This window comes from Pseudomonas faucium (assembly GCF_021602585.1).
Classification (GTDB): Bacteria; Pseudomonadota; Gammaproteobacteria; order Pseudomonadales; family Pseudomonadaceae; genus Aquipseudomonas; species Aquipseudomonas faucium.
This window is the reverse complement of sequence record NZ_BQIP01000004.1, coordinates 171,284-227,416: the sequence shown is the minus strand read 5'-3', so window position 1 is coordinate 227,416 and position 56,133 is coordinate 171,284. Positions and strand designations below refer to the sequence as shown.

General features: G+C 65.4%; 54 protein-coding genes (2 of these 54 only partly in view). 36 read left to right on the top strand and 18 right to left on the bottom strand.

All coding sequences use genetic code 11. The features are described 5' to 3' along the window. The 8 genes from L6D75_RS07350 to L6D75_RS07315 all read left to right on the top strand — a co-directional run. A protein-coding gene (locus L6D75_RS07350; RefSeq protein ID WP_176513164.1) for a chemotaxis protein CheA crosses the window boundary here: on the top strand, positions 1–398 show its final stretch. 1,804 nt of this gene lie to the left of the window's left edge; only the last 398 of its 2,202 coding nucleotides appear in the window; the start codon falls outside the window, past its left edge; its stop codon occupies positions 396–398. Positions 399–445: 47 nt separating this feature from the next. Continuing rightward, the gene (locus L6D75_RS07345) at positions 446–1,579 is read left to right on the top strand and encodes a protein-glutamate methylesterase/protein-glutamine glutaminase (RefSeq protein ID WP_176513166.1); all 1,134 of its coding nucleotides are present in this window, start codon (positions 446–448) and stop codon (positions 1,577–1,579) included. Further along, on the top strand, positions 1,579–2,319 hold the full coding sequence (locus tag L6D75_RS07340; protein ID WP_176513168.1) for a flagellar motor protein: 741 nt from the start codon (positions 1,579–1,581) through the stop codon (positions 2,317–2,319). Before L6D75_RS07345 ends, L6D75_RS07340 begins: the two co-directional genes overlap by 1 nt. A 3-nt stretch (positions 2,320–2,322) precedes the next feature. Next, complete coding sequence (gene motD, locus L6D75_RS07335) at positions 2,323–3,180, top strand: flagellar motor protein MotD (RefSeq protein WP_176513170.1); 858 nt, start codon at positions 2,323–2,325, stop codon at positions 3,178–3,180. Between the two features lie 149 nt (positions 3,181–3,329). Next, positions 3,330–4,121 (top strand): ParA family protein, encoded by a 792-nt coding sequence (locus tag L6D75_RS07330; protein WP_176513172.1) that lies wholly within the window; start codon positions 3,330–3,332, stop codon positions 4,119–4,121. Continuing rightward, complete coding sequence (locus L6D75_RS07325; RefSeq protein WP_176513174.1) at positions 4,118–4,987, top strand: CheW domain-containing protein; 870 nt, start codon at positions 4,118–4,120, stop codon at positions 4,985–4,987. Before L6D75_RS07330 ends, L6D75_RS07325 begins: the two co-directional genes overlap by 4 nt. 42 nt (positions 4,988–5,029) lie before the next feature. Next, a complete protein-coding gene (locus tag L6D75_RS07320) occupies positions 5,030–5,509 on the top strand; it encodes a chemotaxis protein CheW (RefSeq protein WP_016393802.1) in 480 nt (159 codons plus the stop codon). A 1-nt stretch (position 5,510) separates the two neighbouring features. Beyond that, the gene (locus L6D75_RS07315; protein WP_176513176.1) at positions 5,511–5,906 is read left to right on the top strand and encodes a DUF2802 domain-containing protein; all 396 of its coding nucleotides are present in this window, start codon (positions 5,511–5,513) and stop codon (positions 5,904–5,906) included. 31 nt (positions 5,907–5,937) lie between these two features. On the opposite strand, the gene L6D75_RS07310 is transcribed toward L6D75_RS07315, so the two are convergent. The 3 genes from L6D75_RS07310 to fliK form a co-directional block, all read right to left on the bottom strand. Then, positions 5,938–8,637: a dermonecrotic toxin domain-containing protein gene (locus tag L6D75_RS07310; protein WP_236193462.1), complete on the bottom strand. Its 2,700-nt coding sequence runs from the start codon at positions 8,635–8,637 to the stop codon at positions 5,938–5,940. A gap of 77 nt (positions 8,638–8,714) precedes the next feature. Then, a complete protein-coding gene (locus L6D75_RS07305) occupies positions 8,715–9,059 on the bottom strand; it encodes an EscU/YscU/HrcU family type III secretion system export apparatus switch protein (protein ID WP_236193461.1) in 345 nt (114 codons plus the stop codon). After that, the gene (gene fliK / locus L6D75_RS07300; RefSeq protein WP_176517206.1) at positions 9,056–10,594 is read right to left on the bottom strand and encodes a flagellar hook-length control protein FliK; all 1,539 of its coding nucleotides are present in this window, start codon (positions 10,592–10,594) and stop codon (positions 9,056–9,058) included. Before fliK ends, L6D75_RS07305 begins: the two co-directional genes overlap by 4 nt. A gap of 129 nt (positions 10,595–10,723) precedes the next feature. Here fliK and ccmA point away from each other — a divergent pair, with 129 nt between their 5' ends. The 18 genes from ccmA (at position 10,724) to L6D75_RS07210 (ending at position 23,881) form a co-directional block, all read left to right on the top strand. Continuing rightward, on the top strand, positions 10,724–11,356 hold the full coding sequence (gene ccmA / locus L6D75_RS07295; protein WP_176517204.1) for a cytochrome c biogenesis heme-transporting ATPase CcmA: 633 nt from the start codon (positions 10,724–10,726) through the stop codon (positions 11,354–11,356). Continuing rightward, complete coding sequence (gene ccmB, locus L6D75_RS07290) at positions 11,353–12,021, top strand: heme exporter protein CcmB (RefSeq protein WP_060493049.1); 669 nt, start codon at positions 11,353–11,355, stop codon at positions 12,019–12,021. Before ccmA ends, ccmB begins: the two co-directional genes overlap by 4 nt. 46 nt (positions 12,022–12,067) lie before the next feature. Further along, the gene (locus tag L6D75_RS07285) at positions 12,068–12,832 is read left to right on the top strand and encodes a heme ABC transporter permease (RefSeq protein WP_176517202.1); all 765 of its coding nucleotides are present in this window, start codon (positions 12,068–12,070) and stop codon (positions 12,830–12,832) included. Further along, positions 12,832–13,008: a heme exporter protein CcmD gene (gene ccmD / locus L6D75_RS07280; protein WP_176517200.1), complete on the top strand. Its 177-nt coding sequence runs from the start codon at positions 12,832–12,834 to the stop codon at positions 13,006–13,008. Before L6D75_RS07285 ends, ccmD begins: the two co-directional genes overlap by 1 nt. Then, on the top strand, positions 13,005–13,448 hold the full coding sequence (ccmE, locus tag L6D75_RS07275; RefSeq protein WP_176517198.1) for a cytochrome c maturation protein CcmE: 444 nt from the start codon (positions 13,005–13,007) through the stop codon (positions 13,446–13,448). The genes ccmD and ccmE overlap by 4 nt, the downstream gene beginning before the upstream one ends. An 11-nt stretch (positions 13,449–13,459) precedes the next feature. Continuing rightward, positions 13,460–15,433, top strand: coding sequence for a heme lyase CcmF/NrfE family subunit (locus L6D75_RS07270; RefSeq protein ID WP_176517208.1), 1,974 nt, complete (start codon positions 13,460–13,462; stop codon positions 15,431–15,433). Next, complete coding sequence (locus L6D75_RS07265; RefSeq protein WP_176517196.1) at positions 15,430–15,966, top strand: DsbE family thiol:disulfide interchange protein; 537 nt, start codon at positions 15,430–15,432, stop codon at positions 15,964–15,966. The genes L6D75_RS07270 and L6D75_RS07265 overlap by 4 nt, the downstream gene beginning before the upstream one ends. Next, complete coding sequence (locus L6D75_RS07260) at positions 15,963–16,439, top strand: cytochrome c-type biogenesis protein (RefSeq protein ID WP_176517195.1); 477 nt, start codon at positions 15,963–15,965, stop codon at positions 16,437–16,439. Before L6D75_RS07265 ends, L6D75_RS07260 begins: the two co-directional genes overlap by 4 nt. After that, positions 16,432–17,616 (top strand): c-type cytochrome biogenesis protein CcmI, encoded by a 1,185-nt coding sequence (gene ccmI / locus L6D75_RS07255; RefSeq protein WP_176517194.1) that lies wholly within the window; start codon positions 16,432–16,434, stop codon positions 17,614–17,616. Before L6D75_RS07260 ends, ccmI begins: the two co-directional genes overlap by 8 nt. A gap of 12 nt (positions 17,617–17,628) precedes the next feature. Then, positions 17,629–18,048, top strand: coding sequence for a hypothetical protein (locus L6D75_RS07250; RefSeq protein ID WP_176517193.1), 420 nt, complete (start codon positions 17,629–17,631; stop codon positions 18,046–18,048). A gap of 205 nt (positions 18,049–18,253) precedes the next feature. After that, positions 18,254–19,192 (top strand): 2-hydroxyacid dehydrogenase, encoded by a 939-nt coding sequence (locus L6D75_RS07245; protein ID WP_176517192.1) that lies wholly within the window; start codon positions 18,254–18,256, stop codon positions 19,190–19,192. A gap of 51 nt (positions 19,193–19,243) precedes the next feature. Next, positions 19,244–20,032 carry a PhzF family phenazine biosynthesis protein gene (locus tag L6D75_RS07240; protein WP_176517191.1) on the top strand — a complete coding sequence of 263 codons (789 nt, stop codon included), beginning with the start codon at positions 19,244–19,246 and terminating at the stop codon, positions 20,030–20,032. Positions 20,033–20,108: 76 nt separating this feature from the next. Then, entirely contained in the window at positions 20,109–20,516 is a 408-nt protein-coding gene (locus L6D75_RS07235) for a GFA family protein (protein ID WP_176517190.1), read from the top strand. A 72-nt stretch (positions 20,517–20,588) separates the two neighbouring features. Then, positions 20,589–20,927, top strand: coding sequence for an FKBP-type peptidyl-prolyl cis-trans isomerase (locus L6D75_RS07230; RefSeq protein ID WP_012315472.1), 339 nt, complete (start codon positions 20,589–20,591; stop codon positions 20,925–20,927). 117 nt (positions 20,928–21,044) lie between these two features. Beyond that, positions 21,045–21,233: a hypothetical protein gene (locus L6D75_RS07225; RefSeq protein ID WP_176517189.1), complete on the top strand. Its 189-nt coding sequence runs from the start codon at positions 21,045–21,047 to the stop codon at positions 21,231–21,233. 7 nt (positions 21,234–21,240) lie between these two features. Beyond that, a complete protein-coding gene (locus L6D75_RS07220) occupies positions 21,241–21,756 on the top strand; it encodes a hypothetical protein (protein WP_176517188.1) in 516 nt (171 codons plus the stop codon). Between the two features lie 223 nt (positions 21,757–21,979). Continuing rightward, positions 21,980–22,642, top strand: a complete 663-nt coding sequence (locus L6D75_RS07215; protein ID WP_176517186.1) for a histidine phosphatase family protein — start codon at positions 21,980–21,982, stop codon at positions 22,640–22,642. A gap of 45 nt (positions 22,643–22,687) precedes the next feature. Then, positions 22,688–23,881: a D-amino acid dehydrogenase gene (locus tag L6D75_RS07210; protein ID WP_176517184.1), complete on the top strand. Its 1,194-nt coding sequence runs from the start codon at positions 22,688–22,690 to the stop codon at positions 23,879–23,881. A 100-nt stretch (positions 23,882–23,981) separates the two neighbouring features. Here the strand turns inward: L6D75_RS07210 and L6D75_RS07205 are convergent, their stop codons facing one another. The 3 genes from L6D75_RS07205 to L6D75_RS07195 form a co-directional block, all read right to left on the bottom strand. After that, the gene (locus L6D75_RS07205; protein ID WP_176517182.1) at positions 23,982–24,710 is read right to left on the bottom strand and encodes an aspartate/glutamate racemase family protein; all 729 of its coding nucleotides are present in this window, start codon (positions 24,708–24,710) and stop codon (positions 23,982–23,984) included. Positions 24,711–24,726: 16 nt separating this feature from the next. Next, the gene (locus L6D75_RS07200) at positions 24,727–26,259 is read right to left on the bottom strand and encodes an NCS1 family nucleobase:cation symporter-1 (protein WP_176517180.1); all 1,533 of its coding nucleotides are present in this window, start codon (positions 26,257–26,259) and stop codon (positions 24,727–24,729) included. A 473-nt stretch (positions 26,260–26,732) separates the two neighbouring features. Next, entirely contained in the window at positions 26,733–27,170 is a 438-nt protein-coding gene (locus tag L6D75_RS07195) for an Lrp/AsnC family transcriptional regulator (RefSeq protein ID WP_176517178.1), read from the bottom strand. A gap of 133 nt (positions 27,171–27,303) precedes the next feature. Between L6D75_RS07195 and L6D75_RS07190 the strand changes: the two genes are divergently transcribed. Together L6D75_RS07190 and L6D75_RS07185 are read left to right on the top strand one after the other, a co-directional pair. Next, entirely contained in the window at positions 27,304–28,200 is an 897-nt protein-coding gene (locus L6D75_RS07190) for a DMT family transporter (protein ID WP_176517176.1), read from the top strand. 1 nt (position 28,201) lies between these two features. Further along, positions 28,202–29,158, top strand: coding sequence for a class I SAM-dependent methyltransferase (locus L6D75_RS07185; protein WP_176517174.1), 957 nt, complete (start codon positions 28,202–28,204; stop codon positions 29,156–29,158). A gap of 103 nt (positions 29,159–29,261) precedes the next feature. Here L6D75_RS07185 and L6D75_RS07180 read toward each other — a convergent pair whose 3' ends face one another. Next, a complete protein-coding gene (locus tag L6D75_RS07180) occupies positions 29,262–31,286 on the bottom strand; it encodes a mechanosensitive ion channel family protein (protein WP_176517172.1) in 2,025 nt (674 codons plus the stop codon). A 315-nt stretch (positions 31,287–31,601) separates the two neighbouring features. Between L6D75_RS07180 and L6D75_RS07175 the strand changes: the two genes are divergently transcribed. Further along, on the top strand, positions 31,602–32,564 hold the full coding sequence (locus L6D75_RS07175) for an RHS repeat-associated core domain-containing protein (RefSeq protein ID WP_176517170.1): 963 nt from the start codon (positions 31,602–31,604) through the stop codon (positions 32,562–32,564). Positions 32,565–32,728: 164 nt separating this feature from the next. Here the strand turns inward: L6D75_RS07175 and L6D75_RS07170 are convergent, their stop codons facing one another. From L6D75_RS07170 to gcl, 8 genes are all read right to left on the bottom strand, one after another. Then, a complete protein-coding gene (locus L6D75_RS07170) occupies positions 32,729–33,727 on the bottom strand; it encodes a sulfate ABC transporter substrate-binding protein (RefSeq protein WP_176517168.1) in 999 nt (332 codons plus the stop codon). Positions 33,728–33,820: 93 nt separating this feature from the next. Then, positions 33,821–34,645 carry an ion transporter gene (locus L6D75_RS07165; protein WP_176517167.1) on the bottom strand — a complete coding sequence of 275 codons (825 nt, stop codon included), beginning with the start codon at positions 34,643–34,645 and terminating at the stop codon, positions 33,821–33,823. A gap of 44 nt (positions 34,646–34,689) precedes the next feature. Continuing rightward, positions 34,690–35,565, bottom strand: a complete 876-nt coding sequence (locus L6D75_RS07160; RefSeq protein ID WP_176517166.1) for an urea transporter — start codon at positions 35,563–35,565, stop codon at positions 34,690–34,692. Between the two features lie 180 nt (positions 35,566–35,745). Continuing rightward, entirely contained in the window at positions 35,746–37,161 is a 1,416-nt protein-coding gene (gene pyk, locus L6D75_RS07155; protein ID WP_176517165.1) for a pyruvate kinase, read from the bottom strand. After that, entirely contained in the window at positions 37,158–38,432 is a 1,275-nt protein-coding gene (locus L6D75_RS07150; RefSeq protein ID WP_176517164.1) for a glycerate kinase type-2 family protein, read from the bottom strand. The genes pyk and L6D75_RS07150 overlap by 4 nt, the downstream gene beginning before the upstream one ends. Positions 38,433–38,643: 211 nt before the next feature. After that, positions 38,644–39,537, bottom strand: a complete 894-nt coding sequence (locus L6D75_RS07145) for a 2-hydroxy-3-oxopropionate reductase (protein ID WP_176517163.1) — start codon at positions 39,535–39,537, stop codon at positions 38,644–38,646. A 50-nt stretch (positions 39,538–39,587) separates the two neighbouring features. Then, a complete protein-coding gene (hyi, locus tag L6D75_RS07140; RefSeq protein ID WP_176517162.1) occupies positions 39,588–40,370 on the bottom strand; it encodes a hydroxypyruvate isomerase in 783 nt (260 codons plus the stop codon). 53 nt (positions 40,371–40,423) lie between these two features. Continuing rightward, on the bottom strand, positions 40,424–42,199 hold the full coding sequence (gcl, locus tag L6D75_RS07135) for a glyoxylate carboligase (RefSeq protein ID WP_176517160.1): 1,776 nt from the start codon (positions 42,197–42,199) through the stop codon (positions 40,424–40,426). 257 nt (positions 42,200–42,456) lie between these two features. On the opposite strand from gcl, the gene L6D75_RS07130 reads away from it, so the two are divergent. Next, a complete protein-coding gene (locus tag L6D75_RS07130) occupies positions 42,457–42,897 on the top strand; it encodes a GlcG/HbpS family heme-binding protein (RefSeq protein ID WP_176517158.1) in 441 nt (146 codons plus the stop codon). 97 nt (positions 42,898–42,994) lie between these two features. On the opposite strand, the gene L6D75_RS07125 is transcribed toward L6D75_RS07130, so the two are convergent. After that, positions 42,995–43,606 carry a TetR/AcrR family transcriptional regulator gene (locus L6D75_RS07125; RefSeq protein ID WP_176517156.1) on the bottom strand — a complete coding sequence of 204 codons (612 nt, stop codon included), beginning with the start codon at positions 43,604–43,606 and terminating at the stop codon, positions 42,995–42,997. Positions 43,607–43,872: 266 nt separating this feature from the next. Here L6D75_RS07125 and L6D75_RS07120 point away from each other — a divergent pair, with 266 nt between their 5' ends. From L6D75_RS07120 to L6D75_RS07100, 5 genes are read left to right on the top strand one after another with little or no spacing between them, the layout of a single operon-like run. Further along, positions 43,873–44,943 (top strand): efflux RND transporter periplasmic adaptor subunit, encoded by a 1,071-nt coding sequence (locus L6D75_RS07120; protein WP_371871984.1) that lies wholly within the window; start codon positions 43,873–43,875, stop codon positions 44,941–44,943. Between the two features lie 10 nt (positions 44,944–44,953). Then, positions 44,954–48,022 (top strand): efflux RND transporter permease subunit, encoded by a 3,069-nt coding sequence (locus tag L6D75_RS07115; protein WP_176517153.1) that lies wholly within the window; start codon positions 44,954–44,956, stop codon positions 48,020–48,022. After that, positions 48,019–51,105: an efflux RND transporter permease subunit gene (locus L6D75_RS07110; protein ID WP_176517152.1), complete on the top strand. Its 3,087-nt coding sequence runs from the start codon at positions 48,019–48,021 to the stop codon at positions 51,103–51,105. The genes L6D75_RS07115 and L6D75_RS07110 overlap by 4 nt, the downstream gene beginning before the upstream one ends. Continuing rightward, positions 51,102–52,508, top strand: a complete 1,407-nt coding sequence (locus tag L6D75_RS07105) for an efflux transporter outer membrane subunit (RefSeq protein ID WP_176517151.1) — start codon at positions 51,102–51,104, stop codon at positions 52,506–52,508. Before L6D75_RS07110 ends, L6D75_RS07105 begins: the two co-directional genes overlap by 4 nt. A gap of 48 nt (positions 52,509–52,556) precedes the next feature. After that, a complete protein-coding gene (locus L6D75_RS07100) occupies positions 52,557–53,465 on the top strand; it encodes a DUF808 domain-containing protein (RefSeq protein ID WP_176517150.1) in 909 nt (302 codons plus the stop codon). On the opposite strand, the gene L6D75_RS07095 is transcribed toward L6D75_RS07100, so the two are convergent. After that, positions 53,455–55,398 carry an LTA synthase family protein gene (locus tag L6D75_RS07095; RefSeq protein WP_176517149.1) on the bottom strand — a complete coding sequence of 648 codons (1,944 nt, stop codon included), beginning with the start codon at positions 55,396–55,398 and terminating at the stop codon, positions 53,455–53,457. The genes L6D75_RS07100 and L6D75_RS07095 overlap by 11 nt on opposite strands. Positions 55,399–55,549: 151 nt before the next feature. On the opposite strand from L6D75_RS07095, the gene L6D75_RS07090 reads away from it, so the two are divergent. Beyond that, complete coding sequence (locus tag L6D75_RS07090; protein WP_176517148.1) at positions 55,550–55,858, top strand: hypothetical protein; 309 nt, start codon at positions 55,550–55,552, stop codon at positions 55,856–55,858. A 71-nt stretch (positions 55,859–55,929) separates the two neighbouring features. Here L6D75_RS07090 and L6D75_RS07085 read toward each other — a convergent pair whose 3' ends face one another. Beyond that, on the bottom strand, positions 55,930–56,133 hold the final stretch of the coding sequence (locus L6D75_RS07085) for an outer membrane protein OmpK (protein ID WP_176517146.1). The gene runs 579 nt beyond the window's last position; the window shows 204 of its 783 coding nt (coding positions 580–783); the start codon falls outside the window, past its right edge; its stop codon occupies positions 55,930–55,932.

The following is a 56,133-nucleotide window of genomic DNA, read 5'->3' as shown; positions in this document are numbered from 1 at the left end:
TGATGCTGGGCAACCAGGCGTTCGCCTTCCCGCTGGTCAACGTCAACGAGATCTTCCACCTCGACCTGTCGCGCACTAACGTGGTCGACGGCCAGGAAGTGGTGATCGTGCGCGACAAGGCGCTGCCGCTGTTCTACCTCAAGCGCTGGCTGGTCCAGGGCCAGGTGCACGAAGAGCAGCACGAGGGCCACGTGGTGATCCTCTCGGTCGGCACCCAGCGCATCGGCTTTGTCGTCGATCAACTGGTCGGCCAGGAAGAAGTGGTAATCAAGCCACTGGGCAAGATGCTGCAGGGCACCCCGGGCATGTCGGGAGCCACCATCACAGGTGATGGCCGCATCGCGCTGATCCTCGACGTGCCGAGCATGCTCAAGCGTTACGCGGCACGGCGTATCTGATTTTCGGCGGCGCACCCTGGCGGGTTGCGCCGCCTAATGGAGTGTTTATGGCAGTCAAGGTCCTGGTGGTGGATGATTCGGGTTTCTTCCGCCGCCGCGTCTCGGAAATCCTCTCGGCGGACCCGACGATCCAGGTCGTAGGTACCGCGACCAACGGCAAGGAAGCGATCGACCAGGCGCTGTCGCTCAAGCCCGATGTCATCACCATGGACTATGAAATGCCCATGATGGATGGCATCACCGCCGTGCGGCACATCATGCAGCGCTGCCCGACGCCGGTATTGATGTTCTCCTCGCTGACCCACGAAGGCGCCCGGGTCACCCTCGATGCGCTGGATGCCGGTGCGGTCGACTACCTGCCGAAGAACTTCGAAGACATCTCGCGCAACCCGGACAAGGTCAAGCAGATGCTGTGCGAGAAGGTGCATACCCTCTCGCGCAGCAACCGCCGTTTCGGCGGTTATGCCAGCCAGCCAGCGGCCAGCGCCCCGGCGCCGGCAGCGCCGGCCGCTGCCCATGCCCCGGCCAGCAGCCTGGCCAGCCCGGCCCCGGCCCGTGCCGCCGCACCTGCGCGCCCTGCAGCGGCCCCGGCGGCGCATTCGCCGGCGCCCAAGCGCAAGCCCTACAAGCTGGTGGCCATCGGCACCTCCACCGGCGGCCCGGTAGCCCTGCAGCGGGTGCTGACTCAGCTGCCGGCGAACTTCCCGGCGCCGATCGTGCTGATCCAGCACATGCCGGCGGCCTTCACCAAGGCCTTTGCCGAGCGCCTCGACAAGCTGTGCAGGATCAACGTCAAGGAAGCCGAGGACGGCGATGTGCTGCGCCCGGGCTTGGCGCTGCTGGCCCCCGGCGGCAAGCAGATGATGATCGACGGCCGTGGCACGGTGAAGATCCTGCCCGGTGACGAGCGCCTCAACTACAAGCCCTGCGTGGACATCACCTTCGGCTCGGCGGCCAAGTCGTATGGCGACAAGGTGCTCTCGGTGGTGCTCACCGGCATGGGCGCCGATGGCCGCGAAGGCGCGCGCCTGCTCAAGCAGGGCGGCAGCACGGTGTGGGCCCAGGATGAGGCAAGCTGCGTGATCTATGGCATGCCCATGGCCATCGTCAAGGCCAACCTGGCCGACGCGGTGTACAGCCTGGACGAGATCGGCAAGCACCTGGTAGAGGCCTGCGTCTGATGGATGTGCTAAGCCTGATTGGCCTGATCCTGGCGTTCGTCGCCATCGTCGGCGGCAACTTCCTCGAAGGCGGCCATGTCGGTGCGCTGCTCAATGGCCCGGCCGCGCTGATCGTGCTCGGCGGCACCCTGGCGGCGGCGTTGCTGCAGTCGCCGCTGTCGTCGTTCAAGCGTGCGCTGCAGATTCTGCGCTGGATCATCTTCCCGCCGCGGGTGGACCTGGCCGGTGGCATCGACCGGGTGGTCAACTGGAGCCTGACGGCGCGCAAGGAAGGCCTGCTGGGCCTGGAAGGCGTGGCCGATGCCGAGCCCGACCCGTATGCGCGCAAGGGCCTGCAGCTGCTGGTCGACGGCGCCGAGCCGGAGTCGATCCGCAGCATCCTCGAGGTCGATTTCCTGACCCAGGAAGGCCGCGACATCCAGGCTGCCAAGGTGTTCGAGAGCATGGGCGGCTATGCGCCGACCATCGGCATCATCGGTGCGGTGATGGGCCTGATCCACGTGATGGGCAACCTGGCCGACCCCTCGCAACTGGGCAACGGCATTGCCGTGGCCTTCGTCGCGACCATCTACGGCGTGGCCAGTGCCAACCTGATCCTGCTGCCGATCGCCAACAAGCTCAAGGCCATCGTGCTGCGCCAGTCGCGCTACCGCGAAATGCTCCTCGAAGGCTTGCTGTCGATCGCCGAAGGCGAGAACCCGCGCTCGATCGAGCTGAAGCTGCAAGGCTTCATGGAGTAGCCCATGCGTCGCCGTCGTCACACCGAGGAACACGAAAACCACGAGCGTTGGCTGGTGTCCTATGCCGACTTCATCACCTTGCTGTTCGCGTTTTTCGTGGTCATGTACTCGATTTCTTCGATCAACGAGGGCAAGTACAAGGTCATCTCGCAGGCGTTGCTGGGGGTGTTCAACGACCCCGAGCGGAGCATGAAGCCGATCCCCATCGGCGATGAGCAGCCGCTGAGCGTCAAGCCGGCCGAGCCGCTGATCAAGGACAGCGAGCAGACCGACGCGGGCCTTGCGCAAACCAACGTCGACCCGCTCAAGACCATCAGCGACGACGTGCGCGATGCCTTCGGCGACCTGATCAAGTCCGACCAGATGACCGTGCGTGGCAACGAGCTGTGGGTGGAGATCGAGCTCAACTCCTCGCTGCTGTTCGGCAGCGGCGATGCCATGCCCAGCGACAAGGCGTTCGCCATCATCGAAAAGGTCGCCAATATCCTCAAGCCGTTCGCCAACCCGGTGCATGTCGAAGGCTTCACCGACAACCTGCCGATCCGCACCGCGCAGTACCCGACCAACTGGGAGCTGTCGTCGGCGCGGGCGGCGAGCATCGTGCGCCTGCTGGCGATGAACGGGGTGAACCCTGGGCGCATGGCTTCGGTGGGCTATGGCGAGTATCAGCCGGTGGCCAGCAACGACAGCGCCGAAGGCCGTGCGCGCAACCGCCGGGTGGTGCTGGTGATTTCCCGTAACCTTGAGGTGCGCCGCAGCCTGACCGGTACCGGCAGCGCCAACGCCACCCCGGACGCCGCGCTGCGCCGGGCTGGCACACAAAGTGCACCGGCAACGCCAGCAAGCAAGGCGGGGCAGTAACTCGTCAATTCTCTGTCACCGCGTTTTCTGTACGAGCCGGCTTGCCGGCGATGAAGGCAACGCGGTGTGTGGCACCGGCGCCGCCGGTGTTCGCCGGCAAGCCGGCTCCCACAGGGTTTCAGCGGCATCCATGAGTCAAGAGTTGTCCTATGAGAGTCTGGGCAGTAGCCAATCAAAAAGGTGGAGTCGGCAAGACCACCACCACCATCGCCCTGGCCGGCTTGCTGGCCGAGGCGGGCAAGCGCGTGGTCGTCGTCGACCTCGACCCGCATGGCTCGATGACCAGTTACTTCGGGCACAACCCCGATGCCCTGGAGCACAGCTGCTACGACCTGTTCCTGCACAAGGGCCAGGTGCCCGATGGCCTGCCGGGGCAACTGCTGCTGCCCACCAGCGACGCGCGCATTTCGCTGCTGCCGTCGAGCACCGCGCTGGCGGTGCTGGAGCGCCAGTCGCCGGGGCAGAGTGGCCTGGGCCTGGTGATCGCCAAGAGTCTGGCGCAGCTGTGGCAGGACTTCGACTTCGCCCTGATCGACAGCCCGCCCTTGCTCGGCGTGCTGATGGTCAATGCCCTGGCCGCCAGCCAGCAGCTGGTGATCCCGGTGCAAACCGAATTCCTTGCGGTCAAGGGCCTGGAGCGCATGATCGGCACCCTGGCCATGGTCAACCGCTCGCGCAAGCAGGCGTTGCCCTACCAGATCGTGCCGACCTTGTTCGACCGCCGCACCCAAGCCTCCCTCGGCACCCTGAAAGTGCTGCGCGATACCTATGAACAGCAGGTGTGGCAGGGCTATATCCCGGTCGATACGCGCCTGCGCGATGCCAGCCGCAATGGCCTCACGCCGTCGCAGTTCGACGGCAAGAGCCGAGGCGTGATTGCCTACCGGGCGCTGCTCAAGCACCTGCTCACCTACAAGAGTGCCGTGCAGGTGGCGTCATGACCTTGAAAAGCGCCAGCCGGCCGCAGATGGCCTTGCAGTCTTACCTCGATGGCCTGCTGCAGGAGGCCACCGAGGCCGAAGACCTGCTCGACCTGCCCGCGGCCAGCGACGAGTTCGCCGACGCCGTGCGCGAGGAGCAGGCCCGTGATGCGCGCCAGCCAGCGCCCATCGCAAGCCCCGCGGCCAGGCCGTTTGCCGAGCCGCAGCTCAAAATACTGCCGCCCGTGCTTCCCATCGAGGAACCGGTGGTGATGGTGGTCGAGGCCCAGGTGGTGGCCGAGGCCAGCGTCCCGGTGCTGACCGAGGTGCAGGCGCCGGAACCGGTGGCGCCGTTGGTCGAGGTGCACCTGCCGGCGCCCGATTCGCCGCCGCCCCGCGCCACGGTCGATGGCCGCCCGGCCTGGGCCGCCGAGCCCTTCGAGTGCCTGCTGTTCGACGTCGCCGGGCTGACCCTGGCGGTGCCGCTGGTGTGCCTGGGCTCGATCTACAGCCTGCAAGGGCAGGAGCTGACGCCCTTGTTCGGCCAGCCGGACTGGTTCCTCGGCATCCTCACCTGCCAGGCGGGCAACCTCAAGGTGCTGGATACCGCGCGCTGGGTGATGCCCGACCGTTACCGCGACGACTTCCGCCAGGGCCTGAACTACGTGATTTCGGTGCAGGGCTACGAATGGGGGCTGGCCGTGCACCAGGTCAGCCGCTCGCTGCGCCTGGACCCGTCGGAAATCAAATGGCGCAGCCAGCGCGGCCAGCGCCCGTGGCTGGCCGGCACGGTCATCGAACACATGTGTGCTCTGCTCGACGTTGCCGAACTGGCCGAGTTGATCGCCAGCGGCGCGGTCAAGCAGATGCATGGCAAACACCAATAACTGCGAACACACCGCCATCGGCGGATTTTGAGGGCTAGGGGAATGAAAAAGTCGTCTGCACAAGGTTCCGAAGATCCAATCCTGCAGTGGGTAACCTTCCGTCTGGACAACGAGTCCTACGGCATCAACGTCATGCAGGTGCAGGAAGTGCTGCGCTACACCGAGATCGCCCCGGTACCGGGCGCGCCGAGCTATGTGCTGGGCATCATCAACCTGCGCGGCAACGTGGTGACGGTGATCGACACCCGCCAGCGCTTCGGCCTGATGCCTTCGGACGTGACCGACAACACCCGCATCGTCATCATCGAGGCCGACAAGCAAGTGGTCGGCATCCTGGTCGACAGCGTGGCCGAGGTGGTCTACCTGCGCCAGTCGGAGATCGAGACGGCGCCGAACGTCGGTAACGAAGAGTCGGCCAAGTTCATCCAGGGCGTGTGCAACAAGAACGGCGAGCTGCTGATTCTGGTCGAGCTGGACAAGATGATGACCGAGGAAGAGTGGTCCGAGCTGGAGAACATCTGAGTTGATTTTCGAGGTTGCTGTCATCTTCCTGGGGCTGCTGTGGGCGCTGAGCCTGTGGTACTTCCTCAACTACAGCAAGCGCCAGCGCGAGCTGGCCGCCCAGCAGGCGGTGGGCGATGCGCTGCGTGACCAGCGCATCAAGGACCTGGCCAAGCGCCTGGACGACTACCAGAACGGCACCGTGCGCATGGGTGATGCCATCCATGAGCTGCGGGCGACCATGGCGACCCTGCCAGATCGCCTGGAGCGCCTGGAGCAGCGCGACCCGAGCAACGTCACCTTCTCCCAGGCCGCCAAGCTGGTGGGGATGGGCGCCAGCGTGGCGGAGCTGACCGAGAGCTGCGGGCTGACCCAGGCCGAAGCGGAGCTGATGAGCAAGCTGCACCGCTCCGACTAGCCGCGCAAGGCGACCTGCAGGTCGCCTTTTTTCAGGTGCCCTGCCACGAATGGGTGGCACCGACCTTGGCAATGCGGCTCAGCGGCGTTCGTGAGCGCAGGGCTTGCGCAACGGCGCGGGTGTCGATGACCTCTGCCAGATTGACTTTGGGGATGCCGACCAGGTTCAGCAGTTGGCGTAGCTGGTACATGTCCGGCAACTGCTCATCGATCACATCGGTCAGCAGCCTCGGGCCGGTCAGGTAGCTCAGGCGCCGGGTGTAGCGGTTGAAGGCGGCCGGGTCCTGTTCGAAGTCGGGTTTGCTCAGGTAGAAGTCCTGGTTGGCCTGGTAGCGCTTGTGCATCAGCTCGGAAATGGCATCGAGCGTCGGGTTGCCCGGGTGGCTGCCAATCATGCTGTTGTTGAAGTCGCAGCGCATGTCCAGCTGCTCGTTGCCCATGGGCGGGTGCAATACCAGCCCCTTGGGCGACGCTGCCAGCTCTACGTCATCTATCGACTCGCCGCTTGTCAGCAGCACGTCATCCAGGTCCATGTAGAAACCGCCTTCCTGGTGCAGCAATCGGTAGCGCAGCACGTCGCAGGCCGAGGCGTAGTTGCGCGCCACGCCCCCATTGCCTTCCAGGGCAGCCTGATATTGCGCGTGGTACTTGCTCGCTTTGAAGCTGACGAAGAACGGCTGCTCTTCGAGGGGCAGCACGTCAAGGCCCGGCACTTGCGCCGTGACTGCGGCGAGGTTGTCGGCAAAAGCTGCCGGGGTGCTGTTGGAGAGCAACAGGCGCAGCTCGAAGCCGGTGCCGGCCAGGCGCTGCGCATTGGCCTCGAGGTTGGCCAGCAGCTGCGGGCCGATGGGCTGATCGCCCAGCCAGATGCAGGTAATTTTGCGTGGTACCGGGGCCAGCCCCTCGGTGGTCAGCGTGGCAGGGTCGAATGGCAAGCGGACATCCACCCCCATCGCCCGCAAGCTGCTCATGCGCATGCTGTCGGAGACCGGGCGGCCGCCCGGGGGGAGCGCTACCAGGTCTCGGCGACCTTGTTGGGCAATGTAGTGGGTCGGCTCGACCTCGTTCATGTCGGATTCCAGCACAAAGGCATCACTGGCCATGTCGTAGACCACGTCTGTGTTGTAGCCGGAGATGCTGGCCTGCAGTTCGTCGGCGCCGCCGGTGAAGCGTGGCACGCGAATCACCGCGCTGGCGATGGCGGGGTCGCCTTGTGGCAGTGGCTCCACCGTATCGCTGAGCTGGAAGAAATCCGCTACATCGGTGTCCGGCAGTTTCGGCGGAAACAGCGGGCTGAGCGGATAGCCCCATTGCTCGTTGACCCACTGGGGCAGCAGGAAATTCTGCCCCTTGGTGCGGAACACCGCGTCAACTTCCGCCGCCGCCGACGCCGCCAGGGGGAGGGCATTGAACGCGCCGAACTCGGCAACAGTGACGCCTTGGGCGCGGGCTTCCTGGCTTTTGCCGTTGATGGCCTGATCCAGCCCCAGGCCGAACAGGGCCACGCCACCGAGGGCGAATACCGGCGCCAGTTCAGGCACCACCAGCGCCAGCGGCGCCAGCAGGTTCATGGCGCTGAGCAGGTAGCCACGCCACCTGGCTTCGCTGACCTCGCTGTTGCGGGTGATGAGGAAGTCGGCGTCCTGGTAGCTGCGTGCGCGCTGGCGCTCGCTCAGGGCCAGGAACAGATCGCCTGTGAGGGTAGGGCTGTACTTGCCAGGCCGGTAATTGACGTATTCGCGCGGCGGCCAGCGCCCATCGGTGGTGAAACCCGAGCGATCCGGCGGCAGGTGGTGCACCTGCGGATAGGCGCCCAGGCCTTCCAGCGCGCTGTCCAGGCCGGTGAAGTCCAGGCCATCGGGCAGGTCGGCCAAGGCGAAATGCTGGCGCAGCTGCTGGCGTTTCTCGGCGCTCTGGCACTGTTTCCCCAGCCAATCCTGCAGGGCCTCGTGACTGGCGAACTCATGCAGCGGCGCGCTGTTGCCCGGCACATACAGCAGCGTCAACGGGGTGCCTTGGCTGCGGATGCACAGCAGGTCGGTGGCGGCATAGCCATAGATGTTCAACGCCCTGGTGCGTATCACGTCGGTGTGCGCCATCAACCCGGCGGCCTGCCAGGCCAGCCTGCGCCCGCCCTCGCTCAGGCTGCCCTGCGCCACCTGCTGGTTGCAGGCGGCGATGAAGTTGATCTTCGCTGCCAGCCGGTGCTCTTGCAGGTGCTGGCCCCAGTAGTCGTCGAGGCTGGCCTGGTAGCGCGTGTGAAAGTCCATGTTCCAGATGAACGCCTGCAGCGCTTCGGCCTGCACCGGTATGTGGGTGCTTGCGTCGAAACGCTCAGGGTCGGTTCTGCGGAACAGGCCGTTGAATACCGAAAACGCCGCGCCCTCGTGCAGCAAGCCTGGCGCCGGCAGGGTCGGCACGATTGTCAGCGGGCCATTGGGGAAGGTGCCTGCCCAGGGCTCGCCGATCAGTGCGCCGATCAGGTTGTTGTCGGACTCGCCCTGCCAGTTCGACAGCACGGCCTGGGTCAGCGACTGGCGGGCGACGATCATGGCCTTGTGGCCGCGGTAGTGCAGGGTCACCACGTCGGTCTGGTCGGGGTCGATGTCCAGCCCTTGTTGCCGGTACCAGTCGCCAATGGCGGTGGCCGCCTGCTGGTCCGGGCGGGGAAAGCGCTGCAGGTGGTTGCGGACGAATTGCGTGCCTCTGGCGTTGACAGCGGGTGTAGGCATGGCTTGAGCCTCGGGTTGATGAAGGAGGCGCAAGGGTGGGTGGGGCTGCAGGGCCCCGGGCGGTAGATAAGGCTGAGTTACCGGGGCCGTGGGCCTGGCAGCAGGTAGGGCGCAGCCGGAGTGATGTCCCGCTCACCGGCCGGTTCATCGTCGAAGCCCACCGGCACCTTGCCGCGCAACTGCCAGGCGAAGGCGATGATCTCGGCGATGGTCAGGTACAGCGCCTCGGGAATCTGCTCGCCGAGCTCCAGGCGCGCCAGCAGGCGCACCAGCTCGGCGTTTTCGTAGATCGGCACTTCGTGCTCGCGGGCCAGGGCCAGGATGGCCTCGGCCAGTTCGTCGTCGCCCTTGGCGCTGAGGGTCGGGGCCTGCTGGCCGTCGTAGCTCAGGGCGATGGCCTGGCGGGGATGGCGCTTGCTCATGCGGTTTCATCCACCCAGCGTTGTTCCACGCGGGTACGGGGGCCTTGGGGCGGGATGCCGGGGTGGCACTCCAGGTCGCCGACCTCCACGCCACGGGCCAGCAGGCGCTCGCGCAGCACACCGAGCTGGCTGTCGATCAGCCGCGCGGTCTGCTCGCGCTCGGCCCACAGCTGGCCGGACAAACGCCCTTGGGTGAGTTGTGCCTGGACCTGCAAGGGGCCAAGCGGGGGCAGGTCGAAGGCCAGGTCGATGCGCCACAGGGCCTGCAGCGGGTCCGGCTGCTCGCGCTGGCGATCGGCCTGTTGCTCGGGGGTTTCCTCGCGCTGCAGCTTGGCCTGCAAGGGGATGAACTCCTGGCCATGGCGCACCGGAATTTCGGTTTGCCAGGTCGTTTGCAGGTTGCCGTTCTCCAGTGTGCCGCTCTGTTGCAGGCTGCTCAGGGCATGGCTCTGCAGCCGCGAAATGGCAGCGGCGGCCAGGCGCAGCAGTTGCTGCAGGTCGCCTTCCTCTTGCATGGCTTGCAGCAGCCGCGAGGGCAGGGGGAAGGCGCCAGGGGGCTGGCGCGGGCTGACCCGCTCGAGCATGCCCAGGGCGCTGCGGGCCACGGCCGGCATCACCTGGGCCAGGGTCGAAGGGTTGCTGGTGGCTAGTGGGCCGTCGCTGGGCACCTGCGCCACCAGGCGCAGCAGTTGCGCCTTCAGGTCCACGCCCGTGGCCAGCCCGCCGAGCAGCTTGGCTTCGAGAAACACGCCGCTGTTGCCCAGGGCCTGGGCCAGGCCCTTGGCATCGCCCAGCTGGCGTGCGTCCGGCAGGCTGGCCAGCAGGCGCTCGGCACTGGTGCGCAGTTCGCCATCAGCGCTGCCGGCCAGTTGCTGCAGGGCACCGAGCAGCCCCGGCAGGGAGGCCTGGCGCGCCTGTTGGGTGGCGAGCTGCTGGTCGACATTCAATTGATCCTGGCGCCCGCTCAAGGGCACGAAACGCAGCGACTGGTCGCCCTGCACCAGGGCGCTGAGCAGGCTGCCGACCGCCAGCGGGCGCGGGCTGTCGATGCTCAGGGTGGCGCCGGCCTGGGCGGTGTTGAGCAGGCTGACCAGCGAGCGGAAGGTGGCCTGTGCGCCTGGGTTTTGCAGCAGTTGGCTGGTCAGCACCTTGCCCTGCAGCAGCGTACCGACCGGTACCTTGCTGGTGTCGAGCTGGGTCAGGGTGCTGACAGCGCTGGCATTGGCCTGTTGCACCATCAGCGCCAGGCGATCGCCTTGGGGCTGGCTGACCGTGACCTGGCTGCCCGGTGCCAGCGGTTGGCTGGCATTGGCCTGCACCTGGGCCTGGGTGCCATTGGCCAGCAGCAGGCGCAGCACCAGCTGGAACTCGCTGCCGCTCTGCTTGAGGGTCAAGACCTCGGCCTGCGCGGTTTCGCCAGGCTTGAGCAAGCCGGGTTGCGCCTGGGGCAGGTTGAGCAGCTCGCCGGTCATCGCCGCTTTGATCGCCTGGGGGCTGACCGCGGTTTGTGCGCCGAGACTATTGATTTCAGTCATGATTGTATACAACCTGTCGAACCCGCCCTCTTGGCAGCGAAGCCGCGCATGTAATAATGCCGGCCGCCCGCCACTGCCACTGTAACGGCAGCGAGGGGGGCGACTTGAGACACTGCATAAGGCGAAACCGTGACCTTTCACCTCCAAGCCGTGGGCCTGGCCTGCGAGCGCGACTGGCGCCTGCTGTTCGAACAGCTGGATTTCGAGCTGCGGCCAGGCGACATGCTGCAGATCAGCGGCCCCAACGGCAGCGGCAAGACCAGCCTGCTGCGTTTGCTGGCCGGGCTGATGCAACCCACTGCCGGGCAGATCCTGCTGGGCGGCCAGCCCTTGGCCGAACAGCGCCATGCCTTGGCCAGCATCCTGCTGTGGATCGGTCACGCCGCCGGCATCAAGGACCTGCTCAGCGCCGAGGAAAACCTCACCTGGCTGTGCGCCCTGCACCAGCCGGCCAGCCGCGATGCCATCTGGGCCGCGTTGAGCGCCGTTGGCCTGCGCGGCTTCGAGGACGTGCCGTGCCATACCTTGTCGGCCGGCCAGCAGCGCCGCGTGGCCCTGGCCCGCCTGCACCTGGACAGCCCGCCACTGTGGATTCTCGACGAACCCTTCACCGCCCTCGACAAGCAAGGCGTCGCCCAGCTTGAAGCGCACCTGGCGGCGCACTGCGAGCAGGGCGGCACCGTGGTGCTGACCACCCACCATACCTTGGCGCACAAACCGTCCGGTTACCGCGAACTGAACCTGGGGCAATGGGCAGCATGAGCGTATTTCTTCTGTTGTTGCGCCGCGAGGCGCGCCTGCTGTTCCGCCGCCCGGCCGAGCTGGCCAACCCGCTGGTGTTCTTCGCCATCGTCGTGGCGCTGTTTCCGCTGGCGGTAGGCCCGGAGAGCCAATTGTTGCAAACCTTGTCTCCCGGGCTGGTCTGGGTCGCGGCTTTGCTGGCGGTGCTGCTGTCGCTCGACGGCCTGTTTCGCAGCGATTTCGAGGACGGTTCGCTGGAGCAGTGGGTGCTGTCGCCACACCCGCTGGCCCTGCTGGTGCTGGCCAAGGTGCTGGCGCACTGGATCTTTTCCGGCCTGGCACTGGTATTGTTGGCGCCACTGCTGGCATTGATGCTGGGTTTGCCGAGCCATTGCCTGCCGGTGCTGCTCGGCTCGCTGCTGCTGGGCACCCCGGTGCTGAGCCTGCTGGGCGCGGTGGGTGCGGCGCTGACGGTCGGCCTCAAACGCGGTGGTTTGCTGCTGGCGTTGCTGATTCTGCCGTTGTATATCCCTGTATTGATCCTGGGCAGTGGTGCGTTGCAGGCGGCGTTGCAGAATATGCCCGCCACCGGCCACCTGCTGTGGCTGGCAAGCCTGACGGCCCTGGCGGTTACCCTGGCACCCTTTGCGATAGCGGCCGGCCTGAAGATCAGCGTCGGCGAATAACGAGTCCCGGGCTTTCAAGCCCGGCTAATACCCTGGATGTACCCTGATGAAAATAAGCTGGACGTGGTTCCACAAACTGGGTTCCCCCAAATGGTTCTATGCCATCAGCGGCCGCATGCTGCCGTGGCTGGCCGTTTCCGCCATCCTGCTGCTGGCCACCGGCGTGATCTGGGGCCTGGCCTTCGCCCCCCAGGACTACCAGCAGGGCAACAGTTTCCGCATCATCTACATCCACGTGCCGGCGGCCATGCTGGCCCAGTCCTGCTACGTGCTGCTGGCGGTGGCCGGGGTGGTGGGGCTGGTGTGGAAGATGAAGCTGGCCGACGTCGCCCTGCAGTGCGCGGCGCCCATCGGCGCCTGGATGACCGCCGTGGCGCTGGTCACCGGGGCCATCTGGGGCAAGCCGACCTGGGGCAGCTGGTGGGTGTGGGATGCGCGCCTGACCTCGATGCTGATTTTGCTGTTCCTGTATTTCGGCATCATCGCCCTGGGCCAGGCCATCAGCAACCGTGACAGCGCGGCCAAGGCCTGCGCGGTGTTGGCCATCGTCGGCGTGATCAACATCCCGATCATCAAGTACTCGGTGGAGTGGTGGAACACCCTGCACCAGGGCGCCACCTTCACCCTCACCGAAAAGCCGGCCATGCCGGCCGAGATGTGGCTGCCGCTGCTGTGCACGGCGCTGGGCTTCTACTGCTTCTTCGGTGCGGTGCTGTTGCTGCGCATGCGCCTCGAGGTGCTCAAGCGCGAGGCGCGGGCCAGCTGGGTGCGCGAAGAAGTGTTGAACAGCCTGGGTCGGAGGGCCGCGTGATGAGCTTTTCTTCATTCGGCGATTTTCTCGCCATGGGCCACCATGGCCTGTACGTCTGGTCGGCCTATGGCATCTGCCTGGCGGTGCTGGCGATCAATGTCGCCGCGCCCCTGCTGGCCCGCCGTCGCTACCTGCAAGAAGAGGCGCGCCGTCTGCGCCGGGAGAACAACCTGTGAATCCGCAGCGCAAGAAACGCCTGTTCCTGATCCTCGGCCTGCTGGCCGGTGTCGCGGTGGCCGTCGGCTTTGCCTTGAGCGCCCTGCAGCAGAACATCAACCTGTTCTATACCCCCACCCAGATCGCCAATGGCGAGGCGCCAGTGGACACCCGCATCCGTGCCGGCGGCATGGTCGAGAAGGGCTCGGTGCAGCGCTCGGCCGACTCGCTCGATGTGCGCTTCGTGGTCACCGACTTCAATAAATCGGTGCCGATCACCTACCGTGGCATCCTCCCCGACCTGTTCCGCGAAGGGCAGGGCATCGTCGCCCTGGGCAAGGTCAACGGCGAGGGCGTGGTGGTGGCCGACGAAGTGCTGGCCAAGCACGATGAGAAATACATGCCACCTGAAGTGACCAAGGCCCTGAAAGAAAGCGGCCAAGCGCAGGCCCAGCCATGAACGCGGCCCTGGTGATCCCCGAACTCGGCCAACTGGCGATGATCCTGGCGATCTGTTTCGCCGTGGTGCAGGCGAGCGTACCGCTGCTCGGCGCCTGGCGCGGCGACAGCCTGTGGATGAGCCTGGCGCGCCCGGCGGCCTGGGGGCAGTTCGCCTTCCTGGCCTTTGCCTTCGCCTGCCTCACCCATGCCTTCATGACCGACAACTTCTCGGTGGCCTATGTCGCCAGCAACTCCAACAGCGCCTTGCCCTGGTACTACAAGTTCAGCGCCGTGTGGGGCGCGCACGAAGGCTCGCTGCTGCTCTGGGCGTTGATCCTGGGCGGCTGGACCTTCGCCGTGTCGATCTTCTCGCGGCAATTGCCGCAAGTGATGCTGGCGCGGGTGCTGGCGGTGATGGGCATGATCAGCACGGGCTTCCTGAGCTTCTTGATCATCACCTCCAACCCGTTCGAACGCCTGCTGCCGCAAGTGCCGGTGGACGGTCGCGACCTCAACCCGCTGCTGCAGGACTTTGGCCTGATCGTTCACCCACCGATGCTGTACATGGGCTACGTGGGCTTCTCGGTGGCCTTCGCCTTCGCCATCGCCGCCTTGCTCGGCGGCCGCCTGGACGCCGCCTGGGCGCGCTGGTCGCGGCCCTGGACCATCGTCGCCTGGGCCTTTCTCGGGGTGGGCATCACCCTGGGTTCCTGGTGGGCCTACTACGAGCTGGGCTGGGGCGGCTGGTGGTTCTGGGACCCGGTGGAAAACGCCTCGTTCATGCCTTGGCTGGTGGGCACCGCGCTGATCCATTCGCTGGCGGTGACCGAGAAGCGCGGCGTGTTCAAGAGCTGGACGGTGCTGCTGGCGATCGCCGCCTTCTCGCTGAGCCTGCTGGGCACCTTCCTGGTGCGTTCCGGCGTGCTGACCTCGGTGCACGCCTTCGCCGCCGACCCCTCGCGCGGCGTGTTCATCCTGATCTTCCTGCTGTTCGTGGTCGGCGGTTCGCTGACCCTGTTCGCCCTGCGCGCGCCGGTGGTCAAGAGCCAGGTCGGCTTTGCCCTGTGGTCGCGCGAAACACTGCTGCTGGCCAACAACCTGGTGCTGGTGGTGGCGGCCTCGATGATCCTGCTCGGCACCCTGTACCCGCTGGTGCTCGATGCCTTGACCGGGGCCAAGCTGTCGGTCGGCCCGCCGTACTTCGATGCTCTGTTCCTGCCGCTGATGGCGCTGCTGATGGTGGTGCTCGGGGTAGGCGTGGTGGTGCGCTGGAAGGACACCCCGGGCAAGTGGCTGGCGAGCATGATGACCCCGGTGCTGATCGGCAGCGCAGTCCTGGCGCCGGTGGCCGGCCTGATCGTCGACGACTTCGACTGGCCAACCCTGAGCGCCTTCGCCCTGGCCGCCTGGGTGGTGCTGGCCGGGCTGCGCGACATCCTCGACAAGACCCGTCACAAGGGCCTGGCCAAAGGCGTGCGCGGCCTCACCCGCAGCTACTGGGGCATGCAGCTGGCGCACCTGGGCCTGGCGGTGTGCGCCCTGGGCGTGGTGCTGTCGAGCAACAACAGCGCCGAGCGCGACCTGCGCATGGCACCGGGCGAGAGCGTCGAGCTGGGTGGCTATCACTTCCTGTTCCAGGGCGCCAAGCACTTCGAGGGGCCGAACTTCATCTCCGACAAGGGCACCATCGTGGTCAGCCGCGATGGCCGTGAAGTGACCACCCTGCACCCGGAAAAACGCCTGTACACCGTGCAGCAGTCGATGATGACCGAAGCGGGCATCGATGCCGGCTTCACCCGCGATCTGTACGTGGCCCTGGGCGAGCCGCTGGAAAACGGCGCCTGGGCGGTGCGGGTGCATATCAAGCCTTACGTTCGCTGGATCTGGCTGGGCGGTCTGCTGACCGGCCTGGGCGGTTTGCTGGCGGCCTTCGACCGGCGCTACCGCGTCAAGGTCAAGACCCGGGTGCGTGATGTCCTGGGCGTGTCTGGAGCAGCTGCATGAAGCGTTGGATCATGGTGGTGCCCTTGGCGGTATTCCTGCTGATGGCGGTATTCCTCTACAAAGGGCTGTTCCTCAAGCCTGACGAGCTGCCCTCGGCGATGATCGGCAAGCCGTTCCCGGCGTTCTCCCTGGCCTCGACCCAGGGCGATCGCAACCTCACCCAGGCCGACCTGCAGGGCCGCCCGGCACTGGTCAACGTCTGGGCCACCTGGTGCCCGTCGTGCAAGGTCGAGCACCCGTACCTGAACCAGCTGGCCGAGCAGGGCGTGGTGATTTACGGCATCAACTACAAGGACGACAACGCCGCCGCGCTGAAGTGGCTGGCCGAGTTCCACAACCCCTACCAGCTGGACATCCGCGACGAGCAGGGCAGCCTGGGCCTGGACCTTGGCGTGTACGGCGCGCCGGAAACCTTCCTGATCGACGCCAAGGGCGTGATCCGCTACAAGCACGTGGGCATCGTCGATGCCAGCGTCTGGCGCGAGCAGCTGGCGCCGCTGTACCAGGGCCTGGTCGACGAGGCCAAGCCATGAAGCGCTGGCTTGCAGCCGCCGTGCTGGGCATGAGCCTGGCCGGCGTGGCCAAGGCGGCCATCGACACCTACCAGTTCCGCGACGATGCCGAGCGCGAGCGCTATCAGCAACTGACCAAGGAACTGCGCTGCCCCAAATGCCAGAACCAGGACATCGCCGACTCCAACGCGCCGATTGCCGCCGACCTGCGCCGCGAGATCTTCCGCATGCTCGGCGAGGGCAAGAGCAACCAGCAGATCGTCGACTTCATGGTCGACCGCTATGGCGACTTCGTGCGCTACAAGCCTGCGCTCAGCGGGCGTACCTGGCTGCTCTGGTTCGGCCCGGGCATCCTGCTGGTCGGTGGCTTCGCGGTGCTGGTGCTGATCGTGCGCCGGCGCCGTGGCCCGGTGGCCGAGGGCGCGGAGCACCTGTCCGCGCAAGAACGCGAGCGTCTCGCAAAACTGCTGGAAAAAGAACAGACCCATGACTGAATTCTGGCTTAGCGCGGGCCTGCTGCTGCTCGCCGCCCTCGGCTTTCTGCTGATCCCGATCCTGCGTGGCCGCCGCCAGCAGCAGGAAGAAGACCGTACTGCGCTGAACGTGGCCCTGTACCAGGAGCGTGTCGCCGAACTGGCCGCCCAGCAGGCCGCCGGGGTGCTGGACGATACGCAACTGGCCACCGGCCGCGACGAGGCCGCGCGCGAATTGCTGGCCGACACCGAAGGTGCCGAGGCGCCGCGCCAGGGGCACCTGGGCAAGGCGTTGCCGCTGTTGGCGGCGGTGCTGGTGCCGCTGCTGGGCCTGGGGCTGTACCTGCACTTCGGCGCGGCCGACAAGGTCCAGCTGACCCAGGAGTTCGCCGCCGCTCCCAAGAGCATGGAAGAAATCACCGCGCGCCTGGAGCGGGCGGTGCAAGCCCAGCCCGATTCGGCCGAAGGCTTGTACTTCCTCGGCCGTGCCTACATGGCCGAGCAGCGCCCGGCCGATGCCGCGCGCGCCTACGAGCGTGCCGTGGCCCTGGCCGGGCGCCAGCCCGAGCTGCTCGGGCAATGGGCGCAGGCGCTGTACTTTGCCGCCGACAAGCAATGGAACCCGCAGGTGCAGGCGCTGACCGACGAGGCGCTCAAGGCCGACCCCAATGAAGTCACCAGCCTTGGCCTGCGCGGTATCGCCGCCTTCGAGGGCGAGCGTTACCAGGAAGCGATCGATTACTGGACGCGCCTGCTGGCGCAATTGCCCGAAGGCGACGCCTCGCGCGCGGCGCTGCAAGGTGGCATCGACCGCGCGGCGCAGCGCCTGGGCGGCGATGCCGGCAAGCCGGTGGCTGCGGCGCGCCTGAAAGTGCGGGTGGAGCTGGCTGCGGCGCTCAAGGACAAGGTCAATCCTGACGACACCGTGTTCATCTTCGCCCGCGCCAAGAATGGCCCACCCATGCCGCTGGCGGCCAAGCGGGTGACCGTGGCGCAGTTGCCGCTGGAGGTGGAACTGACCGACGCCGATGCGATGATGCCGCAGATGAAACTGTCGGACTTCGCCGAAGTCCAACTGGTTGCACGTGTGTCGCGTGCCGGTCAGCCTACCCATGGCGAGTGGATCGGCCAGGGCGCACCGCTGGCCAATACGACCCAGGCCACCCAACAATTAGTCATCGACAGCCCCGACCCGTAAGAGAACCCTGCCATGCACAGTACCGTCCGCCTGACCCTGATCACCCTGGCCCTGGGTTTGTCCGCGTGTACGGTGCGTGAGCCGTATGAGCAGCCGTCGCCGCCGGTGGAGACGGTGCCTTCGCACCCGGGGCCGGTGGTCAAGCCTTTGCCGGGCGGCCAGCCGTCGACGCAACCGAGCAAGCCGGCGGCGATCCCCAAACCCATGCCGCGCACCTCTGCCAGCTTCGCGCCGCCACCGGGCGGTGCCAGCCATTGGGACCCGAAACTGGGCGTGTACGTGCTGGAGAAAAAGCCCAACACCTTCTACCGCCAGCGTACCTACTACCGCTATGACGGCGGCTGGAGCTGGTCGCTGAGCCCGGATGGGCCGTGGCAGGAGACCGACAGCAGCGGTGTGCCGGGGGGGCTGGGGCGGGCCTTCGCGCAGTAATTCCAGGCAGCCTGTACCGGCCCTATCGCCGGCAAGCCGGCTCCCACATGTTTCAGTGGTTAACCTGTGGGAGCCGGCTTGCCGGCGATAGGGCCAGAACAGGCATACCCTTATACCCATACAGTACAGTTAACCCCTGATTTTGCGATTGACTGTGCTGGCCACTGACTCCGCATAATGCCCCCCTGATATTCAAGGAGGTGGCATGCGCAAGACAGTCCTGGTGCTGGTGGAAACCGTCGATGATTACCTGCCCCTGCTCGAGCAGGCCGGCTACCACCTGATTCGCGCCCCCTCCCCGCAACTGCGCGCCGAAGCGATCCAGCGCCATGCCGGCGACATCGATGCCGTGCTGACCCGCGGCCCGCTGGGCCTTACCGCTGCCGAGATCCAGGCCCTGCCGGCCCTGCAGATCATCTGCGTGATCGGCGCCGGTTACGAGCAGGTCGACCTGGCCGCTGCCGCCGCCCGCGGCATCACGGTCACCAATGGCGCGGGTGCCAACGCCGCCGCGGTTGCCGACCACACGCTGGCCATGCTGTTGGCGCTGCTGCGCGATATTCCCCGTGCCGATGCCAGCACCCGCCGTGGCGAATGGAACCGCGTCATCAGCCCCTCGGTCAGCGGCAAGCGCCTCGGTATTCTCGGCCTGGGTGCCGTCGGCCAGGCCATCGCCAAGCGCGCCAGCCTGGGCTTCGACATGCCCGTCAGCTACCACAGCCGCAGCCCGCGCCAGGGCGTGCCCTACACCTGGTACGACAGCCCGCTGAACCTGGCCGAGGCGGTGGACATCCTGGTGGTGGCCACACCCGGTGGCGCGCATACCCGCCACCTGGTCGATGCCCCGGTACTCGAAGCCCTGGGTGCCGAGGGCTACCTGGTGAACATCGCCCGCGCCAGCGTGGTGGACACCCAGGCGCTGGTCATCGCCCTGCAGCAGGGCCGGATCGCCGGTGCGGCGCTGGACGTGTTCGACGATGAACCGGCGGTGCCCGCAGCCCTCAAGGCCCTCGGCAATACCGTGCTCACCCCCCACGTGGCCGGGCAGTCGCCAGAGGCTGCGCGCGACACGGTCACCCTGGTGCTGCGCAATCTGCAGGCTTTCTTTGCCGGCGAGCCGGTGCTCACGCCGGTCCGCGCTTGACCTTCGCTTTCGATACCGCCCGGCAGCGCCCGGGCCTCAAGGAGTGTTTGCATGCAACTCGAGATCTTCCAGGTCGATGCCTTCACCGCCGAGCCGTTCGGTGGCAACCCTGCAGCGGTAATCCCTCTTGAAAACTGGCTGCCGGATGCCGTGCTGCAGCGCATCGCCGAAGAGAACAACCTCTCCGAAACTGCCTATATAGTTCGCAACGGCGAGACATTCGACCTGCGTTGGTTCACCCCGACGGTCGAAGTCGATTTGTGCGGCCACGCCACCCTGGCGTCGGCCTATGTGCTGTTCGAGCAACTGGGCGAGCAGGCTGCGGTGCTGCGTTTCAACACCCGCAGCGGTGAACTGCGGGTCAGCCGCGACGCCGACGGGCACCTGGCCATGGACTTCCCGGCCAAGCAGCCGGTGGCCGTGGCGATCCCCGATGGCCTGCTCGAAGCGCTGGGCTTGCGGGGCGCCGCCGCGGTCTATCGCTCCGACGATTACGTGGTGATGATCGACGATGCCAGCTTGCTCGACCCGCTCAAGCCCGACTTCGTCGCCCTGGCCGCCTTCGATGTGCGCGGCATCGCGGTCACGGCGCCGGGCCGTGGTTACGATTTCGTCACCCGCTGGTTTGGCCCGAACGTGGGGGTCAACGAAGACCCGGTCACAGGTTCGGCGCATACCTCGCTGGCGCCGCTGTGGGCCGAGCGCCTGGGCAAACAGGCGCTGACCTGCGAGCAGGGTGGTGCACGCAAGGGCCAACTGCAGTGCGAAGTGCCCGGCAATGGCCGGGTGATCATCAGCGGCCGCGCGGCCTTGTACCTGCGCGGCAACATCTACATCTGAGCCTGCGGCTTGGGCGGCGGGCCCTTGCCTGGGCCCGTCTATACTTGCCCACCCATCCCTTGCAAGGAGCCCCACCATGACCCTGGAACAACGCGGCAGCTGCCTGTGTGGCGAAACCCACCTGCGCGTCACGGTCGACAACACCCATATCAGCGCCTGCCATTGCAGCATGTGCCGCAAGTGGACCGGCGGCCCGATGCTGGTGGTGCATTGCAGCCAGCCGCCGCTGATCGAAGGGCGAGCGCCCAGCGTCTACGATTCGTCCGACTGGGCCCAGCGCGGTTTTTGCAGCCGGTGCGGCACGCACCTCTACTACCGGCTCAAGGCCAACGACTTCTATGCGGTGCCGGTGGGCCTGCTCGACAGCGACGAGGCCTGGGCGTTCGACCTGCAGATCTTCGTCGAGCAGAAACCGGCCTGGTACTGCTTTGCCAACCAGACCAAGGAGCTGACCGGGCAGCAGGCCTTCGAGCAGCTCGGTTGAGCTTTGCGGCTTGCCAAAGCCGGGCATTCCTGCGAAAAGGGCGGCCTTGAATTTCAGCGTTGGAGCATGCCTGTGAGCAGCGAACTGCAGATTACCGACCTCGTCGAAGGCGACGGCAAGGCCGCCGTCAAAGGCGCCTTGATCACCACCCAGTACACCGGCTGGCTGGCCGACGGCAGCGAGTTCGATTCGTCCTGGTCGCGGGGCAAGCCTTTTCAGTGCGTGATCGGCACGGGGCGCGTGATCAAGGGCTGGGACCAGGGCCTGATGGGCATGCGCGTCGGCGGCAAGCGCAAGCTGCAGGTGCCGGCGCACCTGGGGTATGGCGAGCGCAGCGTGGGCGCGATTCCACCGAACTCGGACCTGACGTTCGAGATCGAGTTGCTGGAGGTGTTGACGCGGGATGATTGAGTAGTCCGATTCCTACAGTTAGGTAGAAATGGACTACAGGTCACGTCGGTTAGCGTCTGATTGAGGCCGACGTCCCGCGTGGTTAACCTTCCAGCTGTTTCGAGTGAGGGAAACCCTATGTCGACAAGATCCTATTTCTCTTCCCGCGTGGTGCGTGAAGCAAACGCTTTGCTGGTCGCATCGGGCGCGCGGATGGAAGTGCCACTACCGCGCGAGCTGGCGGGCATCTTGACCAGCACCAAGAAAACCCGCTCGCAGTTGAAAGAGGCATTCGCGTCCGCCTATTGCCAACTTCGCAAGGGGTAGCAACCGGATGGCCGATGGTTGCTACAACCACATCTACTCGATACTTGTGGAAAATGAGCAGGACACGCTCGGCGTCATTGCCTATTCGTTGTACAAGAGGCAAAAAATCGAGTTCATCAAAGCATTCAAGGTCAAGCATGACCGGGAGCCAAGGGACGAAGATCTGGCGCCTTTTCATGATGTCAGCAACAGCCCGTCACAGCTTGAAAGCTATCGAAATCAAGCGAGCCAGTTGATTCAAGGCTTTCTCGATGCCTCGATCTCTGCTCAGGCAAGGGAGCTCGAACAGTACTATGCCGACAAGGCCAGCTGCGAGATCAGAAATGCCAAGCCAGGGTTCTGGTTGGGGGTGGCGCAGAGTCTGGTGGGGTCGGTGCTGTTTGTCTTCCTGCTGGGTTTTCTGGTGTTCTTCACATGGAGCCTTAATCAAGGTCCGAAGCAGGTGATCGAGCAGGTTTTCGACGTCAGCATAATCGACTCGCCTGCTGCCGAGCGCGCAGCGGATCTTCCATCATCGCCATGACTAATGACCCGTCAGCTTCATAATTTGGCAATACCCCTGTTCTAACGTAGGCCTTGCCTAGGGAACGGCATCCACCCTCATGGAGGAACCAAACGGGTCGAGGGCACTCTGAGCCCTACTCGTTGCCATGGACGGCATTCACTACAAGGATGCCCCAGGCTTGTCCGAGCCAGGGCGATGTGGCGGGTTTACCCGATACCTATTGCCACAAGAGCCCGTCTTCATGAAGTTGCCATCCTTTCTCCGACGTCGTCGCCAGCTGCTGCTGAGCCTGGCCCTGGTCGCCGTGGCCGTGCCCCTGGCACTGGAGGCGGTCGAAAGCCGGGCGCAGCCGGTCGACGGTACCCAGACCCTGGTGTTCCTGCGCCATGGCGAAAAACCCGAAGAAGGGCTGGGGCAGCTGAACTGCCAGGGCCTTAACCGCGCGCTGGACCTGGCCACGCTGTTGCCGGAGCGCTTTGGCAAAGCCGACTACGTGTTCGCCGCCAACCCCTCGCGGCACGTCGAGGAGGGCAGCAACGACCAGAGCTACAGCTACATCCGCCCGTTGATGACCATCACCCCCAGCGCCGTTCGCCTGGGCCTGCCGGTGAACATCGACTTCGGCGCCAACGATACCGAAGACCTCGCCGACGAACTGCTCAGCGAAAAATACCGCAACGCCACCGTCTATACGGCTTGGTCCCACGGCTACCTGCCGGAGCTGATCAACACCGTGGCCGGCAAGGCCCTGGGCGAGGAGCGGGTGATCACCGAGGACTGGAGCGGTGACGATTTCGACACCCTCTACGTGCTGACCCTGACCTGGCACGACGGCAAGGCCAGCCTGCTCAGCCGCAACGTGCGCCAGGGCCTCAATAACGGCCCCCATAGCTGCCCGACCTGATCGGCTGTTACTGTCTGGGCGAGCAAGCCGGGACAGGGATGCAGCATGACGCAACGGATAACGGTAATTGGCGCTGGAGTCATCGGCCTGGCCACAGCTTATGCGCTGGTGCGCGAGGGCCATTCGGTCGACCTGATCGATGCGCGCGACAGCGTGGCGTCGGCCACCAGCTTTGCCAATGGCGGGCAGCTGTCGTACCGCTATGTGGCGCCCTTGGCGGATGCGGGGGTGCCTTGGCAGGCGCTGGGCTGGCTGCTGCAGGGCGACTCGCCGCTGCGGCTGCGGCTGCGCCTGGACCCGGCGCAGTGGCGATGGCTGCTGGCCTTCATGCTGGCATGCCGCAAAAGCGTCAATCGCCGTAACGGCGCCCGATTGCTGGAGCTGGCACTGCACAGCCAGGCCGTGCTGGCGCGCTGGCGCGAGGAGGACGGCCTGGCGGACTTCGCCTGGCGGCGCAACGGCAAGCTGGTTGCGTTTCGCAGCGAGCGCGCCTTTGCCCATGGGCGTGAGCAAGTGCTCGACCCGGCCTGCCAGCACGTGCTCACGGCTGGCGAACTCAAGGCATTGGAGCCGGCGCTGGCCCAGGCGCCTTTCATCGGTGGCGTGTTCACCGCCAATGAAGAAGTCGCCGACTGCCATCGCTTCTGCGAGCGCCTGGCCGAGCGCCTGCGTGCGTCCGGGCAGTGCCGGCTGCTGCTCGGCAAGCCGGTCACGCGGCTGCTCAGCCACCATGAACAGGTGGTGGCGCTGCAGGTGGGGCAGGAGCAGCTCGAGGTGCAGCGCCTGGTGCTGTGCGCCGGGCACCTCAGTGCCGGGCTGGCGTTGCCGGGCTTGAAGGTGCCGGTCTACCCGCTCAAGGGTTACAGCCTGACTGCGCCGATCGGCCCTGGGCACCTCGCGCCGCAGGTCAGCGTTACCGACTATGAGCGCAAGGTCGTCTATGCGCGGCTTGACCAGCAGCTGCGGGTGGCGGCGATGGTCGACATCGTCGGCTTCGATGACGCGGTGGATGTGCGCAGGTTGCAGAGCATGCGCCGCTTGGCGGGGCAGACGCTGCCCGCAGCGGCAGATTACGGGCAGGCGGTGGAGTGGGCTGGGATGCGGCCGGCGACGCCGACCGGGGTGCCGCTGATTGGGGCGACGGCCTATCGCAACCTCTGGCTGAACCTGGGGCATGGGGCCTTGGGGTTCACCCTGGCCTGTGGCAGTGGGGAGCGGTTGGCCAGGATGATGGGCTGAGGTTCCCGGCCCTATCGCCGGCAAGCCGGCTCCCACAGGTCAGGGGCTAGCCTCAACCCCTGTGGGAGCCGGCTTGCCGGCGATAGGGCCAGATGAGACCTCAGCGCCCGAAGCGCATCGGCCAGCCCACCACCTTCTTCACCCGCGGCGTGGCGTAGGTGCGCACCTTGGAAGTGCTCAAGCCCATGCGCACCAGCGCCTCGGCGATGGTCACCGCCGCGCTCACGCCATCCACCACCGGCACCCCGGTGCGCTGGCGGATCTGCTCATCCAGCCCGGCCATGCCGCCGCAGCCCAGGCAGATCACCTCCGCCTTGTCCTCGCGCACGGCCCGCTCGGCCTGCTCGACGATGGCTTGCACGGCCCGCGGCGGGTCGGCTTCGAGCTCCAGCACGGCCAGCCCGCTGGCCCGCACCGAGGCGCAGCGCTCGTACAGGCCGGACAGTTTCAGGCGGTCCTCGATCAACGGCACGGTGCGGTCCAGGGTGGTCACCACCGAATAGGCGTGGCCCAGGTACATGGCCGTGCTGGCGGCGGCATCGGTGATGTCCACCACCGGCACGTTCAACAGCTCCTGCAGGCCCTCCCGGCCATGCTCGCCGTAGCCGGCCTGGATCACGGCATCGTAGGGGCCCTCGTAGGCCAGCACCCGGTCCATTACGGCGATGGCCGCCAGGTAGCTTTCGAAATTGCCTTCCACCGACTCGGCACCGAACCATGGGGTCAGGCCGACGATTTCGGTGCCCGGTGAAGCCACGCTGCGGGCCTGCTCGGCAATGGCCTCGGTGATGGCTTCGGTGGTGTTGACGTTGGCGATCAGAATGCGCATGGGCAGTCCTCCCTGGTCAGTGGCTGCTGTGGTCGACGGCGATGCATTCGCCGCTGACGTCGTGGTAGTGGCGGTTGCGCGGGGCGATCAGCAGGTACAGCGCGGCGGCGATGCCGGCACCGATCAGCCAGGAAAACGGCGCAATGGCATGGAAGTTGGGCACCAGGGCCAGGACGATGGCCAGCAGCGCGGCGGGCAGGAAGGCGGCCACGGCGCGCAGGTTGATGCCCTTGCTGTAGTGGTAGGCGCCGGCCGGGTGTTCGCTGTACAGCTCCGGCACGTTGATGCAGCCTTTTCGCAGCAGCCAGTAGTCGGCCATGATCACCCCGTACAGCGGGCCGAGCAGGGCACCCAGGCCGGACAGGAAGTACACGATCACCAGCGGGCTGTTGTACAGGTTCCACGGCAGGATCAGCACGGCCAGGGTGGCGCTGATCAGCCCGGCACGGCGGAAGTTGAGGTGGCGTGGCGCCAGGTTGCTGAGCACGAAGGCCGGGGCGACGAAGTTGGCCATGATGTTCACCGCCACGGTGACGATCAGGAAGGCCATGCAGCCCAGGACCAGGAACGCAGTGTTGGGAATGCTGGCGACGATCTGCGTCGGGCTGTCGATGATCTGGCCGTTGATCTGGAACTGCGCACCGCACAGCACCACGGTGATCATGGCGAACACCAGGATGTTCACCGGCAGGCCCCAGAAGTTGCCGACGCGGATGGTCTTGCGGCACGGCGAGGAGCGGGCGAAGTCGCAGAAGTTGAGCACCAGGGTGCCGTAGATCGCCAGCCACAGGGCGCCGCCGGCAAAGATGTTGCGCCACATCTCGTAGCCGCTCAGCGGCTCGGCCACCGACCAGGCGATGCGCGCATCGGCCTTGAAGTACATGAACAGCGCAAGGCTGGCCACGGTCAGCAGGATCACAGGGCCGGCGAAGGCCTCGTAGCGGCGCACCATCTCCATGCCGTAGGCGAGGATCACCAGCTGCACCAGCCAGATCGCCACGAAGCACACCCAGCCCAGGCTCGACAGGCCCAGCAGGCTGTTGTGGTCGTAGCTGGCCAGTTGCGGCCACACGGCCGTGAGCAGCACGCGCAGCACCACCGAGGCCAGGTAGGTCTGGATGCCGAACCAGGCGATGGCGATCACCGCGCGGATCAGCGCCGGGATCTGCGCGCCGTGGATGCCGAAGGCGATGCGGCTGATCACCGGGAAGGGCACGCCAGTCTTCTGGCCCATGTAGCCGGAGAGGTTCATGAAGAAGTACACCAGCGCCGCACCGATCGCCAGCGACAGGAGGATTTGCCAGCCGCCCAGGCCCAGGGCGAACAAGCCCATGGCGAAGGAGTAGTTGGCGATGTTGTGCACATCGTTGGTCCACAGCGCGAAGATGCTGTAGCGCCCCCAGCGCCGGCCTTCCATGCGGGTCGGGGCGAGGTCGCGGTTGTGCAGGCGCGGGCTCAGTTCAAGTAACGGAAGTTCGCCGGCAAGGGTGGAAGAAGCGTGGGTGCTGGCGACGGATAGTTCAGGGGCAAGGTCGAGGCTGGTACTCATTCCGGCGGGCTCCTGATGCACGTGGACTGCGATGAGCGGGCATGCGCACGGGCTCGCCATCTCGTCGGTGCAGCGTTGGCATCACTGGGTTCTGGACGCGGCGGCTGGTGATTGGGCCAGCGTCGCGGGTTCTTGTGTATTTATGTTTTGTCGAACTTGTATACAAAACACGAACACACAAAAGCGAGTTCCATGCCAGGCGAGAAAGAGGCTTTTAGTGGCCATCATTTCGAATCTATCTGACTGATAGATAAGTGAATGAAATAGCGAAACTATAAGTTGACCAAATGAACAGGTTTAAATTTTTAGTGGGTGTGTTAGTTGATCGAATGGTCAAATTTTATTAAACGGAATGTGTAACGCTTTGGGGCGTTACTTGGGGAAGTGCACACAAAAATGGCACTTAAGGTGACATTCTTGTGTACAAAAAATAGTCAGCTTTTCTTGCGCAGGCCTGTCGCCGGCAGCCAGCCTCACTCCATCGGCGGCAAGCGCCGTTTCACCGGCGACTTCTTGATGATCGCGGTATTGGTTTCGGCCAGCACATTGATCCGGTCCAGCAGCGTGTCGAGCTGCTCCATCGAGCGCACGTGCAGCCGGGCAATGAAGCAGTCCTCGCCGGTCACCTTGTCGCACTCGGTGAACTGGGGGATGGCGATGATCTGCCGTTCCACCTCCTGCAGCTGCCCGGGCAGCGGGCGGATACGCACGATGGCCTGCAGCTGGTAGCCAAAGCTGCGCGGGTCGACATCGACCGTGTAGCCACGCAGCACGCCGCGCTCTTCCAGGCGCCGCAGCCGCTCGCTGACGCTGGGTGCGGACAGCCCGCTGATCTGCGCCAACGCCTTGAGCGAGCGGCGGGAGTCTTCCATCAGGGCATTGATCAGCAGTTGGTCGATGGCATCGGTCATGGGCGCCTCGTCAGGTGATAGTGCGAATTTCCCTTGATAGTAAAGGTGAACCGGCAAAACTGCCTTGGTTATCCGCTGGAAGGCCGGTGACGGGCCTCTGCATACTAGGCCCATCGTCAATGGGAGACATGCGATGGACAGTTCATTGCGCCGCGGTTCGTTGGAAATGGTCGCCGCCATGCTGATTTCCGGCACCATCGGCTGGTTCGTGCTGGTGTCCGGCCAGCCGGTGCTGGAGGTGGTGTTCTGGCGCTGCGTGTTCGGCGCTGGCACCTTGCTGGTGATCTGCGCGGCACTGGGCTTTCTCAAGCCGGGCGTGATCAGCGGCACCGCCGTGTTGCTGGCGATTGCCAGCGGCGTGGCCATCGTCGGCAACTGGGTGTTGCTGTTCGCCTCCTACTCGCGGGCGTCCATCGCCATCGGCACGGCGGTGTACAACGTGCAGCCGTTCATGCTGGTGGGGCTGGCGGCGCTGTTTCTTGGCGAGAAGATCACCCTGGCCAAGGTCACCTGGCTGAGCGTGGCCTTTCTCGGCATGCTGGCGATCGTCAGCGCCCATGGCGCCGGGCAGGCGAGTGGCGAGGAGTACCTGCTGGGCATCGCCCTGGCCTTGGGCGCGGCGTTTTTGTATGCCATTGCGGCCTTGGTCATCAAACGCCTCAAAGGCACGCCCCCGCACCTGATCGCGCTGATCCAGGTGAGCACCGGCGCGCTGCTGCTGGCGCCCTGGGTCACGCTCGGCGGGCTGCCTGGCGAGCCCTCGGCACTGGCCAGCCTGGTGACCCTGGGCATGGTCCACACGGGGCTGATGTACGTGTTGCTGTACAGCGCCATCCAGCGCCTGCCCACGGCGTTGACCGGCGCCTTGTCGTTCATCTACCCGATCGCGGCGATCCTGGTCGACTGGGTGGCGTTCGGGCACCGCCTGGCGCCGTTGCAGTGGTTGGGCGTGGGCTTGATCCTGCTGGCGGCGGCGGGCATGCAGCAGGGTTGGTGGTTGCGTTCGGCGCAGGTGCCGGCCAAAGGGTAGAATGCCCCCTTTCACTTGCTTGCGACCTGCCATGACTTCGCCGATCCAGACCCTCGAACAGCACCTGCTCACTGCCCTCGACCCCGCCCCGCAAGAAACCCGCCGCCTGTTCCATGGCCGCGGACGCTGCTGGCCGGGGCTGGAGCAGATCACCGTCGACTGGCTGCAGGGCGTGCTTTCGCTGGCGCTGTTCCGTGAACCGCCAGAGGGCCAGCTGGCAGCGCTCGAGGCCATGCTCGCGCACATTGCCGAGCACCCGCACTGGGCTGGCCAGGCCATGCTGATCCAGCACCGCTACTTGCCCGACAGCCCGGGGCAGTGGGTGTGGGGCGAGCCGTGCCAGCAGCGTGAGGTCATCGAGGATGGCCTGCGTTACCTGCTGGACCTGGGCGTGCGGCAGAACACTGGCCTGTTCCTCGACATGCGCTACGGGCGCCGCTGGGTACGCGAGCAGGCGCCAGGCAAGCGCGTGCTCAACCTGTTCGCCTATACCTGCGGTTTTTCCGTGGCGGCGATTGCCGGTGGCGCCGAGCAGGTGGTCAACCTCGACATGGCCAAGGCTGCGCTGTCGCGAGGCCGCGACAACCACCGGCTCAATGGCCACGATGCGTCGCGGGTGGCGTATCTGGGGCATGAGCTGTTCAAGTCGTGGGGCAAGGTGCGCAAGTACGGGCCCTATGACTTGATCATCATCGATCCGCCGACCTTCCAGAAGGGCAGCTTCGTGCTCACCCAGGATTACGCGAAGATCCTGCGGCGCCTGCCGGAGTTGCTGAGCGCGGGGGGGACCGTGCTGGCGTGTGTGAACGACCCGGGGATCGGGCCGGAGTTTCTGATCGAGGGCATGGCCGAGCAGGCGCCTTCGCTGGCTTTTGTAGAGCGGCTGGAGAACCCGCCGGAGTTTCCCGATGCGGACCCGGCGGGGGGGTTGAAGGCCTTGGTATTCAGGCAGGCATAGGTTGCCTGTGGCGGCCCTATCGCCGGCAAGCCGGCTCCCACAGGGGGGGCTGCGGTGGCCTGTGGGAGCCGGCTTGCCGGCGATAGGGCCGGAACTGACACCATCAAGCTGAGACGCTTCGCACCGGCATCGGGTACACCTGGGCAAAACTCACATGCTCGGTCTGGTCCACGCGCTTCTTCAGCCGCTCGTTGAACGCCCGGCTCACCGCATACTGCCCGCCGGAAATGGTGCGGAACTGCGCCGTGAGCACGAACCCGTTCAAGTCCATGCGGTCGACCCCGAACACCTGCAGCGGCCCCTGCAGGTTGATACGCAGCAGCGGGTCGTCGCTGATCGACTGCCCCACCTCGTGGATCAGCGCCAGCGACTCGTCCACGTCACTGTCATAGGTGAACTGCACCGAGAAGAACGCATAGGCGAACTGCCGTGACTGGTTGGTGACCGCCTTGATCTGGCCGAACGGCACCGAATGCACGAAGCCCTTGCCATCGCGCAGGCGCAGGGTGCGGATGGTCAGGCTCTCGACGGTGCCGGCGTGGCCGGAGTCGAGCACCACCCAGTCGCCGATCGAGATGGTGTCCTCGATCAGGATGAACAGCCCGGTGATCACGTCCTGCACCAGCTGCTGCGAGCCAAAGCCGATGGCCAGGCCGATCACCCCGGCACCGGCCAGCAGCGGCGCAACGTTGATGCCCAGGTTGGCCATGGTGGTGATGGTGCAGATCACCACCAGCACCACCTTGATGGCGTTGCGCAGCATCGGCAGGATGGTCCGCACCCGGGTACTGGGCTGGCGTGCCGCGCGGCGGCCGGCGGGCGGCTTCAGGGCTTCCTGGATGGCGGTGTCGAGTACCACCCAGAGCAGCCAGGTCACCAGCAGGATCAGGCCGATGCTCGACAGCGAGTTGCTGATCGCCTGGCCCAGGCTGTTGCTCAGGGCGAAGTCGATCACCGAAAAGCCCCAGATGCGCCCCAGCAGTTCGATGAAGGCCACCGCCATGGCAATGCGCAGCAGCGCATGGGCCAGGCTGCGCAGCAGCTCCTTGTACGGCCGCACTCGTTGCGCGGCATCGGCATCGCCGGGGGCCAGCAGGTGTTGCAGCAGGGTGCTGAGAAACACCGTGCTGACCAGCAGCACCGTGGTCAGCAGTGCGTTCTGCAGGGCCTTGTGGCTTTCTGCGCCGGCGCCTACCAGGTGGATGGCCGACACCAGGATCATCAGCAAGATCGGCAGATACCACAGCAGCGAAAAGATCCGCAGGGTTTCCTGCACGGCGCGGTGTTGCTGGCGGTCCTTGAAGGCGCGGTTGCGGATCAGCTGCGCGACCGGGCGGCGCAGGCGGATCACCAGGCTTGCGAAGATGAAGGTGGCGATCAGGCCGGTGGCCACGGCGATGCTGGCGGTGATGTTGCCGCCCAGCTGGCGAGCGATCTGCGGGCTGGTCAGCGCATCGCTCCAGGCGGCGAGAAAGCCGATCAGGAACAGCGGGCGCGGTGCCAGGCGCTTGATCACGGCCACCGCGGCGCGCTTGTGGCCGGCATCGAACAAGGTGACCAGGCACAGGATGATCGAGGTAGAGAACAGGCCGCTGCTGGTGGCATAGGCCAGGCTCAGGCCCAGGGCGCGGGCTACCGAAGGGTCGAGGAAGCGGCTGGCATACAAGGTCAGCGGCAGGCTGGCCAGGGCCGGCAGGGTGTAGGGCAGCAGGTAGCCGAGCAGGCTGCTGGCACGCTTGCGGGCGCGCAGCCACGGGGTGCCCGCCGCACGCCTGGCGACCCAGCGGCCAAGTGTGGTCAGCAGGGCAAAACAGGCGGCCCAGGCCAGGGTCAGGAGCATGAAGTCGCCGGCCAGCTGCAGTGAATCGCCAGCCGAATGGCGGTCCACCAGGCGTTCCATTTCCTTGGCGGCGCGGTCGGTGCGCAGGCGCCAGGCATCGACCAGGTGGGCGTCGAGGTCGAGCTCCTGGGCGGCGCTGTCCAGGCCGTCGGCCAGGGCGCCGAGCAGGCCGCCTTGCAGGACCGCTTCCGGTTCGGCGGGTTGTTCTTCGGCGGGGGCGGGGTCTGCGGCGAGCAGGTGGGTGCTCAGCAAGCAGCCGAGCAGCAGGGTAGCGAGGTAGCGCAGCACTGGAGTACTCCTTGGGCCGGGGTGAGCGGGGCAGGGTTACTCAAGGAACTGAGGGCTGAATGGAAGGAAAAGTTCGATGGATATGTGGTGTGTGCCGGCCTCTTCGCGGGCGGCCCGGCGAAGTGCCCATTGCTGATTGTCGGAATAGATCGGGTTAAACACTGGGAAAACATTTGATATGGAGCCTATATGTATGGGTGTGAGACCGCATAGGCCGAATAACGGAGGTGTCCCGAAGTACCTATCAATTATGCCAGTTGTTGACGCGCGGATTTCGTGGGAGAACAGGCGAAATGCAGGTCACATGAGGCAGATATGAAAACTGTAATCGAAGACTCGAGCCTGAAGGGGCCTTCAGGGCGAAGGGCAGGGCAAATGGTTCAACGCTTTTATCAAGGAAATCACCTTGCGGTCGAGTTGCAAGGAGAGGGGATATGTCGACTGACGTGGGCGCGCGATGTACCTGTGTTGCAGCGAGATAACAGCCATGCACACCTGCTTCAGGCGGACTTGGCGGGAACAGTGCTCGGGCTCCAACGCATGACGTTGCAGGAAATGGCATATTCGCCCTATGGGCATCGCTTGGCGAGTCAGGCTAAGTCATTGCTAGGTTTCAATGGGCAGCGGATTGACCCTTTAGCTCAAGGCTATCATTTGGGTAATGGGCATAGGGTGTACAGCCCGGCACGCATGCGTTTCAACAGTTCCGATGCGTTAAGTCCTTTTGGTAAAGGTGGTATCAATGCGTATGGCTACTGTGGCGGCGATCCAGTAAATAAAGTTGACCCTACGGGTCAGATGCTGAAGTCTCTGAAAAAAATATTCATTCGCAAAAATAATCCCTCTACTGAACCAACGGTGAATACCAATCCCGCACAGGGTGTTGAACGAATGCCACCTGCTGACGTATCCCAGTCGAGTGTCTCGACCAATAGGGCGCGCGACAATAATTACACTGAAGTAGGGCCTGGAGTTTCAGGGCGAGAGGGGCGTTATGTGTCGACTCCTGCGGCGGCTCCGACCGTTCGCAGTCGTCAGGAATTTATAGCTAAAGGACTCTCTCCAGGGGTTGCTGAATACTATAAGAAGTCCGGGCTTAGTCTGCATGAGTCTACGGCTAACTATGGATATTTGCCTGATGATTTCGTAATAAGAAATTTTGATGAATTACGCCGTAAAGGCCAAGGTACATTTATTATCAGGGAGCACGAGGGTCGGGATTATAAATTTAGCTTGTCCAGAAATGGTTTAAGAATCAGGTCAGGCACTGACAGCTGATAACACCCTACGCTTCAAGAGCGCGAGCCCTGCGGACGATACGATATTCGTCTTCTTAAACGACTTGCTAGCCCGCTCCCACAGGATTAGCGCAGACCGGAAGGGTGCGCGATACCTTTGGGAGCGGGCTTGTTCCGCGAAGAGGCCGGACGTGCCTGCATCAATTACTGATTGGTGTAAATCTGGTCGAACACGCCACCGTCATTGAAGTGGGTCTTCTGCACGGTACGCCAGTCGCCGAAGGTCTTCTCCACCGAGAGGAAGTCCACTTTCGGGAAGCGGTCGGTGTACTTGGCCAGCACTGTCGCATCGCGCGGACGCAGGTAGTTCTGCGCGGCAATTTCCTGGGCCGCCGGCGACCACAGGTACTTCAGGTATTCCTCGGCCACGGCCTGGGTGCCTTTCTTGGCCACCACCTTGTCGACCACGCTCACCGGCGGCTCGGCTTCGGCCGACACGCTTGGGTAGACCACTTCGAACTGGTCGCGGCCAAACTCGCGGGCGATCATTTCGGCTTCGTTCTCGAAGGTCACCAGCACATCGCCGATCTGGTTGGTCATGAAGGTGGTGGTGGCGGCGCGGCCACCGGTGTCGAGCACCGGCGCCTGCTTGAACAGCTTGCCGACGAACTCGCGGGCCTTGGTCTCGTCGCCGCCCTGCTTGAGCACGTAACCCCAGGCCGACAGGTAGGTGTAGCGGCCATTACCGGAAGTCTTGGGATTGGGCACGATCACCTGCACGCCGTCCTTGAGCAGGTCCGGCCAGTCTTTCAGGGCCTTGGGGTTGCCCTTGCGCACGATGAACACGGTAGCCGAGGTGAACGGCGCGCTGTTGTTCGGCAGGCGCGTCACCCAGTTGTCCGGCACCAGCTTGCCATTGTCGGCCAGGGCATTGATGTCGGTGGCCATGTTCATGGTGATGACATCGGCCGGCAGGCCATCGATCACCGCCCGCGCCTGCTTGCTCGAACCGCCGAAGGACATCTGCACATTGACCTTCTCGTTGTGCTCGGCTTCCCAGTGTTTCTGGAACGCTGGGTTGTAGTCCTTGTAGAAATCGCGCATCACGTCGTAGGACACGTTGAGCAGCGTCGGGGCGGCCTGGGCGATGTTGCCCAAGGCCAGGCCGGCAGCCAGCAGCGAGGCGGTGAAGAGCTTTTTCACGAAGCATTCCTTGTTCTGGTTCAAAGGTTTGGCAAATTGGCAGCGACTATAGCGTTTCGGTCCCGGGCGATTAAAGACCAAATGGATCTTTGCTTATTCGGTTTTCGGGAACAGCGAATTGCCACAGCGCGAGCAGAATGCCGCGCCGTGTTCGTGGGTCTTCTTGCGGCACGTCGGGCAGTCATGTTGCAGCTGTTCCCCGCGCATGGCGTTGGCCAGTTCTGCGGTGAAGATGCCAGTGGGCACGGCGATGATCGAGTAACCGGTGATCATCACCAGCGATGACAGCACCTGCCCCAGTGGCGTCTTCGGCACGATGTCGCCGAAGCCCACGGTGGTCAGGGTGACGATGGCCCAGTAGATGCCCTTGGGAATGCTGGTGAAGCCATGCTCCGGCCCTTCGATCACGTACATCAAGGTGCCGAACACGGTGACCAGGGTCGAGACGCTGACCAGGAACACGATGATCTTCTGCTTGCTGCCGCGCAGCGCCTCCATCAGGTAGTGCGCCTGCTTGAGGTAGGGGCCGAGCTTGAGCACACGGAAGATCCGCAGCATGCGGATCACCCGGATCATCAGCAGGTACTGGGCATCGCTGTAGTACAGCGCGATGATCCCCGGCACGATCGCCAGCAGGTCGACCAGGCCGTAGAAGCTGAAGGCGTAGCGCAAGGGTTTGGGCGAGCAGTACAGGCGGGCCAGGTACTCGACCAGGAAGATCGCGGTAAAGCCCCATTCGATACCGGCCAGCAGGCCGGCATAACTGCGGTGCACCTCGTCGATGCTGTCGAGGATCACCGTGACCAGGCTGGCGAGGATGATCAACAAAAGGATCTTGTCGAAGCGTCTTCCAGCCACGGTGTCGGTCTGGAAGACGATGACGTAGAGCCGCTCGCGCAGGCTCGCAGGGTTGTTCATGGGCTCGTTCCATTGGGCAATGGGCTGAGCCTAGGGGCTGGCTTTCAGCTGTGCAAGCGGCGGGCGTTGCCGCGCTGGTTGAGCTGCGCCAGGTGGTTGCCCAGGTGCATCAGCCAGCAGGCGACGACGAAGGGCGCGGTCAGCCCGGCCACGGGCAGCAGCTTGAACAGCGGTTGCAGCAACAACGCCAGGGCGATGGCCAGCAGCGTCACCCAGGGGCGTTCGCCCTGGCGGCTGAAGGCCAGCGCGGCCAGCGCGGCATTGAACCCGTACAACCCCAGCCAGGCGCCCTGGGCCTGGTCGGCCAGCAGCGCCACGCCGCCGCCTATGGCCGAGCCGATCACGGCCCACAGGGCCGCGTAAGGGTTGGCAATGAACATGCCGGCGATGATCAGCAACCCGGCCAATGGCTGGTCGAGCAGGAAGATCTGCCCCACACCGCGCGCCAGGGCGTGCAGCGGGTCGGCTTCGACCAGGCCGCTGGGCGCGGGCGTGGCCAGCAGCAGCGTGCACCAGCCGAGCAGGACGAAGGGCGCGGTATAGGCGATCAGCAGCTTGCCGCCGCGCTTGCGCCACTGGTGGGTGATGATGCTGGAAAGACCACCGGCGGCGATGATCAGTGGCGGCATGATCGCCGACCAGGGCAGCACGGCGCTGATCAGGATGCCGATCAGCACGCCGTTGTAGCAGTACAGCCCGGCCTGGCGGTCGGCGCGGTCGTAGCCGCGGCGCTGGGCCGTGAGCAGGCCGGCGAGGGCGCCGAGCAGGGCGCCGCCGACCAGGTTGGGGGCGGTCAGCAGGATGGCCAGCAGGCACAGCAGGCCGCACAGGGGGCTGCGCAGCAGCAGCACCTGGCTGAAGCCGTTGAGCAAGGCCGTGGCCCAGTCGGGGCACGGGTTGACGAAATTTTTGGTGTACATGGGCAGTCGGCAAGGTTGATGGACGAGCGGTGGGCCTCTTTGGGCCTCGGTTTTCCGCAATCGGTGTTGGGGGAGGGCTTTGCCCTCCTTTCGCGACACAAGGCCGCTCCTACAGAGGATCGCGGTCGCCTGTAGGAGCGGCCTTGTGTCGCGAAAGGGGCGCAAAGCGCCCCCGGGATTTCAGACCAAGGTCTCGATCCGCAGCGTATTAGTCGAACCCGGCTTGCCAAAAGGCACACCGGCAGTAATCAGCAGCGTGTCACCCCGGCTGGCCATACCCTGTGCCTGAGCAATCTCCAGCGCCGTGGAAACCACCTCGTCGACCTGGCGCAAACGGTCATTGACCACCGAGTGCACACCCCAAGCCACACTCAGGCGCCGCGCGGTGTTCAGGTTCGGCGTCAGGTTGAGGATCGGCGCCCGCGGCCGCTCGCGCGCAGCGCGCAGGGTCGAAGCCCCCGACTCGCTGTAGTTGACCAGTACCGCCACCGGCAGGATGCCGCTGATGCGGCGGATCGCGCAGCTGATGGCGTCCGACACGGTGGCCTCGGCCTTCGGCCGGCCGACGTCGAGCTGGGCCTGGTAGTCCGGGCCGTTTTCCACCTGGCGGATGATCTTGCTCATCATCTGCACGGCTTCCAGCGGGTAGTCACCCGAAGCGGTCTCGGCCGACAGCATCACCGCGTCCGCACCCTCGGCCACGGCGTTGGCCACGTCGGTGACTTCGGCGCGGGTCGGCGCTGGCGAGAAGCGCATCGATTCGAGCATCTGCGTGGCCACCACCACCGGCTTGCCCAGCTGGCGGCAGGTGCCGATGATGCCTTTCTGGATCTGCGGCACGCTTTCGGCCGGCACTTCCACGCCCAAGTCGCCACGGGCGACCATGATCGCGTCGGCCAGCTCGGCGATGGCCTGCAACTGCTCGACGGCAGAGGGCTTCTCGATCTTGGCCATGAGGTAGGCACGGTCGCCAATCAGCTGGCGCGCCTCGACGATGTCTTCAGGGCGCTGCACGAACGACAGGGCCACCCAGTCCACCCCAAGCTCCAGGCCGAAGGCCAGGTCGCGGCGGTCTTTCTCGGTGAGCGGGGAGAGGTCGAGCACCGCCTGCGGCACGTTCACGCCCTTGCGGTCGGACAGCTCGCCACCGGCCAGCACTTCGGTGTCGATGGCATCGGCGTGCTTGGCGGTAACCCGCAGGCGCAGCTTGCCGTCGTCCAGCAGCAGGTCCATGCCAGGCTCAAGCGCTTCGATGATCTCCGGGTGCGGCAGGTTGACCCGGCGGCTGTCGCCTGGGGTCTTGTCCAGGTCCAGGCGCAGGGCCTGGCCGCGTTGCAGCTGCACCTTGCCTTCGGCGAAGCGGCCGACGCGCAGTTTTGGCCCCTGCAGGTCCATGAGGATGCCCAGCGGGTAGTTCAGCTGCTGCTCGACTTCACGGATCCACTGGTAGCGCAGGGCGTGGTCGGCGTGCTCGCCGTGGCTGAAGTTGAGGCGGAAGATGTTCACCCCGGCTTCGACCAGCTGGCGGATGTCGTCGATGCCGTTGATCGCAGGGCCGAGGGTGGCGAGGATTTTGACTTTCTTATCAGGCGTCATGATTGTGCAGTCTCGAGGATCAGGATGGCGCGGAAGTCGTTGACGTTGGTGCGGGTCGGCTCGGTGACGATCAGGGCGTCGAGCGCGGCGAAGTAGCCGTAGCCGTTGTTGTTGTCGAGCTCGTCGCTGGCCGACAGGCCCAGCGCTTCGGCGCGGGCGTAGCTGGCTGGGGTCATGAAGGCGCCGGCGTTTTCTTCCGAGCCGTCGATGCCGTCGGTGTCACCGGCCAGGGCATACACGCCCGGCAGGCCCTTGAGGCTTTCGGTGAGGCTGAGCAGGAACTCGGCATTGCGCCCGCCACGGCCATTGCCGCGCACGGTCACGGTGGTTTCGCCACCGGAGAGGATCACGCACGGGGCCTTGAGCGGCTGGCCGTGCAGCACGATCTGCCGGGCGATGCCGGCATGCACCTTGGCCACTTCGCGCGACTCGCCTTCCAGGTCGCCGAGGATCAGCGGGCTGAAGCCGGCCTGGCGCGCCTTGACGGCTGCGGCCTCGAGCGATTGCTGGGGCTTGGCGATCAGCTGGAAATGGCTGCGGGCCAGGGCCGGGTCGTCGGCCTTGACGGTTTCCGAGGCGGGGTTGTTGAGCCAGTCGATGACGGCCTTGGGCGCTTCGATGTTGTAGCGCTTGAGGATCGCCAGGGCGTCGGCCGAGGTGCTCGGGTCGGCCACGGTGGGGCCGGAGGCAATGACCGTGGCCAGGTCGCCAGGCACATCGGAAATCGCGTAGGTGTAGACGGTGGCCGGCCAGCAGGCCTTGGCCAGGCGCCCACCCTTGATCGCCGAGAGGTGCTTGCGCACGCAGTTCATCTCGCCGATGGTGGCGCCGGACTTGAGCAGGGCCTTGTTGATCTGCTGCTTGTCGGCCAGGGTCAGGCCTTCGGCCGGCAGGGCCAGCAGGGCCGAGCCGCCACCGGACAGCAGGAAGATCACGCGGTCGTTTTCATCGAGGTTGCTGACCAGCTCCAGCACGCGCTTGGCCACGGCCAGGCCAGCGGCGTCGGGGACCGGGTGGGCGGCTTCGACCACCTCGATCTTCTGGCAGTTGGCGCCGTGGCCGTAGCGGGTCACGACCAGCCCGGAGACTTCGCCCTGCCAGCTCTTTTCGACCACTTCGGCCATGGCGGCGGCAGCCTTGCCGGCGCCGATGACGATGACCCGGCCGCTACGGTCGGCGGGCAGGTAGGGTTCCAGGACTTGGCGCGGGTGGGCGGCGGCGATGGCTGTGTCGAACAGCTCGCGTAGAAGTTTTTGCGGATCGACCGACATGGCAGGCTCCCAGAATTCTTGTTGTTCTCAGAATCGAAAACGCCCCTGGAACTGCCTCCGTGCAGGCCGAACCAGGGGCGGGTGTTGCTCGGTGTCACCGATGAACCTGTGGTCGCAGGCTCATCGGTGTTGGCTGCATCGCGGATGAATCCGCTCCTACATAGGATTGCCGTGTAGGAGCGGATTTATCCGCGATGGGCCAGAGAAGGTGTCACTTGTCGTCGCGGATCGAGAAGTTGGCCATGTGCTCCAGGCCTTTGATCAGCGCCGAGTGGTCCCAGTTGCCGCCGCCCAGGGCCTGGCAGGTGTTGAACACTTGCTGGGCGTTGGAGGTGTTGGGCAGGTTGATGCCCAGTTCCTTGGCGCCCTGCAGGGCCAGGTTCAGGTCCTTCTGGTGCAGGTTGATGCGGAAGCCTGGGTCGAAGGTGCCCTTGATCATGCGCTCGGCGTGCACTTCGAGGATCTTCGAGGAAGCGAAGCCGCCCATCAGTGCTTCACGCACCTTGGCTGGGTCGGCGCCGTTCTTGGCGGCGAACAGCAGGGCTTCGGCAACCGCCTGGATGTTCAGCGCGACGATGATCTGGTTGGCCACCTTGGCGGTCTGGCCGTCGCCATTGCCACCCACGCGGGTGATGTTCTTGCCCATGGCTTCGAACAGCGGCAGGGCGCGCTCGAAGGCTTTCGGGCAGCCACCGACCATGATGCTCAGGGTCGCAGCCTTGGCACCGACTTCGCCGCCGGACACCGGGGCGTCCAGGTAGGCGGCGCCAGTGGCCTTGATCTTCTCGGCGAAGGCCTTGGTGGCGGTCGGCGAGATCGAGCTCATGTCGATCACGACCTTGTTCGGGCCAACGCCTTCGGCGACGCCGTTTTCACCGAACAGGACGCTCTCGACCTGCGGGGTGTCCGGGACCATGACGATGATGAATTCGGCTTCCTGGGCAACCTCTTTTGGGTTGGCCAGGGCTACGGCGCCGGCGGCGACCAGGTCGGCCGGGGCAGCATCGTGGTGGGTCGAAAGGAAGATGCTGTGACCTGCTTTTTGCAGGTTCTGGGCCATGGGCTTGCCCATGATGCCGGTGCCGAGGAATCCGATTTTAGCCATGAGAAATTACCTCTTTTATATTTGTTCGCGGTCCCGATGGGAGCGGTGATTCAGATCGCGTTATGGGTCTTGAGCCAGCCCAGGCCTGCTTCGGTGGTGGTCAGCGGCTTGTACTCGGCGCCCACCCAGCCCTGGTAGCCGATGCGGTCCAGGTGCTCGAACAGGAAGCGGTAGTTGATCTCGCCGGTGCCTGGCTCGTTGCGGCCTGGGTTGTCGGCCAGCTGGATGTGGTTGATCAGCGGCAGGTTGGCTTGCAGGGTGCGAGCCAGGTCACCTTCCATGATCTGCATGTGGTAGATGTCGTACTGCAGGAACAGGTTGTCGCTGCCCACTTCGGCCTGGATTTCCAGGGCCTGCTGGGTGGTGTTCAGGTAGAAGCCCGGGATGTCGCGGGTGTTGATCATCTCCATGACCAGGCGAATGCCTGCGGCCTTGAGCTTGTCGGCGGCATAGCGCAGGTTTTCGACGAAGGTCTTGCGCACGGTGGCGCAGTCCGGGCCTTGCGGGCGGATGCCGGCCAGGGCGTTGACCTGGGTGTTGCCCAGCACCTTGGCGTACTCGATGGCCTTGTCCACGCCAGCGCGGAATTCTTCGATGCGGTCGGGGTGGCAGGTAATGCCGCGCTCACCTTTGGACCAGTCGCCAGCCGGCAGGTTGAACAGCACCTGGGTCAGGCCGTGGGCATCGAGCTGCTGTTTGATTTCGGCGGCGCTGAAATCATACGGGAAGAGGTATTCGACACCGCTGAAACCGGCATCGGCGGCAGCCTTGAAGCGGGCCAGGAAGTCCTGTTCGGTGAACAGCATGGACAGGTTGGCAGCGAAGCGAGGCATGGGTTGTCTCCTAGCGATGAAGGCCCCCGGGCAAGCCCGGGGGCGTCAGGCGATCAGTCGAGCATCGAGATGGCGGTTGGCGCGTCGTTGCCGACCAGGGCGAGGTCTTCGAATTCGTTGACCGCGTTGATCTCGGTGCCCATGGAAATGTTGGTCACACGCTCGAGAATCACTTCGACCACCACCGGCACGCGGAACTCTTCGGCCATCTTCTGCGCCTTGAGCAGGGCAGGGGCGATGTCGTTCGGCTCGAACACGCGGATGGCCTTGCAGCCCAGGCCTTCGACCACGGCGACGTGGTCGACACCGTAGGTGGCGGCGTCGGTGGCGTTGATGTTCTCGAACGCCAGTTGTACACAGTAATCCATGTCGAAGCCACGCTGCGCCTGGCGAATCAGGCCCAGGTAGGCGTTGTTCACCAGCACGTGGACATACGGCAGGTTGAACTGCGCGCCCACTGCCAGTTCTTCGATCATGAACTGGAAGTCGTAGTCACCGGACAGCGCGACGACCTTGCGTTTCGGGTCGGCCTTGACCACGCCCAGCGCGGCAGGGATGGTCCAGCCCAGCGGGCCGGCCTGGCCGCAGTTGATCCAGTGGCGAGGCTTGTACACGTGCAGGAACTGCGCACCGGCGATCTGCGACAGGCCGATGGTGCTGACGTAGCAGGTGTCCTTGCCGAACACCTGGTTCATCTCTTCGTACACGCGCTGCGGCTTGACCGGCACGTTGTCGAAGTGGGTCTTGCGCTGCAAGGTGGCCTTGCGCTGCTGGCAGTCTTCCAGCCAGGCCTTGCGGCACTTGAGCTTGCCAGCGGCTTTCCACTCGCGGGCCACTTCCAGGAACACGTCCAGCGCCTTGCCGGCGTCGGAAACGATGCCCAGGTCCGGGGTGAACACACGGCCGATCTGGGTCGGTTCGATGTCCACGTGCACGAACTTGCGGCCTTCGGTGTAGACATCGACGGAACCGGTGTGGCGGTTGGCCCAGCGGTTGCCGATACCGAACACCAGGTCGGATTTGAGCAGGGTGGCGTTGCCGTAGCGGTGCGAAGTCTGCAGGCCGACCATGCCGACCATCTGCGCGTGGTCGTCGGGGATGGTGCCCCAGCCCATCAGGGTCGGGATCACGGGCACGCCGGTCAGTTCGGCGAACTCGACCAGCTTGTCGCTGGCGTCGGCGTTGATGATGCCGCCACCGGCTACCAGCAGTGGGCGCTCGGCGTCATTGAGCAGGGCCAGGGCTTTTTCGGCCTGCACGCGGGTGGCCGACGGCTTGTTGACCGGCAGCGGCTCGTAGGCGTCGATGTCGAATTCGATTTCAGCCATCTGCACGTCGAACGGCAGGTCGATCAGCACAGGGCCTGGGCGGCCGGTGCGCATTTCGTAGAAGGCCTTCTGGAAGGCGTAAGGCACTTGGCCCGGCTCCAGGACGGTGGTGGCCCACTTGGTGACCGGCTTGACGATGCTGGTGATATCGACGGCCTGGAAGTCTTCCTTGTGCAGGCGGGCACGCGGAGCCTGGCCGGTGATGCAGAGAATTGGGATGGAGTCGGCCGACGCACTGTACAGGCCGGTGACCATGTCGGTGCCGGCTGGGCCGGAGGTACCGATGCACACGCCGATGTTGCCTGGGTTGGCGCGGGTGTAACCCTCGGCCATGTGCGAGGCGCCTTCGACGTGACGAGCGAGGACGTGATCGATGCCACCCACTTTCTTCAGGGCCGAGTACAACGGGTTGATGGCAGCCCCCGGGATGCCGAACGCGGTATCTACACCTTCACGGCGCATGACCAGAACGGCTGCATCGATTGCTCTCATTTTGCTCATGGTTTGTGCCTCATCGATTTTGTAATTGTATACAACTTGCTTTGTGCCAGAGTGTATTCATGGCAGGCGGCTTAGGTCAACGGGTTTTCGTCGGCAGACATTGCTTTCGTTCGAGCGCCCATGAAAACGGTGGTTTGCGAGCTCGCATACGATCGTTTCAATTTATTGTATACAAAAAGTCATTCAGTTGTGTTCTATTGCCTTATCGCTTTTTCACCTGCCCTCAGGGCTTCTCACAACAAGAAGAGGACCTTTCCATGAACGTTTTGAACCTGAAAGTCGCTGTCAGCCTGGTCAACGCCGCGCTGGCAGCGGGCCGCAAGATCAATGCCGCGCCGTTGACGGTCGCGGTGCTGGATGCCGGCGGGCACCTGTTGGCGCTGCAACGCGAGGACGGCGCCAGCCTGATTCGCCCAGAGGTGGCCACCGGCAAGGCCTGGGGTGCGATCGCGCTGGGCAAGGGCTCGCGCCTGCTGGCGCTGGATGCGCAGCAACGGCCGGCGTTTTTCGCGGCGTTGAACGGGCTGGGTGAGCGCCCGGTGGTGCCGGCGCCGGGGGGCGTGTTGATTCGTGATCAGGACGGCAAGGTGCTGGGAGCGGTAGGGATCAGTGGCGATACGTCGGATATCGACGAGCAGTGCGCGATCAGTGCGATCGAAGAGGTGGGGTTGAAGGCGGATGCGGGGGTGGCTGCCTGATTCTTTATTGACTGGGCCGGCCTCATCGCCGGCAAGCCGGCTCCCACAGGGCGCTCAGCGCATCCTTGTGGGAGCCGGCTTGCCGGCGATCGGGCCTTCAGGCCGCTTCGGGCTCGCAGCCCTTGAGCACCAGCCGAATGATGGTTTCGGCGGCCGCTTCATAATCACTGTCGGCCAGCTTGGCCTTGCCGGTGATCACCGAAATCTGCCAGTCGAAATCGGCGTAGGTCTGCGTCGCCGCCCAGATGCTGAACATCAGGTGATGGGGGTCGACATGGGCGATCTGCCCGCGCTCGATCCAGCGCTTGATGCACTCGATGTTGTGGTGGGCCTGCTCGTTGAGCTGCTCGACCTGGTTGGGCGACAGGTGCGGCGCGCCATGCATGATCTCGCTGGCGAACACCTTCGAGGCATGCGGCAGGTCGCGCGAAATGCGGATCTTCGAGCGGATGTAGGCGCTTAGCACTTCCTTCGGATCACCGTCGGCATTGAACGGCGTCGAAGCCTGCATGATCGGCGCGATGATGCTTTCCAGGACCTCGCGATAGAGGTTGTCCTTGGACTTGAAGTAGTAATACACGTTCGGCTTGGGCAGGCCGGCCTTGGCCGCGATATCGCTGGTCTTGGTGGCGGCGAAACCCTTGTCGGCGAATTCTTCACTGGCTGCGCGCAGGATCAGCTCCTTGTTGCGCTCGCGAATGGTACTCATGGTGCTGGCGGTCCTTTGACGCTGCGAGCCCGGATGGTAGCACTGAATGCCACGCTGTCGCTTGCCTGAACGAAATGCGCGTGGCCCGTTGCCGGCGCCGCCGCGCTGCTAGAGTTTCAACTCGACGACCCTTTGCCTGGCAGCGGCCTGCTGTCGGCCCCACGCCCGGTTGGTCGCCTGACCCCTGGATCGACTTGAGCGGACGCACTGTCGTGGGCAAAGGCAAACGAATCACACACCGGTTGCTGCTCGGCCTGGGAGGGCTGCTGCTGGTCTTGCTGGCCTGCTGGTGGTGGTCGCGGCCCGCGCACCCGCAGCGCCCGGCAGCTGCCGGCGAGCCGGTGGCTGCGGTGGCCGTGGCGGTCCAGGATGTGCCGGTGTACATCGACGCCCTGGGCACGGTCACGCCCTCGCGCAGCGTCAGTGTCAGCACCCAGGTCAACGGCATTCTCGCCACCGTGGAGTTCCAGGAAGGCCAGGCCGTGCGCCAGGGCCAGGTGATTGCACGGATCGATGACCGCGCGATCAAGGCCCAGCTGGCGCAGGCGCGTGGCGTGCTGGCCCACGACCAGGCGGTGCTGGACAACGCCCGGCGCGACCTGGCGCGGTTTCGCGAACTGATCAAGGCCGGCTCGGTCAGCCAGCAGACCCTCGACACCCAGGCCTCGACCGTCGAGCAGCTGGCCGGCACCGTGGCCGCCGACCAGGGGGCGGTGCAGAACCTTGAAGTGCAACTGGGCTATTGCACCCTCACCTCGCCGGTCGATGGTGTGGTGGGCTTGCGCCAGGTGGACCCGGGCAACTATGTCAGCACCACCAGCACCACGCCGATCGCGGTGATCACCCAGATGCGCCCGGCCACGGTGGTGTTCGCCGTGCCCGAGGATGACCTGGGCAAGATCCACCAGGCCCAGGTGCAGGGGCCGGTGAGCGTGCTGGCTTTCGACCGCGACAAGCGCGTGCTGCTGGCCACGGGCATGCTCCTGGCGCTGGACAACCAGGTCGACACCAGCACCGGCACGGTCAAGGTCAAGGCGCGTTTCGACACGGCCGGCAATGCGCTGTTTCCCAACCAGTTCGTCAATGCCCGGCTCAAGGCCGACACCCTGCAGCAGGTGCCGGTGGTGCCGACGCGGGCCATCCAGCATGGCAGCCAGGGCGATTTCGTGTTCATCGCCCAGGGCACCAAGGCGCAGTTGCGCAAGGTGCGCAGCGGGCCTGCGAGTGGCGAGCTCACGGCGATTCTCGAGCAAGGCGTGCGGCCCGGTGAGCAGGTGATCACCGAAGGCGCCGACAAGCTCGACGACGGCTCGCCGATCAAGGTCGTGGCGCCATGAGCCGCGGCCAATGAACATCTCGCGCCCGTTCATCGAGCGGCCGGTAGCCACCTGCCTGCTGATGTGCGCGGTACTGCTGCTGGGCATCCTCGGTTATCGCCTGCTGCCGGTCTCGGCGTTGCCGCAGGTCGACTACCCGACCATCCAGGTGTTCACCCAGTACCCCGGCGCCAGCCCCGAGGTGATCAGCTCGTCGATCAGCGCGCCGCTCGAACGCCAGCTGGGCGAGATGCCGGGGCTGCGCTCGATGGGCTCGACCAGCTCGGACGGCGCCTCGGTGCTGACCCTGCAGTTCGACCTGGCGCTGTCGCTGGACGTCGCCGAGCAGGAAGTGCAGGCAGCGATCAATGCCGCCGGCACATTCCTGCCGGCCAACCTGCCGTACCCGCCGGTGTACAGCAAGGTCAACCCAGCCGATGCGCCGGTGCTGACCTTGTCGCTGACCTCCGACGTGCTGCCGTTGACCAAGGTCCAGGACCTGGCCGACACACGCCTGGCGCAGAAGATTTCGCAGATCGCCGGGGTTGGCCTGGTGACCATCAGCGGCGGCCAGCGCCCGGCCGTGCGCATCGAGGCCAACACCTCGGCGCTGAACAACCTGGGCCTGTCACTGGAAGACCTGCGCAGCTCGCTGGGCAGTGCCAACGTCAACCAGGCCAAAGGCAACCTCGATGGCCGCTACCAGGCCTATTCGATCGGCGCCAACGATCAGTTGCAGCAACCCGAAGACTACCGCGACCTGGTGATCGCCTACCGCAACGGTGCGGCGATTCGCCTGTCCCAGGTCGCCAGCTCCATCCTCGGCGCAGAAAACCCGCGCCAGGCGGCCTGGACCAACGGCACCCCGGCCATCGTGCTGAACATCCAGCGCCAACCGGGGGCCAACGTGATCGACGTGGTGGACCGGGTCCAGCGGCTGCTGCCGACCCTGCGCGCCAGCCTGCCGGGCACGCTCAAGGTGGCTGTGCTCACCGACCGCACCCAGACCATCCGTGCCTCGGTCAGCGACGTGCAGTTCGAGCTGGGCGTGGCCGTGGTGCTGGTGGTGCTGGTGATCCTGCTGTTCCTGCGCAACCTGGCCGCCACCCTGATCCCGGCCTTGACCGTGCCATTGACGCTGGTCGGCACGCTGGCGGTGATCTACACCCTGGGCTTTTCCCTGAACAACCTGACGTTGATGGCGCTGACCATCTCCATCGGTTTCGTGGTCGACGATGCCATCGTCATGGTCGAGAACATCACCCGTTACCTGGAGGCCGGCGACACGCCGTTGCAGGCGGCGCTCAAAGGCGCGGCGCAGATTGGTTTCACCATCGTCTCGCTGTCCATCGCGCTGATCGCGGTGATGATCCCGCTGCTGTTCATGGGCGATGTGGTCGGGCGGTTGTTCCGTGAGTTCGCCATGACCGTGGCCGTGACCATCGTCATTTCCGCGCTCATCACCCTGACCCTGACCCCCATGCTCTGCGCCCGCCTGCTGCGCCACCGGCAGAACAGCCAGGCAAGCGACCTGTTCACCCGTGTCGAGGGCCGTTACCTGCGCGGCCTGGACTGGGTGCTGGCGCACCGTGGCCTGGCGCTGTTGTCGGTGCTGTTGACGGCGGCATTGACGCTGCTGACCTTGCTGGCCATGCCCAAGGGCTTCTTCCCCGAGCAGGACACCGGCCTGATCCAGGGTATTTCCCAGGCGGCGCCCAGCACCTCGTTCCAGGGCATGCAGCAACAGCAGCAGCGCCTGGTCGCGCGCATTCTGCAAGACCCGGCGGTGCAGAGCCTGTCGTCGTTCGTCGGCATCGACCAGAACAACCCGACCCTCAACCAGGGCAGCCTGCTGATCAACCTCAAGCCACGCGGCGAACGTGACAGCGCCGCGGCGGTGATTCGCCGGCTGGCCGACGCCAACGCCGACGATGCCGGCATCCGCCTGTACCTGCACGGCGTGCAGGACCTGACCCTGGATGCCACGGTGTCCACCACTGCCTACCGCCTGGGCCTGCAGGCCGGCGACATGCAGACCCTCGAACAGTGGACCGGCAAGCTGCTGGCGGCGATCCGCCAGGACCCGACCTTCACCGACGTGCAGAGCCAGGCGATGCAGTTCGGCAACCAGGTGCAACTGGACTTCGACCGCGCCACCGCCTCGCGCCTGGGCGTCACCCCCCAGGCCATCGACGATGTGCTGTACGACGCCTTTGGCCAGCGCCAGGTCTCGACCTTGTACACCCAGCTCAATCAGTACCATGTGGTGATGGTCAGCGACCGCCCGCCACGCAACCTTGCCGACCTGCTGACAGGCCTCTACGTGGGCCTGCCCGGTGGCGGCGTGGCGCCGTTGTCGAGCATGGCCACGCAGAGCGTGCAGCGGGTGCCGCTGACGCTCAACCGGCTCGGCCAGTTCCCCTACGCCGACATCGCCTTCAACCTGGCCCCGGGGCAGTCGCTGGGGGCGGCGGTGGACCGGCTCAAGGCCATCGAAACGCAACTGGGCATGCCGGCCTCGGTGCAGCTGTCGCTGGAGGGGGCGGCGGCGACCTTTGCCGATTCGCTGGGCAACCAGGCGTTTCTGGTGGGCGCGGCGATCGTCGTGGTGTACCTGATGCTGGGCATCCTCTACGAAAGCTTCGTGCACCCGGTGACCATTCTTTCCACCCTGCTGTCGGCGGCGCTGGGCGCGTTGCTGGCGTTGCTGATCACCGGCACGCAGTTCGACATCATCGGCCTGATCGGCATCGTGCTGCTGATCGGCATCGTGATGAAGAACGGCATCATGATGGTCGACTTCGCCCTGGAGCTGCAGCGCGGTGAAGGCGCCGAGCCGCTGGCGGCGATCCGCAAGGCCGCGCAGCTGCGCCTGCGGCCGATCCTGATGACCAGCCTGGCCTCGCTGTTCGGTGCGCTGCCCCTGGCGTTCGGCAGTGGCGTGGGCTCCGAGCTGCGCCACCCGTTGGGCATCGCGATCATCGGCGGGTTGCTGCTGAGCCAGGCGCTGACGCTGTTCTCCACCCCGGTGATCTACCTGGCCATGAACGGCCTGGGGCAGCGCTTCAGGCGGCGCCGCGCGTTGCTGGAGGCGCCATGAGCAACCTCAGCGCGCCGTTCATCCGGCGCCCGGTGGCCACGGCGCTGCTGGCCCTGGGCCTGGCCCTGTTCGGCGCCCTGGCGTTCACCTTGTTGCCGGTGGCGCCGCTGCCGGAAGTCGACTTCCCCACCATCAGCGTGCGCGCATCGCTGCCGGGCGCCGACCCCTACACCGTGGCCACCTCGGTGGCCACGCCGCTGGAGCGCCAGTTCGGGCAGATCGCCGGGGTCACCCAGATGACCTCCTCGAGCACCCTGGGCGCCACGCGGATCAACTTGCAGTTCGACCTGGATCGCAACATCGATGGCGCCGCGCGCGATGTGCAGGCAGCGATCAATGCCGCGCGCAGCAACCTGCCCAGCGACCTGTCGGGCAACCCGACCTACCGCAAGGTCAACCCGGCCGACTCGCCGATCCTGATCATCGGCCTGACCTCCGCAAGCGCCACCCCGGCGCAGATGTACGACGTGGCCTCCACCTTGCTCGAGCAGCGCCTGCTGCAGACCCGCGGGGTGGGCGATGTCACGGTCGGCGGCGGGGCCTTGCCGGCCGTGCGCGTGGAGCTCAACCCCGACCGGCTCAACCACTACGGCATCAGCCTCGAGCAGGTGCGCACGGCCATCGCCAGCGCCAACGTCAACCAGCCCAAGGGCGCCCTGGAGCTGGCCGGGCAGAATCACCTGCTGGCGGCCAACGACCAGCTGTACACCCCGGGCGACTATGCGCCGCTGGTGGTCAAGCATGACGGCGGCAGCCTGGTGCGCATCGCCGACCTGGGCCAGGTGCGCGAGGATGTCGAAGACCTGCGCAACTTCGGCCTGTTCAACGGCAAGCCGGCGGTGCTGCTGGTGTTGTTCAAGCAGCCCGGGGCCAACGTGATCGACACGGTCGATGCGGTGAAGGCGCAGCTGCCTTTGCTGCAGGCGTCGATCCCGGCGACCATCAAGCTGAGCATCCTCATGGACCGCAGCACCACCATTCGCGCCTCGCTGCGCGATGTGGAAATCACCCTGCTGGCGGCCATCGCCCTGGTCACGCTGGTGACCTACGGCTTCTTTCGCGACTGGCGCAGCACCCTGGTGCCGGCCATCGCCGTGCCGTTGTCGCTGCTGGGCACCTTTGCCGGCATGTATTTTCTGGGCTACAGCCTGAACAACCTGTCGCTGATGGCGCTGACCATCGCCACCGGTTTCGTGGTGGACGATGCGATCGTGGTGGTGGAGAACATCATGCGCCACCTCGAACGTGGCGTGCCGCGCCTGCAGGCGGCGCTGGACGGCGCCGGCGAGGTGGGCTTCACGGTGTTGAGCATCAGCGTCTCGCTGGTGGCGGTGTTCATCCCGCTGCTGCTCATGGGCGGCATCGTCGGGCGCTTGTTCCGCGAGTTTTCCGTGACCTTGTCGTTGTCGATCGTCATCTCGATGCTGATCTCGCTGACCATCACCCCGGTGCTGGCCAGCGTGCTGCTGCGCCCACCGGCGCAGGCGCACGCGGGCGATACGCCGGATTCGCGGTTCCACCGCTTCTACGACCGCAGCCTGGCCTGGGTGATCGGCCATTCGCGCTTGATGGGGCTTTTGACCCTGCTGGTGATGGGCTTGGCGGTGGTGCTGTACGTGCTGGTGCCCAAGGGCTTCTTCCCGCAGGAGGACAGTGGCCGGCTGTCGGGGACCATCCTGGCGTCGCAGAGTGTGTCGTATGCCGCGATGCAGGCTGACTTTCGCGAGATCAACCGCCAGGTGGTGAGCAACCCCAATGTCCAGACCGTGGGCGGGTTCGTCGGCGGTGGCGGTGGCGGTGGTTCGGGGGCGATCAACAGCGCCCAGCTGTTCGTCGCGCTCAAGCCCAAGGGCGAACGCCAGGCCAGCGCCGACCAGGTGATCGCGCAGATCCGCCACGCCCTGGGCGCGATGCCGGGTACCCGGCTGTACCTGCAGTCGGCCCAGGACATCACGGTCGGCGGCCGGCAGAGCGGCGCGCAATTCCAGTACACCCTGACCGCGGACGACCAGGCCAGCCTCGATCAGTGGGTGCCCAAGGTGGTGGCGGTGCTGCGCGGCTTGGCGCAGCTCACCGACGTCAACACCGACCAGCAGAACGCCAGCCTGATGACGCACCTGCAGGTCAACCGGGATGCCGCGGCGCGGCTGGGGGTGAACATGGCGGCAGTGGACCAGACGCTATACGACGCCTTTGGCCAGCGCCAGGTGTCGACCCTGTACCGCGCCGCCAACCAGTACCACGTGGTGATGAGCCTGGCGCCGTCCTACTGGAGCGACCCGGCGGTGCTCAAGACCCTCTACCTGCCCAGCAGCCAGGGCGCAACGCCACTGGTGCCGCTGGCCGCCGTGGCCAACCAGGCGCTGGCGCGCACGGCGATTGCCATCAACCACCAGGGCACCTTCCCGGCCGTCACGGCGTCATTCAACCTGGCGCCGGGGGTGTCGATCGGCCAGGCCACCGCGCTGGTCGATGCGGGCGTGGCGCAGCTGCGCATGCCCGCCAGCGTGGTGGGGGAGTTTGCCGGTACCGCGCAAGTGTTCAAGGCCTCGCTGGCCAGCGAGCCGTTGCTGATCGTCGCGGCGCTGGTGTCGGTGTACATCGTGCTGGGCATCCTCTACGAAAACCTGGTGCACCCGCTGACCATCCTCTCGACCCTGCCCTCGGCGGGCGTCGGTGCGCTGGTGGCGCTGCTGCTGACCGGCACGGAACTGTCGATCATCGCCTTGGTGGGGGTGATCCTGCTGATTGGCATCGTCAAGAAGAACGCGATCATGATGATCGACTTCGCCCTGCACACGCGCCGCACCGAGGGCCTGGATGCGCGGGCGGCGATCCGCCAGGCCTGCCTGGTGCGGGTGCGGCCGATCATGATGACCACCCTGGCGGCGACCCTGGGCGCGCTGCCGCTGGTGCTGGGCAATGGCTATGGCGCCGAACTGCGCCGGCCGCTGGGCATCTCGATCATTGGCGGGCTGCTGTTCAGCCAGCTGCTGACGCTGTACAGCACGCCGGTGATCTACCTGTGGCTGGACCGCCTGGCAAGCCGGCTGCGTGGCACCGGCAAGGAGCAAGGCAGATGAACCTGCGCAGCGCTTGCCTGGCCCTGTGCCTGTTGCTGGGGGGCTGCATGGTCGGGCCTGATTACCAGCGCCCGGCGATGGCGCTGCCCCAGGGCTTCAAGGAAGGCGGGCAATGGCAGCGCGCGGCCGCCAACCCGCAGGGCGCCCTGGACAGCCGCTGGTGGCTGGGCTTTGGCGATGCCCAGCTGAACAGCCTGATCGAGCAGTCGGCGCGGGCCAACCAGTCGATCGTCGCCGCCGAAGCGGCCTGGCGCCAGGCCAGGGACCAGGTGGCCATCAGCCGCGCCGGGCTGTGGCCGACCGTGACCGCCGGCCTTTCGGCGACGCGCGGCGTCGATGGCGGCGGGGCGACCTTGTCCAAGGGCACCGGCAGCGGCGTGCAGCAGACTGTCAGCGCCACCTTGGGCGCCAGCTGGGAGCCGGACCTGTGGGGGCAGGTGCGGCGTACCCTCGAATCGAGCGAAGCGCTGGCGCAGGCCTCCGATGCGCAGCTGGCCGGGGTGCGCCTGTCGATTGCCAGCAGCGTTGCCAGCAATTACCTCGGCCTGCGCCAGCTGGACCTGGACATCGCCTTGCTCGAACGCCAGCAGCAGCTCAACCAGCAGCTGCTGGACATGACCCAGGCGAGCTTCGTGCAAGGCGCCGCGTCCAACGACCAGTTGCTGGTGGCCCAGGACCAGTTGAGCACGGTGGTGGCCGCGTTGCAGACCGCCCAGCGCAGCCGCGAGCAGTTCGAGCATGCCTTGGCCGTGCTGGTCGGCCAGGCACCTGCGCAGTTCAGCATCGCGCCGCGCAGCGACTATGCCTTCGCCGTGCCGCACCCGCCGCTGAGCCTGCCATCGCGGCTGTTGCTGCGCCGCCCCGACGTGATTGCCGCCGAACGCACGGCGGCGGCGGCCAATGCCCGCATCGGGGTGGCCGAGGCGGCGTTCTACCCCACCCTCGACCTCAGCGCCGAAGTCGGTTTTCGCGGCAGTGCCCTGGGTGGCCTGTTCAGTGTGCCCAACCGTATCTGGAGCCTGGGCCCGGCGCTGGCGGCCACCTTGTTCGACGGCGGCGCCCGCGAGGCCAGCCTGCGCCAGGCGTATGCCGGCTACGACGAGGACGTGGCCAACTACCGAGGGGCCGTGCTGGCTGCGCTGCAGAACGTCGAGGACAACCTCTCGGCGCTCAACCACCTGCAGCGCCAGGCCGACACCTTCGGCCAGATCCACCAGCGCAACCAGCAGCTGTTCGCCAGCCAGCAGACCCAGCAGCGGGTGGGCGTGGTCAGCCAGCAAGCGGTGGTGACCCAGCAATTGCTGCTGTTGCAGAGCGAGCAGAACCTGCGCGATGCCCAGGGCCAGCTGAGCCAGGCCAGCGTCGCCCTGATCCAGAGCCTGGGCGGCGGCTGGGCACCCTGAGCGGCGCGGAGTATGCTGCAGGTTTTGCTTCGTAGGGAAACGTGAACCATGGCCGCAAGCAGTCTGCTGGTATTGATCGACGACATCGCCACGGTGCTCGACGATGTCTCGCTGATGACCAAGGTCGCGGCGAAGAAGACCGCCGGGGTGCTTGGCGACGACCTGGCGCTCAATGCCCAGCAGGTCACCGGTGTGCGCGCCGAGCGCGAGATCCCGGTGGTGTGGGCGGTGGCCAAGGGCTCGTTCATCAACAAGGCGATATTGGTGCCGGCGGCGCTGCTGATCAGTGCGTTCATCCCCTGGGCGGTGACGCCGCTGCTGATGGTCGGCGGTGCCTACCTGTGCTTCGAGGGCTTCGAGAAGCTCGCGCACAAGTTCCTGCATGGCAAGGAGCAGGACAGCGCCCAGCAAGAGGCGCGCAAGCAAGCCGTGGCCGATGCCAATGTCGACCTGGTGGCCTACGAGAAAGCCAAGATCAAGGGCGCGGTGCGCACCGACTTCATCCTTTCGGCGGAGATCATCGCCATTACCCTGGGCACCGTGGCCGATGCGCCGCTGACCCAGCAGATCATCGTGCTGTCAGGCATCGCCATCATCATGACCATCGGCGTGTACGGGCTGGTGGGCGGCATCGTCAAGCTCGATGACCTGGGCCTGTGGCTGACGCAGAAGGCGTCGAGCCTGGCCCGGGCAGTGGGCAACGGCATCCTGCGCGCCGCGCCCTACATGATGAAGAGCCTGTCGGTGATCGGCACCGCGGCGATGTTCCTGGTCGGTGGCGGCATCCTGGTGCATGGCATCGCGCCCCTGCATCACGCCATCGAGGCGTTCAGCGAGGGGCGCGGTGGGGCGCTGACCGGGGCGTTGCTCAACGGCGTGGCCGGGGTGCTGGCCGGCGCAGTGGTGCTGGCGGTGGTCAGCGCCGCTTCCAGGCTGTGGCGGGCGATCAGGGGCTGACCACCACGTTGCTGTCGGCCGGTTTCCAGCTCAGCAGGCCCTGGCTGAAGCCATAGGCGGCGCTCTGGTAGTAGGCGATGGCCCGGCGTACCAGCGGGTTGTCATTGCCCACGGTGGTTTCGCGGCTGTTGCCCAGGGCATCCTGGTGCACGCGCATGCCGCCGCGCGGGCTGAGGATGGCCAGGTCCTGGCCGTCGAACAGGCCCAGGTGCTGGTAGTTGCCGATCAGCACCCGTGGCGGCAGGGCATCTTCCTTGAGCAGGTCGCGGCCAAAGAAGGTCGAGGTGTAGTTCAGGTTGAGCAGGCCGAGCACGGTGGGCGCCAGGTCGATCTGGCTGGCCAGCTTGCCATCCTCGCGCGCTTCGACCAGCTTGGGCGCGTAGATCCACAGCGGGATCTGGTAGTTGTTCACCGGCAGGTCCTCGACACCGGCGCTGCCGGCGGTGTGGTCGGCGACGAAGATGAACAGGGTGTTGTCGAACCAGGGCTTGGCCTTGGCCTGCTCGAGGAACTCGGCAATGGCGTGGTCGGTGTACTTCACGGCGCCTTCACGGCCTTCACCGGACGGGATGTCGATACGCCCGTCGGGGTAGGTGTAGGGGCGGTGGTTGGAGGTGGTCATCAGCTGCAGGAAGAACGGCTGCTGCTTGGCGTGGTCGGCATCGGCCAGTTTCAGGGTCTGGCGGTACAGGTCTTCGTCGGCCATGCCCCAGGCGTTCTTGAAGCTGATCTCGCTTTCATCGACGCTGCTCTGGTCGACGATGCGGTAGCCGTTGCCGCTGAAGAAGGCGTTCATGTTGTCGAAGTAGCCGCGCCCGCCGTAGACGAACACCGCATCGTAGCCCACCGCCTTCAATTGCTGGCCGAGGCTGGCGTAACCGCTTTCGCGGCCGATGCGCTTGACGATCGAACGCCCCGGGGTGGGCGGGATCGACAGGGTGATGGCTTCCAGGCCGCGGTCGGTGCGGGTGCCGGTGGCGTAGAAGTTGTTGAAGTACAGGCTCTGGCGGCGCAGCGCATCGAGGTTTGGCGTGAGGTTGCGGTCATCGCCGTTGCTGCCCATGTACTTGGCGCTGAAGCTTTCGATGGTCACCAGGATGATGTTCGGCGTGCGCTGCGCACCGTCGGCGCTGACCTGGCGGCGGATGTCCTGCGGGTCGCTGCCTTCGAGCTGCACGCGCGGTTCGGCCAGCTCCTTGTGCATCTGCGCGCCGACATCGGCGGCGTCCAGGCTTGCGTAGAACTGGGTGTAGTCCAGTTCGTTGTTACGGAAGGCGGCGAAGAACTGGTACGGGCCGTTGCTGGCCAGCTCGCGCTGGTAGGCGTTGCCGCCCTGGCCACGGGGGAACTGCTGGTCGATCACCAGCACGTTCAGGCCCACCAGCACGGCCAGCAGGGCAACGCCGAGCAGGCGCTGGCGCGCAGTCGCGGCGGGTGCGGCCAGGGCCTGGGCCAGCGGCTTGCGCAGCAGCAAGGCAAGCACCACGGCGACCACGGCGATGGCGCTGAGCAGGGTTGGCAGTGGGTAGGACTCGCGGATGTTGTCCAGCACTTCCTTGGAGTACACCAGGTAGTCGACGGCGATGAAGTTGAAGCGCACGCCGAACTCGTCCCAGAACAGCCATTCGGCCACGGCGACGAACAGCATCACGAACAGGCTCAGCACCAGCAGCGCGCCCAGCAGCCAGCGATGCCCGCGGGTACGCCACAGCCCGGCGGGGCACAGTGCCACGTAAACGCCCAGCGGCAAGGCGGCGTAGACCAGGAAGCTGAGGTCGTAGAGGGCGCCGCCGAAGAATAGCGAGAAGTAATTGCCGCTCACTTCATCCAGGTGGGTAACCAGCAGCACGATCCGCGTCAGCAGAAAAATACCGAACCAGAGTGAGCAAACAAGTAGCAGGTACCGCCACGGGGCGGACAGGGAATTGCGCATGGAGTTGGCCTGTTGTCTTTCTTGGATATGCGAGGACAGGCAGTGTAGAAGGGACTTTGAAAAAAATCTGTCAAAATTTCGCAGTGCGTGACATGCAACGCGCAATTATAGTCGCAGGCCTTGGAATTTAATCACATCGGGAGGTGGGAACATGTTTGGCAGTGTATTGACTTACGATACCTATCACTTGGCGCTCTACCTGCTCACGGCCCTGGCCTGGGCGGCCTTGGGCTTTTTCCTGCTGCTGCGGGGGCTGGATCTGCAGGCGCTGTACCGCTGTTGCGCGATGTTCGGCCTGGCCCTGGCGATCAATGCGGTAATGCTGGTGTTGGATATCTTGCGAATACTCGAACATCACCAGGTGGAATTGGCGTTGCTGGTAATTGGCATGGCCTTGCCGCTATCGATTATTTTGACCTTCAAGGCAAATTCTTTTGTAAATAAGCGAGCGCTTAAATAAGTGTAAGTGATCGCTTACACGTTTGCCGGTGACAGCGTCGATGGCCCTCGACGCTGTCACGATTCAGCCGATCAGAAGTGCACTTTGACCAGGAAGCTGGCGGTGTTCTGGTCGGTGGTGAAGCCTTCGGAATCCTTGATCCCGTATTTGTTCTTCCAGTAGTCGTACTCGAAACCGACGTACAGCTGCTTCTCGCCCAGGTGCAAGGCCTTGCCCAGGTCGTACTTGACCTGCGGGTTGAAGTGCAGGTTGGCGTGGTAGTCGCCACGGCTGTT

What these genes read in the sequence shown, in the direction of transcription:
- L6D75_RS07345 (WP_176513166.1), top strand. Translation starts at nt 446, where the DNA reads ATGGCAGTCAAGGTCCTGGTGGTGGATGATTCGGGTTTCTTCCGCCGC.
- L6D75_RS07340 (WP_176513168.1), top strand. Translation starts at nt 1,579, where the DNA reads ATGGATGTGCTAAGCCTGATTGGCCTGATCCTGGCGTTCGTCGCCATC.
- motD (WP_176513170.1), top strand. Translation starts at nt 2,323, where the DNA reads ATGCGTCGCCGTCGTCACACCGAGGAACACGAAAACCACGAGCGTTGG.
- L6D75_RS07330 (WP_176513172.1), top strand. Translation starts at nt 3,330, where the DNA reads ATGAGAGTCTGGGCAGTAGCCAATCAAAAAGGTGGAGTCGGCAAGACC.
- L6D75_RS07325 (WP_176513174.1), top strand. Translation starts at nt 4,118, where the DNA reads ATGACCTTGAAAAGCGCCAGCCGGCCGCAGATGGCCTTGCAGTCTTAC.
- L6D75_RS07320 (WP_016393802.1), top strand. Translation starts at nt 5,030, where the DNA reads ATGAAAAAGTCGTCTGCACAAGGTTCCGAAGATCCAATCCTGCAGTGG.
- L6D75_RS07310 (WP_236193462.1), bottom strand. Translation starts at nt 8,637, where the DNA reads ATGCCTACACCCGCTGTCAACGCCAGAGGCACGCAATTCGTCCGCAAC.
- L6D75_RS07305 (WP_236193461.1), bottom strand. Translation starts at nt 9,059, where the DNA reads ATGAGCAAGCGCCATCCCCGCCAGGCCATCGCCCTGAGCTACGACGGC.
- fliK (WP_176517206.1), bottom strand. Translation starts at nt 10,594, where the DNA reads ATGACTGAAATCAATAGTCTCGGCGCACAAACCGCGGTCAGCCCCCAG.
- ccmB (WP_060493049.1), top strand. Translation starts at nt 11,353, where the DNA reads ATGAGCGTATTTCTTCTGTTGTTGCGCCGCGAGGCGCGCCTGCTGTTC.
- L6D75_RS07285 (WP_176517202.1), top strand. Translation starts at nt 12,068, where the DNA reads ATGAAAATAAGCTGGACGTGGTTCCACAAACTGGGTTCCCCCAAATGG.
- ccmD (WP_176517200.1), top strand. Translation starts at nt 12,832, where the DNA reads ATGAGCTTTTCTTCATTCGGCGATTTTCTCGCCATGGGCCACCATGGC.
- L6D75_RS07265 (WP_176517196.1), top strand. Translation starts at nt 15,430, where the DNA reads ATGAAGCGTTGGATCATGGTGGTGCCCTTGGCGGTATTCCTGCTGATG.
- L6D75_RS07260 (WP_176517195.1), top strand. Translation starts at nt 15,963, where the DNA reads ATGAAGCGCTGGCTTGCAGCCGCCGTGCTGGGCATGAGCCTGGCCGGC.
- ccmI (WP_176517194.1), top strand. Translation starts at nt 16,432, where the DNA reads ATGACTGAATTCTGGCTTAGCGCGGGCCTGCTGCTGCTCGCCGCCCTC.
- L6D75_RS07250 (WP_176517193.1), top strand. Translation starts at nt 17,629, where the DNA reads ATGCACAGTACCGTCCGCCTGACCCTGATCACCCTGGCCCTGGGTTTG.
- L6D75_RS07245 (WP_176517192.1), top strand. Translation starts at nt 18,254, where the DNA reads ATGCGCAAGACAGTCCTGGTGCTGGTGGAAACCGTCGATGATTACCTG.
- L6D75_RS07240 (WP_176517191.1), top strand. Translation starts at nt 19,244, where the DNA reads ATGCAACTCGAGATCTTCCAGGTCGATGCCTTCACCGCCGAGCCGTTC.
- L6D75_RS07235 (WP_176517190.1), top strand. Translation starts at nt 20,109, where the DNA reads ATGACCCTGGAACAACGCGGCAGCTGCCTGTGTGGCGAAACCCACCTG.
- L6D75_RS07225 (WP_176517189.1), top strand. Translation starts at nt 21,045, where the DNA reads ATGTCGACAAGATCCTATTTCTCTTCCCGCGTGGTGCGTGAAGCAAAC.
- L6D75_RS07220 (WP_176517188.1), top strand. Translation starts at nt 21,241, where the DNA reads ATGGCCGATGGTTGCTACAACCACATCTACTCGATACTTGTGGAAAAT.
- L6D75_RS07215 (WP_176517186.1), top strand. Translation starts at nt 21,980, where the DNA reads ATGAAGTTGCCATCCTTTCTCCGACGTCGTCGCCAGCTGCTGCTGAGC.
- L6D75_RS07210 (WP_176517184.1), top strand. Translation starts at nt 22,688, where the DNA reads ATGACGCAACGGATAACGGTAATTGGCGCTGGAGTCATCGGCCTGGCC.
- L6D75_RS07205 (WP_176517182.1), bottom strand. Translation starts at nt 24,710, where the DNA reads ATGCGCATTCTGATCGCCAACGTCAACACCACCGAAGCCATCACCGAG.
- L6D75_RS07200 (WP_176517180.1), bottom strand. Translation starts at nt 26,259, where the DNA reads ATGAGTACCAGCCTCGACCTTGCCCCTGAACTATCCGTCGCCAGCACC.
- L6D75_RS07195 (WP_176517178.1), bottom strand. Translation starts at nt 27,170, where the DNA reads ATGACCGATGCCATCGACCAACTGCTGATCAATGCCCTGATGGAAGAC.
- L6D75_RS07190 (WP_176517176.1), top strand. Translation starts at nt 27,304, where the DNA reads ATGGACAGTTCATTGCGCCGCGGTTCGTTGGAAATGGTCGCCGCCATG.
- L6D75_RS07185 (WP_176517174.1), top strand. Translation starts at nt 28,202, where the DNA reads ATGCCCCCTTTCACTTGCTTGCGACCTGCCATGACTTCGCCGATCCAG.
- L6D75_RS07175 (WP_176517170.1), top strand. Translation starts at nt 31,602, where the DNA reads ATGAAAACTGTAATCGAAGACTCGAGCCTGAAGGGGCCTTCAGGGCGA.
- L6D75_RS07165 (WP_176517167.1), bottom strand. Translation starts at nt 34,645, where the DNA reads ATGAACAACCCTGCGAGCCTGCGCGAGCGGCTCTACGTCATCGTCTTC.
- L6D75_RS07160 (WP_176517166.1), bottom strand. Translation starts at nt 35,565, where the DNA reads ATGTACACCAAAAATTTCGTCAACCCGTGCCCCGACTGGGCCACGGCC.
- pyk (WP_176517165.1), bottom strand. Translation starts at nt 37,161, where the DNA reads ATGACGCCTGATAAGAAAGTCAAAATCCTCGCCACCCTCGGCCCTGCG.
- L6D75_RS07150 (WP_176517164.1), bottom strand. Translation starts at nt 38,432, where the DNA reads ATGTCGGTCGATCCGCAAAAACTTCTACGCGAGCTGTTCGACACAGCC.
- L6D75_RS07145 (WP_176517163.1), bottom strand. Translation starts at nt 39,537, where the DNA reads ATGGCTAAAATCGGATTCCTCGGCACCGGCATCATGGGCAAGCCCATG.
- hyi (WP_176517162.1), bottom strand. Translation starts at nt 40,370, where the DNA reads ATGCCTCGCTTCGCTGCCAACCTGTCCATGCTGTTCACCGAACAGGAC.
- gcl (WP_176517160.1), bottom strand. Translation starts at nt 42,199, where the DNA reads ATGAGCAAAATGAGAGCAATCGATGCAGCCGTTCTGGTCATGCGCCGT.
- L6D75_RS07130 (WP_176517158.1), top strand. Translation starts at nt 42,457, where the DNA reads ATGAACGTTTTGAACCTGAAAGTCGCTGTCAGCCTGGTCAACGCCGCG.
- L6D75_RS07125 (WP_176517156.1), bottom strand. Translation starts at nt 43,606, where the DNA reads ATGAGTACCATTCGCGAGCGCAACAAGGAGCTGATCCTGCGCGCAGCC.
- L6D75_RS07115 (WP_176517153.1), top strand. Translation starts at nt 44,954, where the DNA reads ATGAACATCTCGCGCCCGTTCATCGAGCGGCCGGTAGCCACCTGCCTG.
- L6D75_RS07110 (WP_176517152.1), top strand. Translation starts at nt 48,019, where the DNA reads ATGAGCAACCTCAGCGCGCCGTTCATCCGGCGCCCGGTGGCCACGGCG.
- L6D75_RS07105 (WP_176517151.1), top strand. Translation starts at nt 51,102, where the DNA reads ATGAACCTGCGCAGCGCTTGCCTGGCCCTGTGCCTGTTGCTGGGGGGC.
- L6D75_RS07100 (WP_176517150.1), top strand. Translation starts at nt 52,557, where the DNA reads ATGGCCGCAAGCAGTCTGCTGGTATTGATCGACGACATCGCCACGGTG.
- L6D75_RS07095 (WP_176517149.1), bottom strand. Translation starts at nt 55,398, where the DNA reads ATGCGCAATTCCCTGTCCGCCCCGTGGCGGTACCTGCTACTTGTTTGC.
- L6D75_RS07090 (WP_176517148.1), top strand. Translation starts at nt 55,550, where the DNA reads ATGTTTGGCAGTGTATTGACTTACGATACCTATCACTTGGCGCTCTAC.